Below are 57,510 nucleotides of genomic sequence, written 5' to 3'. Positions count from 1 at the left end.
CCCGGCATCGCGCGCGGCAAGAACGAGGAGCTGCTCGGCATGCACGGCCTCGACGACTGCCAGATCACCTTCTCCGACGTGCGCCTGCCCGCCGACAGCGTGATGGGGCCGGAGAACCAGGCCTTCAAGATGGCCATGAGCAACTTCAACTTCAGCCGGCTGATGATGGCCTCGATGGCGCTGGGCATGGCGCAGGCCGCGTTCGAGGACGCCACCGCCTATGCCAAGGATCGCAAGCAGTTCGGCCAGGCCATCATCGGCTATCAGGCGGTGCAGTTCATGCTCGCGGACATGTCGACCGACATCGCGGCTGCGCGCCTGCTGATCCATCACGCCGCGCGCTTGCACGATGCTGGCGAGCCAATCGCCAAGGAAGCGGCACAGGCCAAGCTGTTCACCACCGACATGGCGATGAAGCACGTCTCCAACGCGCTGCAGATCCACGGCGGCAACGGCTATTCGCGCGAGTACCGCATCGAGCGGATCTTCCGCGACGTCCGCCTCGCCCAGATCTACGAAGGCACCAACCAGATCCAGCGGCTGATCATCGCCCGCCAGGTCGAGAAGGAGGCCGCGTGAGGGCATGCTGAGCATCATCACAGCGGCGGAGGCCGCCGGCCTCATCCGCGACGCCGACACGCTGATCGTCGGTGGCAATGGCGGCACCGGCGCCGCCGAAGCCATTCTGGATGCGCTGGAACGGCGTTTCCTCGGCGGCCAGGGTCCGCACAATCTGACGCTCATCAACATCACCGGCGTCGGCGCCGTGACCGAGAAGGGTCTCTGTCATCTCGCCCATGAAGGCCTGATCGCGCGCGTCATCGGCGGTAATTTCGGGCTCCAGGTGCCGTTCATGCGCCTTGTCCGCGACGAGCTGATCGACGCCTACAATTTCCCGCAAGGCGTGATGAGCCAGCTCTGCCGCGCCATGGCCGCCAAGCATCCCGGCGTGCTCACCCATGTCGGCCTCAACACCTACATGGACCCGCGCCAGGACGGCGGGTGCATGAATAAGCGCACCACCGCGCCGCTGGTCGACCTGCTCGAGCTGCACGGCCAGTTCTGGCTGCTCTACCGCGTCCCCGCTCCCCCCGACGTCGCCATCATCCGCGGCACCTCGGCCGATGAGGACGGCTATATCAGCATGGAGCACGAGGGCACGACGCGCGAGGATCTGTCGATCGCGCAGGCCGTGCACAACGCCGGCGGCACCGTGATCTGCCAGGTCAAGCGCATCGTGAAGCGCGGCTCGATCCATCCGCAGATGGTGAAGATCCCGGGCTTCCTGATCGACCATGTCGTGCTCGAGCCCGAGCAGATGCAGACCTACGGCACCGCCTATGACCCGGCGCGCTGCGGCGAGACGCGGGTTCCCGAAGCGATGATCACGCCCGATCCGCTCACCGAGCGGCGGGTGATCGCCCGCCGCGCCGCTTTCGAATTGCGCCCGCGCGACGTCGTCAATCTCGGTGTCGGCATTTCCGCGATGATCCCCAATGTCGCGGCCGAGGAAGGCATCTCCGACCTGATCACGCTGACGGTGGAGTCCGGCGTCGTTGGCGGCGTGCCCGGCCATGCCCGCGAATTCGGCACCGCGATCAACCCGCGCGTCATTCTCGACCAGGCCTATCAGTTCGACTTCTATGACGGCGGCGGCCTCTCCTGCGCCTTCCTCTCCTTCGCGGAAGTCGATGAAGCCGGCAACGTCAACGTCACCCGCTTCGGCGAGCGCCGCGACGGCTCCGGTGGCTTCATCGACATCACGCAGAACGCCAAGCGGCTGATCTTCAGCGGCACCATGACCGGCGGCAAGTTCGACATCGGCGTCGAGAACGGCCGCCTCGCGATCCGGCGCGACGGCGCCTTCCGCAAGTTCGTCGCACAAGTCGGCCAGATCAGCTTCAGCGCCTCACTCGCCGCGCAGCGCGGCCAGCACGTCAGCTACGTCACCGAGCGCGCCGTGTTGGAGCTGGAGAACGGACACGTGACCCTGACCGAGATCGCGCCTGGCGTGCGGCTGGAGGAGGACATCCTGGCCCATATGGGCTTCAAGCCGCACATCAGCCCGCAACTGAAAGACATGGACCCGCGCATCTTCCGCTCCGGGCCGATGGGGATTGCGCAGAGCTTCAAGGCGCTCCCGGCGCGGCCACGGAAGGTCGCCTGAGGGACCAGCATGGACACGAGCGCCCCGACCAATCTCCGCTACGAAGATATCGCGCTCGGCGCGGAGTTCGAGACCGCCGTGCACACCGTGACGGAGGCCGATATCGCGGTTTTCGCCGACGTCACGCGCGATCATCATCCGCTCCATGTCGATGGCGCCTATGCGCGCTCCCGCGGCTTTCCCGCGGTGATCGGCCATGGCCTGTACGGCCTGTCGCTGATGGAAGGGTTGAAGTCGGAGCTGAAGCTCTATGAGGAGACTTCGGTCGCCTCGCTCGGCTGGGACGGGGTCAAATTTAGGGGACCCATCGTCGCCGGCGATCGCTTGCGGGTGCGCTTCCGCTTCGTCGAGAAACGGCCGACCAAAAACCCCGCGCGCGGCATCGTCGTCGAGACGCTCGACCTCCTCAACCAGCGCGACGAGGTGGTGACCGCGGCGCGCCACATCTCGCTGATCCTGACCCGGCAAGCCGGTGCTGCGGCGGCCACATGACCAGACAATGAAGAAGACTTTGGGCCGGAGAACGGCTCCCCTGCCACCCACGATTTGATCGGAGTATTCATATGCGATTTGCAAAAACCTTCTCCGCCCTCGTCCTGCTGGCCGGCCTGTCGCAGGCCGCCGGAGCCCAGACCTGCACGCCGAAAGTGCCGGCCTCGAGCCTGATCGAGGCGCCGAAATGGCAGATGTCGATCAACCCGACGCTGCCACCGCAGCAATTCGTCGACGACAAGGGCGAGCTGCAGGGTCTCAACGTCGAGCTCGCCCGCGAGATCGCCAAGCGCATCTGCGTCGAGCCGGTGTTCCTGCGCATGGACTTCCCGCCGATGATCCCGGCGCTGCGATCTGGCCGCTTCGATGCCATCAACACCGGCCTGTTCTGGACCGAGGAGCGCTCCAAGATGCTCTACCTCGTGCCCTATGCCCAGCAGGCGATCAGCATCTACACCGACCCCTCCTCCAGCCTGAAGCTGGAGAAATTCGAGGACCTCGCCGGCCGCGTGGTCGGTGTGGAATCGGCGACCTACACCGAGCGCAAGGCGCGTGAGTTCAGCACGGCGATGGAAGCCAAGGGCCTCAAGCCGGTCGAGCTGCGTACCTTCACCACCGTCACCGCCACCTCCGCGGCGCTGCGCGCCGGACAGCTCGAGGCCGCGCTCAACATCAACGAGACCGCCAACTCGCTCGAGCAGAAGGGCATCGCGAAGATCTGGGTCCGCGACATCGCGGGCACCGACATCACCTTCGCCTTCCGCGACAAGCTGCTGGCCCAGGCCGTTGCCGAGGCACTCACGGCGATCCGCACTGATGGCACCTATGACAAGCTGTTCGACAAGTTCGGCATGACCAAGCTGAAGGCGACGACGTTTGCGATCCGTGGGGATGGGCCGACGAATTGACAAGCAAGCGCCGCCTTGATGTCCCCGCGCACGCACCGCGCACACGTAACCGTCTGATCAACTGATGAGGCGGACTCGCGCTCCGTGATGGGCGCCATGGAGAAGCGATAGCGCTGATACTACAAGGAGTTATCATCCAACCGGGATGCGCGTTCAGATCGCAGCACCGGGCACCGCCGGTCGGCGGCCAGTAGCACGGAACTTGCATAAATTCTGGGCGACATGGACGCCGCATGAACCTCATCAGCCTCGACATCCGCATGCTCCGGTCGCTGATCTCAGTGGTCGAGACCGGCAGCATCACCGAGACCGCGCGCCGGCTGGGCCGCACCCAGCCGGCGATCACGCTGCAATTGCAGCGGCTGGAGGAGCTGACCGGCAAGCAATTGTTCGAGCATGGCGGCCGCAGGCTGACGCTGACCGACGACGGCACCACCGTTCTCACCTACGCCAAGTCCATCCTCAGATTGCATGACGAGCTGATCTCGCAATTGGCGTCGCAGGAGATCGAGGGCCAGGTCGTGCTCGGCACGCCCGACCTCTATGCGGCGTTCATGCTGCCGTCGATCCTCAGCGTGTTCCGAAAATCCTTTCCGCGCGTGCAGGTCGAGCTCAATTGCGCGCTGTCGACGCCGCTGGTCGGCCTCGTCAAGCGCGGCGATGTCGACATCGCGCTCGTCACCCGCATGAATGATTTCACCGGCGGCCAGGTGGTGCGGCGCGAGCAATTGGTGTGGATGACCGGCGAGCAGTCCGCCGCGCATCAGGAGCGTCCAATTCCGCTCGCGCTCCTGCCGCCCGGCAACATCTATCGCGACTACGCCATCGACACGCTGGAGCGGGCGAATTTGCGCTGGCGCATCGCCTGCGTCAGCGAAAGCGTCGGCGGCCTTCAGGCCGCGGCCTTCGCCGGCATGGCCGTCACCGTGCTCGGCCGCAGCGCGCTGGTGCCGGCGATGCGCGAGATCGGGCCGAACGAAGGCCTGCCTCCGCTGCCGAAGATCGAGCTCTTGCTCTACAAGTCGAGCGGCGCGACCTCGAAAGCGGCGACCGCGCTGCACGATTATCTCGCGCACTATCTGCGGCTCGATGAAGAGCTGAGCGGCCGCGGCGCGCCGATCGAGCTGTCCTAAAGCGCGATCAGATTGGGATGAATCATCATCGCGCTTTACGTTGTTGTTTACGCATGAGCTTTCCGGAAAACCGTTTCGCACTTTCCCGGATCATGCTTTAGCTCACGCCTTCCGGCGCAGCGCCAGCTGCGGCCAGAACTTTGCCCAGGGTTGTGCCGCTTCGAAGGCGGCGGCGATGCGGAAGATGGTGGGCTCGTCGAGCCAGGGCGCGACGATCTGAAGCCCGATCGGCATTCCGTCGCGGTCGAAGCCGCACGGCAGCGTCGCCGCCGGAAGCCCGGCAAGATTGATCGGCCAGGTGAAGGGCGACCAGCCGAGATGCGGGTCGACCTCGCGGCCGTCGATCTTGCCGACGCCGATCTGGCCGGCCTCGAACGCGGTCACCGCGACGGTCGGCGTCACCAGCGCATCGACGCGCTCGAACAGTTTGACGAAGGCGTTGCGCGCCTGCCCGCGGCGATAACCTGCTTCGACGTAGTCCGTACCACTGTAGCGCCGGCCGACGCCGACGACATCGCGATAGGCGGCTTCGGAGCCGGCGAGATCGGCCGTGGTCTTGCCGGCAACGGCCGCGGCCTGCTCGGTGAAGGCGATCGGCTTCAGCGTATGCTCCAGAATGCCGGGATCGAGCGTGGGGCCATCCATGGTGACCTGCGCGCAGCAGGAATCGAGAATGGCGAGCGCCTTGCCGAATGCGGCCGTCACGTCAGGACTGACGGCGGCATAACCGAGATCGACGCTGGCGGCGATGCGAATGCCGTTCAGCGCTGCGGCGTCGGTATCGAAGCGGCGGGATGGCACGGGAAGGCTTGCGGCATCGCGCATATCGTAAGCAGCGATGATCTCCAGCGTCAGCGCAGCGTCTGCCACCGTACGTGTGATCGGCCCGGTGTGCGCGAGCGAGGCCCAGGACGGCGGCGAGAAGCCGGGCGAGCGCGGGACGAGCCCGAAGGTCGGCTTCAGGCCGAACACGCCGCAGAACGACGACGGCACGCGGATCGAGCCGACGCCGTCGGTGCCGATCGCGATCGGGCCGCAGCCGGCGGCAACGCCCGCCGCCGCGCCGCCGCTCGATCCGCCGCTGGTGCGGCCGGGATTCCAGGGATTTCGCGTGGTGCCGGTGACCGGGCTGTCCGCGGTGAGCTTGTAGCCGGACTCGCAGGTGGTGGTCTTGCAGGTGATGATGGCGCCGGACGCTTTCAACGCGGAAACCACGGCGGCGTCGACCTCGGGCACGAACGCCGTATTCATCGGCGAACCGGCATAGGCCGGTACGCCCGCGACGAAGACGAGATCCTTGATCGTGACGGGCACGCCGGCCAGCGGCCCCATGACTTCGCCCGCGCGCATCTCCTTGGTGAGACGATCAGCCTCCGCCCTCGCCTGCTCGTACATCGGGGTCACGACTGCGTTGCAGGCTTCGTTCGTCACCTCCAGCGCGGCGATGGTGTCGTCGACGACATCGCGCGGCGTGAATGCCTTGCGCCGGTAGCCGGCCACGATCTCGGTTGCAGAGAGCGCGCCAAGGCCAGTCGGCGCCGGCGGGAAGGCCGTTCGGCCGGAACCATCAGTCATCATGAACCCTAAGAGAGCTAGCTGAGCGCCGCTTCGACGGCGCGTTTGGCCATCACCGTGACGAGATGCGCACGGTAATCGGCTTCGGCATGGATGTCGGAGGTGAGGCCGTCGGTGTCGATCTTGATCGCCGCGATCGCGGACGGATCGAAATGGCTCGACAGCGCCGCCTCCATCGGCGGCACGCGGAACACGCCGGACCCGGCGCCGGTGACCGCCACACGAACGCCATCGGCAAATTTCGCGACGAACACACCGACCAGCGCGTAACGCGACGCAGGCGCCTTGAACTTCGCGTACCCCGCCTTGACCGGCACGGGAAAGCGGATCGCGGTGATGATCTCTCCAAGCTCGAGCGCGGTCTCGAAAAGGCCGAGGAAGAACCTGTCTGCCGCGATTTCGCGCTTGCTCGTGACGATGGTGGCGCCGAGACCGAGCACGCCCGCGGGATAATCCGCGGCCGGATCGTTGTTTGCGACCGAACCGCCGATGGTACCGCGACTGCGCACGGCGGGATCGCCGATCATCGAGGCCAGCGCCGCGAGCCCGGGAATCTTGGTCTGCACCAGCTTCGAGGCAGCCACCACCGCATGCGGCGTCATGGCGCCGATGGTGATGGTGGCGCCGTCGTCGGTGATGCCGTTGAGGTTTCCGAGCTTCGACAGATCGATCAGCGCGGATGGACTGGCCAGCCGCTGCTTCAGTGTCGGGATCAGCGTCATGCCGCCGGCGACGAGCTTGCTGTCCTCGATCGAGGTCAGAAGCTTGGCCGCATCCGGAATCTGGTCCGGCTGATGATAGGCAAATGGCTTCATTGTTATCCTCCCTATTCCGCGGCGACCGGCAGCGACGCGTTCTGAAGCAGGCGCCAGATCCGGTTCGGCGTCGCCGGCATGTCGACATGGGTGACGCCGAGATGCGACAGCGCGTCCACCACCGCATTGATGACGGCGGCGGGCGAGCCGATGGTGCCGACCTCGCCGCAACCTTTCACGCCCATCGGCGTGTGCGTGCAGAGCGTCGAGTGGGTCGCAACCTTCATCATCGGCAGATGATCGGCGCGCGGCATGCAGTAATCCATCAGCGAGCCCGACAGCAGCTGGCCGGAGCCTTCGTCATAGACTGCGTTCTCGAACAACGCCTGGCCGACGCCCTGCACGATGCCGCCGTGCAGCTGGCCCTCGACGATCATCGGGTTGATGACCGTGCCGACGTCGTCCACCGCCGTATAGTTCACCAGCGTCACCGTCCCCGTCTCGGGATCGACCTCGACCTCGGCGATGTGGCAGCCGCCGGGATAGGTGAAGTTGACGGGGTCGTAATAAGCCTGCTCTTCAAGCCCGGGCTCCAGCACCTCGAGCGGATAATTGTGCGGCACGTAAGCTGCGCCCGCGATCTCCTCGAACGTCTTGATGCGGTCCGTGCCGGCAACGGAAAACTTGCCCGCCTCGAACTGGATATCGGCCTCGGACACTTCGAGCAGATGCGCGGCGATCCTCTTGCCCTTGACGATCACCTTGTCGGTCGCCTTCGACAGCGCGGCGCCACCGACGACCAGCGAGCGCGAGCCGTAGGTGCCCATGCCGAACTGCACGCGGTCGGTATCGCCGAACACGATGTCGACATTCTCGAAGGCAACGCCGAGCTTGTCCGAGACGATTTGCGCGAAGGTGGTCTCGTGGCCCTGGCCGTGATTGTGGGTACCGATCATCACCGTCACCTGGCCGGTCGGATGCACCCGCACCGTGGCGCTCTCATAGAGGCCGCCGCGCGCCCCTAACCGTCCTGCGAAGCGCGACGGCGCGAGGCCGCAGGCCTCGACATAGGTGGAGTAGCCGAGCCCGCGGAACTTGCCCTTACTGGCGGACGCCGCCTTGCGCACGCCAAAATTCTTGACGTCGGCCGCGACCAGCGCGCCGTCGAGACAGCCCATGGGATCGCCGGAATCGTACTGCACCAGCACCGGCGTCTGATAAGGATAGGCCTCCTTCGGGATCATGTTGCGGCGGCGGATCTCGACACGGTCGATTCCCATCTCGCTGGCGGCGACATCGACGATGCGCTCCAGCACGAAGGTCGCCTCGGGTCGGCCGGCGCCGCGATAGGCGTCGACCGGGACGGTGTTGGTGAAGACCACCTTCACGTTGCAATAGATCGCCGGCGTGGTGTAGACGCCGCTGAGCAGCGGCCCATAGAGATTGGTCGGGATGTTCGGTCCGAAGGTCGAGAGATAGCCGCCCATATTGGCCAGCGTTTTGACGCGGAAGGCGAGGAATTTTCCAGTCTCGTCGAGCGCGAGCTCGGCCTCGGTGACATGATCGCGGCCATGGCGATCGGAGACATAGCCTTCCGAGCGACTCGCCACCCATTTCACCGGCCGCCGCACGCGCTTGGCCGCCCAGGTGATCACAGCCTCCTCGCCGTAATGGAACTGCTTGACTCCGAAGCCACCGCCGACATCGGGCGCGACCACGCGCAGCTTGTGCTGGGGAATGTTCAGCACCAGCGCACCCATCAGGAAGCGCACCACGTGCGGGAACTGGCTGGTGGTCCACAGCGTGTAGCGATCCGTCCCCGGCTCGTATTCGGCGATGGCCGCGCGCGGCTCCATGGGGTTGCCGATCAGGCGATTGTTGACGAGGCTCAATCTTGCGACATGCGCCGCCTTCTTGAACGCGGATTCGACCGCGGCCTTGTCGCCGAGCTCCCAGTCGCAGCAGATGTTGTTCGGCACGTCGTCGAACAATTGCGGCGCGTCGGGCCTGATGGCTTCGAGCACGCCGACCACGGAGGGCAGCACCTCGTAGTTGACCTTCAGCAGGTCGGCCGCCGCGTTGGCCTGCTCCGGGGTTTCTGCGATGACGAAAGCCACCATATCGCCGACGAAGCGCACCTTGTCCTGCGCCAGCATCGGGAACGGCGGCTCCTTCATCGGCACGCCCTTGGCGTCGGTGATACCCCAGCCGCAGGGCAACGAGCCCAGCCCATCATCGGCGACATCGTCGCCGGTCAGGACCGCGATGACGCCCGGCGACGCCAGAGCGGCACTCTTGTCGATCCCGCGCAGCACCGCATGGCCGTGCGGCGAGCGCACGAACACGCCGGCGGCCATGCCGGGGCGCTTGATGTCGGAGACGTAATTGCCACGGCCGGTGAGGAAACGTTGGTCCTCTTTCCGCTTTGGCGCTGCACCGATGCCGATCACATTGCCCATGGTCACTCTCCCTTGGCAGCGTGCATGGCGGCAGCGCCGGCCATGACCGAGATGACGATGTTCTGGTAGCCGGTGCAGCGGCAGATATTGCCTTCGAGGCCGTGGCGGACATCGGCCTCCGTCAGGTCCGGCTTTTCGGTGGCAAGCGCGACGGCCGTCATCAGCATGCCCGGTGTGCAGAAGCCGCACTGCAGCCCGTGGTGCTCGCGGAAGGCCTCCTGCATCGGATGCATCTGGTTCGAGCCGGGGGCGCCCTGCAGGCCCTCGATCGTGAGCAATGTCGCACCGTCGAGCGCGGGCGCGAGCAGCGTGCAGCTCTTCACCGGCAGGCCGTTCAGATGCACGACGCAGGCACCGCACTGGCTGGTGTCGCAGCCGATATGGGTGCCGGTGAGATGGAGCTGCTCGCGCAGGAGCTCGGCGACGAGTGTTGCCGGCTCGACATCCACGCTTGTTGGCCGTCCGTTGAGGGTGAAGGATATCTGCACGGTCATGCTCCTGTGCGCGACGGGTCTTTAGGCGAGTGGAAGTGCGCTGCCGGTGGCCCATGTGGCCATCACGACATCGCCGACGGTGAAGGGATCTGCAAAGAAGGTCTTTTCCGGCACATAGGCGACGAACTCGTCGTCCGGCACGGTGTCGAGCATGACCTTGACGAAATAGCCCTGGTATTCGATCGCGAGCACGCGGCTCGGCAGCGACGTGGTACAGCCCGGCGGCAGCGCCTTGCCGGGCCTCACCAGCGCGACGTCGTCACGTCGCACGGCGATATCGACCTTGTCGCCGACGCTGACGGTCGGGCGGGCCTGGAGCGGCACCTCGATGCCATCAGGCGCGGCCTGCGCGAGCGTGAAGCTCGCACCGTTCACCTTCTCCACTCTGCCCGACAACACATTCTGGCCGCCCATGAACTCGGCGACATAGCGGTCGTGCGGATGGGCATAGACCTCGCGCGCCGGCCCCGCCTGCTTGATCCTGCCCTGCTCCATCACCACGACGAGATCCGCAAGCGCGATCGCCTCGAGCTGGGTGTGAGTGACGTGAATGAAGGTGATGCCGAGCTCCCGCTGCATCCGCCTGAGCTCCTGGCGCATCTGGACGCGGAGCTGCTCGTCGAGCGCCGACAGCGGCTCGTCGAGCAAGAGCACGCGCGGCTCGGTGATCGCCGCGCGCGCCAGCGCCACGCGCTGCTGCTGGCCGCCGGACAGCTGGGCCGGCAGGCGATCGGCGAAGCTCGTCAGCCGGACCTTTTCGATCATGGCATCCGCCGCGCGCAGACGATCCGCCTTGGACTGGCCGCGCACGCGCAACGCAAAGGCGATGTTCTCTCGAACCGTCAGGTGCGGAAACAGCGCGTAGGACTGGAACATCATCGCGGTGCGGCGCTGCACCGGCGCGAGGCCGACGACGTTCTGCCCGCCGATCACGATCTCGCCCGCCGTCGGGTCCTCATGGCCGGCGATCATGCGCAGGATGGTGGTCTTGCCGCAGCCGGAGGGGCCAATGAAGCAGCAATAGGCACCGTCTGCGATCTTCAGATTGACGCCGTCAACGACGTTGGTGACGCCGTCAAAGCTCTTGCAGACGCCTGCCAGCTCGATATCGCCGCGATCGTTCTTCATTCCTATCCCTTTGCCCGGCTGCCGCGCTTCTTCTGGATCAGCACGATGGTGCCGAGGCTGGCACCGATCACGATGAAGGAGACGACGGTGGTCACGGTGCCCAGCGCATAAAGCGAGGGCGATGTGACGTTCAGCGTCATGCTCCAGATTTCCAGCGGCAGGGTGTTCAGTGAGCCCGCGGTCTGAAGACTGCGGGCGAACTCGTCATAGGACAGCGTGAAGCCGAACAGCGCGACCGCGACGAGGCCAGGCGCCAGCACCGGGATCATCACCAGCCAGATCGATTGCCAGCGGCTGGCGCCGAGATCGTAAGCCGCCTCCTCCCACGCATGGTTGAAGCGCGACATCACCGCGAACATCACGAGCACGCCGAACGGCAGCGTCCAGGACAGCTGCGCGCCGAGCGCCGAGGTGTACCAACTGGCATTCAGACCGAGCGCCTGGAACAACAGGCCCGTACCGAGGCCGAGCACGAGGCCGGGCGCGACCAGGCTGCCGATCATCATGTAGAAGACGAACGTGTCGCCGCGAAAGCGCTTGCGGAAGCCGAGCCCGGCGAGGAACGACACCACCACCGTGATGATGGTGACGATGACGGCGAGCTTGATGGAGCGGTCGAACGAGCCATTGACGTCGCCGGTGCGCACCTGGGTGAAGAGATCGACGAACCAGTGCATCGACTGGCCCTTCATCGGAAAGACGAGGCCGCCGCGGATGTCCTGGAACGACAGGATGTAGATGCAGAACATCGGCCCGTAGAGCGCGAGCACGTAGAACGTGAACAGCGCCGACAGCACATAGAAAGTCCAGGGCCGCCCACCCTTGCTCGGCGCGATCGCCTTGCTGGTTGCAGGCGCAACCGTCTCCGGCATGTCGGCGAGAACCGCGCTCATCACGTGATCTCCTGCCTGACGTCGACAGTGCGCAGGATCAGCGAGACGATCGCGACCAGCACAAGCGTCAGCAACACGGCGCTCGCCGCGGCGGTCGGATATTGCAGCACGCCGACGTCCTCGTAGAAGGCGCTGACCACCGAGGCGGAACCGCCGCCGGACATCACCTTGACCACGAAGAAATCGCCCATGACGATCGAGACCACGAAGATGGTGCCGAGCGCGATGCCGCTCTTGGACATCGGCACCACGATCAGGCGCATGATGTCGAAACGGCTGGCGCCGGCATCGATTGCGGCCTCGATCAGCTTCTTGTCGATCCGCGCCATGGAATTGAAGATCGGCACGATCATGAAGATCGTGAGCTGGTGGACATAGGCGATGACCACCGCAAGATCGGAGAACAGCAGCACCTCCAGCGGCTGGCGGATCACACCCATCGCCAGCAGCGCCTGGTTGATCAGGCCTTCCTTGCCGAGCAGCGGAATCCACGAAATCATCCGGATGATGTTCGAGGTCCAGAACGGCACCGTGCAGAGCAGGAACAGGCCGATCGCCAGCAGCTGGTTGCGGACGTGGAAGACCAGGAAATAGGCAACGAAGAAGCCGATGATCAGGGTGAAGATCCAGGTCAGCACCGTGAACTTGATCGTCGCCAGATACAGCTTCAGCGTCAGCGCGGAGTGCAGCACCTCGACGTAGCTCGCCAGCGTGAAGCCTGGCGTCAGGCCGCCAAAGCCGTCGGTGGCGAAGAAGCTCGCCGCCAGCACCACCAGGATCGGCGCCGCGAAGAACGGCACGAGCACCAGGACCAGCGGCGAGACGTAGAGCCAGCCGGCCAGATTGGATCGCGATGGAGGTGGACTTTGAGCTGGACTATGAGTTCGACTTGGCTGCATGTCGGCGAACGCCTCGACGTCGATCTGATCCGCCGGCGCGTCGCCGCGCCGGCGCCTTTCGTCAGGGAAAGCAGGTTTCAGGCCACCTTGAAGTCGTTCCAGCGCTTGTTCATGTAGGCGGCCTCGTCCATCAGCGTGTTCCAGCAGGAGATGTTCTTGACGCGGTCGAGGAACGAGCCGCCGTCACGCTTGGTGCCGGCCTTCTCCATCGCAACGCCATAGGGATCGTTGACCACCTCCGGCGCGGGCTGGCCCTCGTACCAGAACGCCCATTCCGCCGGGGTGAGGAATTTCTTCGCAGTCGAGGGCACCGGGCTGTAATAGCCGTAGCGTGCGACGAAGCCGCCCTGCCAGCCCGAGAGATACCAGTTGAGATATTCATAGGCGGCATCGAGCTTCTTGCCCGAGAGATGCTTCATCAGGCCCATGCCGTTGCACCAGCCGCGATAGCCTTCCTTGCCGTTCTTGACGTTGACGGGCGCGTAGACGCAGGGAATTTCCTTGACGCGGACGGCAGCCACCGCCGGCGACCACATCGACTGGATGATGACCTCGCCCGCCGCCATCAGCTGCACCGACTGGTCGAAGGTGGTCCAGGTCGCGCGGAACTGGCCCTGCTTCTTCAGCTCGATCAGCTTGTTGCAGGTGAAGTCGATCTCCTCCTTGGTCATGTTGCCCTTGTTGCCGTACTTGATCAGCCCGGCGCTCTCGAAGCAGAGCGCGGCGTCCATGATGCCGATGGCGGGCACGTCGAGGATCGCAGCCTTGCCCTTGAACTTGGGATCGATCAGGTCCTTCCACTCGGTCACTTCATGGCCGACGAGATCGGGGCGATAGCCGATGGAATCGGCATTGTAGACCTGTGGCAGGAAGGTCGCCCATTCGGTGACGCCGTCATTGAGATCAGTCGCGTCGGGCTTGGCGATGTACATGGCCTCATAGGGCGAGATGCCCTGGCGCGGGATCTTGTGGCCGTCGATCTCGCCCTTGGTGAAGATCGGCAGGATGTTCTCGAACTCCTTGATCTTCTTGACCTCGATGCCCTGGATCACGCCGCGCTTCGCCGCCAGCTTGGCTTGCCAGCCCTCGAGATCGGCGATGTCGACCGTATTAGGCTGGCTTATGAAGCGGTTGATGGAGGCGGAGGTGTCGAGATTCTGCATCGTCACCTTGAAGCCGAGGTCCTTGGCGGCCTGGTCGCCGATCGCCTTCACCACCGAATAGGAGACGCCGACATGGCGCAGCTCGATGTCCTTGATCTCCTGCGCCCAGATGGTCGGGAATCCGCGGATCGCATCCGCTCCCGCGGCCGCGCCTGCAACCGCTGCGGCACCCTTCAACAGCGTGCGGCGGCTCAGCTTTTTTGCTTCCCCCGGCTTCGTTCCGGCATGGCCGGCAGCAGCATTCCCCTTATCCCTGTCAAGCATGGCAACCCTCGTTGGTTACAATGAGCGGCCGCAACGACCTTCAGCGATCCCTGCGGATGTGATCAGTTGCGCGTGAGGCTATGGGCGGGATTTTGCGAAGTAAAATTGGAAGTAAAAATTCGCGACATAAGCGCGACTAATGACTCGACTCTCTGCATTTCATCTCGGCACCGCAGCTTAGGAAGGCGGCAGGCGCGTATACCGGGCGCGATGAATGCAAACTTGGTGATCTCATCAGTTCGGAAAATTGTTCGTCATCTAAGCGACACGCCTTCGCGTTCTCGCGACGCATTTCGCCCGAGCTTTGCTTGATCTTGCCGCCCTCATATGCAAGAGGGCACAGGGAAGGCCGGGTGCCGGCGGCACCCGCGGTCCGCTGCGCGAAGATGGAGCGCAAAAAGACCGCACAGCAGCATACAGGTGAAGCCCAACACACGGCCTTCCCTGCGCGATGGTCGGACGGCTTATGCCGCGCTCTCCCGGGAGCCGAATTCCTTCTGGCCTCCCTCGCCCCGCGAATTGAATGATGCAGTCCGCCCGGTTGGGCTCGCTCGCACCTCCGCAGCCAGCTTGACCGTAGCAACGACGGCCAGGACCACACGGTTTTGCCGTACGCACGGCCCGCCATTTCGCCGCAGTATTCCCAGCCCTGTCGACGGAGCCGGAAACTTACAGACGAGACGAAGCCTAGCAGCGCCGTCGTCCGCACGCGGTTACGGGCTCGCAGGGACTACCCGCCCTGCCCGCACCTCTCGTGCCGACGCTGCCGCGTCCACCGCAAGCCCGGCTCGCGACAGTGACGACCACAAGATCGCCCCTCTTGGATGAGCCGGTATGAGCGACACATACGATATTTCCGAATTTCGGTAAAGGAGAATGTTTTTGCCGAGAGGCCTTGACAGGCGAACGAAACAGCAGGGCGCCATCGATGTGAGGACACGCATCGAGATCAAGCCGCAGCCGCCTGGTACAAGCACTCGCGAAGCCAGGCGTGGCCTTTGTCCTCCTGATTGCGCGGATGCCACAGCGCGACGATGCGAGCGGGCGGCAGATCGAGCGGCGGGGGCGTGAGATCGAGCTCGTGGGCGAAGCGGATCAGGAAGCGCCGCGGCAGAGTGCAGATGCAGTCACTGTGCGCAAGGATAACAGGCGCCAGCGCATAGGTCTGGATCGAAACGGCGACGCGCCGGGAACGTCCGAGCGCGGCCAGCGCGTCGTCGACGAGGCCCGAGAAGCCGCCGCCATCGGCGGAGATCAAGAGATGGTCGAGCGCGCAAAAACTGTCGAGATCGAGCGGGCCGTTGCCGCGGGGGTGACCTTTGCGCTGTGCCGACAGGAAGCCGTCCTCGAACAGCGGCCGCTGCATCAGCTCGCCATGTGCGCGGTCGGCTCCCGTCACCAGGATATCGATCTCTCCCCTTTCAAGTTGATCCACGACATCGCGGGCGGGGTGAACGAGGGCGAGCCGCGCCCGCTCCGCCATCGCGGTCAAGCTTGCCACCAAGCCAGGTGCCAGCGTCACGGCCGGGTTCTCGTGGATCGCAACGACGAAGGTGCGCTGGCTCCGGGCGGGGTCGAACACAGCCGGCCCCTCCACCATGCGACGGAGCTTGCCGAGCACGTCCGCAAGCTCGGTCTGGAGCTCGACAGCCCTCGTCGTCGGCACCACGCCGCGCCCGCTCGCCGCGGGCACGAACAGCGGATCGGCAAAGATCTGCCGCAGCCGGTTCAGCCGCGCCGACAGCGCAGGCTGCCCGATATTGAGCCGGGAGGCCGCGCGCGTCACGTTCCGCTCGCGCAGGAGAGCCTCCAGCGCCAGCAACAGACCGAGGTCGATCTCGGCGAGATCGTTGTCGTCGGCCGGCCGACCCCGGCCGTGTTCCGCATCCTGCATCGGAGCCACCTCCGTCTAGGGCACATCGCGGCTCGAACGGGCCGCGATGCGAGGGTTAAGGCCAAAACGGCGGCGTGAAAAGCTCGGCCAGCGTCCTTTCCGATATCGACGATGTCGATGGGACCTATCGAACCCGCGGCTCTCCCCAAGGCGCGGCGCACCTCGTACCTCACGGTCACCACGGCCCGGGCAAGCAGGGCCCCAAGCCGCGGTCCAGTGGAGGACATCTTGATGATTCAAGCGGGCAAGACCTATCAAGTCGGCGAAGCATCCATCACGCGGATCGACGAGTTGCGGCTTGCCGCATTCAAGTTCGACGCGCTCTTTCCGGGAAGCGAGCCGCAGGCGCTGGAGCGTCATCGCGGCCGCCTGGGGGCGGGCTCGTTCGATGCTGCGACCGGCACCTTCATCCAAAGCATTCACAGCTGGCTGGTCAGGACGCCGCACCATACGATCCTGATCGACACGGCCACGGGCAATGACAAGAACCGGCCGGAGATTCCGCCGCTTCACCGGCTGAGCGAGCCGTTCCTGGCGCGGCTCGCCGCAGCGGGTGTCACGCCGGAGCAGGTCGATTACGTGCTGCTCACGCATGTGCATGCCGACCACGTCGGCTGGAACACCCGCCTCATTGACGGGCGCTGGGTCCCGACTTTCCCGAATGCGACTTACGTCTTCTCCGCGATCGAGCAGGCCTATGGCGAGAGCCTCGCGACAGGCACAGAGCCGACCGGACCGGCCCGCCCTGACCCGGCCCTCGGCCCCGCGCTGCGCAAGCCGGCCGACCGTGTCTATGACGACAGCGTCCGGCCGGTGATCGAGGCCGGACTTGCCAGGCTCATCGCGGTGGACGGAAGCGAGGTGATCGAGGGCATCTCGTTCGTTCCGACGCCCGGCCACAGCGTCGATCACGCCTCCATCCGCCTCGTCTCGCGTGGCGAGGATGCGCTGTTCGCCGGAGACGTGATGCACCATCCGCTCCAGGTGTATGAGCCATCGCTCAATTCCTGCTTCTGCGAATTCCCGGAGGCCGCGTTGCGCTCGCGCGCCTTCGTTTTGGAGGACGCTGCCGAGCGGGGCGCAACCATCTTCACCACCCATTTCGCACAGTCATCGGTCGGCCGCATCAGCCGCACCGGCGGACGCTTTACCTGGCAATTCGTCTGAAAGGAGACGATCATGAATCAGCACGCCAACGCGCGCGCCGACAGGCCCGAGATCGTGGTCGAGGATCTCATGATTCCGAGCGACACGGCCGGAATCTCGCTTCACTTGCGCAACAAGCGACCCGCGGCGCTCGAGACCTTATCGGCCGAGCGAACCATCCTGATGATGCACGGCGCGACCTATTCATCGGAAAGCCTCTTCGATACGCCACTCGGCGGCCGCTCCTTCATGGATTATCTCGCCGCCCAAGGGTACGACGTCTTCGCGCTCGACGTGCGCGGCTACGGCCAATCGACCCGCCCGCCCGAGATGGACGCGCCGCCGGAGCAGTCCGAACCGCTCGTGCGCACCGAGGTCGGCGTGCGTGACCTCGCCAGCGCCGTCGCGCACATCCTGAAGCAGCGCAAGATCGCGCGCCTCAATCTGGTTGCGATGTCCTGGGGCGGCTCGGTGGCCGGTGCTTACACCGCGGGCAATAACGACAAGGTCGCCAAGCTCGCGCTGGTCGCGCCGCTCTGGTTGCTGCAGGGCCCGGCTCCGATCGATGCAGGCGGGCGCCTCGGCGGCTATCGCAAGGTTCCGGTGCTGGACTTCAGGGAGCGCTGGCTTTCGGCCGCGCCGGAAGCGGCACGATCGCGCTTGATCCCGGCGGGCGGCTTCGAGCGCTGGGCCAACATCTCGCTCGCGACCGACCCGCTAGGCAGCGCGCAGACGCCTGCCATCATGCGTGCGGTCAACGGCCCGATCCTGGACATTCGCGAATATTGGGCCGCCGGCAAGAGGCTCTATGATGCCGGCGATATTCGCGTCCCTGTGCTCATGGTCCACGCCGAATGGGATCAGGACGTGCCCATCGCCTCGGCGCAGGACTTCTTCCTTTCACTGAAACATGCGCCATACCGGCGCTGGATCGAGATCGGCGAAGGCACGCACATGGTTCTCCTGGAGAAAAACCGTCTGCAGGCGTTCGACGCCATCAACCAGTTTCTCGCCGAAGATTATTGTTAACGCGCTCCTCGCTTCCGCCTGGGACATTTTTGCGGCGCGGGCCCCCTGCTGCACCGCGAAATCACTCGCGCCGCAACATTCAAAAATGAGACTGCCAGTCAAGCCCAAGGAGGCCGCAATGCGTGCAGCGCATCCGACTTCGGTTAGCTTGCCTCCAAAGCCGCGGGCTTCGAGAGCCACGGGCATGCACGGTTCGTCGCGGCAACAAGCGATGACACAGGGGAGGAGCACATGTCGAAATGCAGCATCGGACTGCTCGCGTTGAGCAGCCTGTTTCTTTCGGGCGCGGCGATCGCCCAGGAAAAGATCAAGGTAGGCGTGACCGCAACGCTCGAAGGCACCTACACGGTGCTCGGCGAGGACGGCATGCGCGGCCATCAGACCGCGCTCAACGTGCTCGGCAAGAAGGTCGGCGACAAGGAACTCGAATTCATCGTCGCCTCGACCGATGCAACGCCGGACTCGGCCGTGCGCGCCGTGCGCAAGCTGATCGAGCAGGACAAGGTGCAGATCCTGCTGTCGCCGCTCTCCGGCGACGAAGGCATCGCGGTGAAGAATTTCGCCAAGACCCATCCCGAGCTGACGTTCATCAATGCCGCATCCGGTGCGCAGGAAACGACCTATGTCGACCCCGCCCCGAACTTCTTCCGCTACAACATGGACGGCGCGCAGTGGCAGGTCGGCCTCGGCAAATACGCCTATGAGGAAAAGAAGTATCGCAAGATCGCGACCGTCGGCGAGGACTATTCCTTCATCTACACCCAGGTGTTCGGGCTGGTGCTGGAATTCTGCGGCGCCGGCGGACAGGTCACCAACCGGCAATGGGTGCCGCTGGGAACGAAGGACTTCGCCTCCGTCATCGCCGCCCTGCCCGACGATGTCGATGCCATCTATCTCGGGCTCGGCGGCGCCGATGCCGTCAACTTCCTCAACCAGTATCAGCAGGCCGGCGGCAAGGCGCATCTGATGGGCGGTTCCATCATGATCGACCAGACCATCCTGTCGTCAAAGGGCAACGCCAAGAACGCGCTGATCGGCACCATTGCGGCGAGCGGCCAGGCCGACACCTGGGAGGACCCGGGCTGGCAGAAGTTCGTGAAGGCCTATCAGGACGCCTTCCCGCCCAACAAGCGCTTCCCGAGCCCGTCGCTGCTCGCCACCAACTATTATGATTCAACCATGGCGCTGATCCTCGCGCTGCGTCAGGTCAATGGCGACCTCTCCAACAACCAGGCGAAGTTCAGGGAAGCATTGGCGAAGATCGAGCTCGACGCGCCGAACGGCAAGATCAAGCTCGACTCGAACCGCCAGGCGATCGGCACCAACTTCGTCACCGAGGTCGTCGACGACAGCAAGGGCGCACTGTTCAGCAAGGTCGTGAAGGTGATCCCGAACGTGAACCAGACGCTCGGCTACGATCCGGCCGTGTTCTCCAAGATTGGGCTGCCGAGCCGCACCGTGCCGGAATGTAAGAAGTACTGACGCATCACATCAGGCAGACGCAACCGGGGAGCGACTCGCTGACGCGGTCGCTCTCCGCTCTTGCAATCTTGGCGGTGTTGTTGAAGGCTGGCCGAAAAGACAAGAACGTTCGGGAGGGGAAGGCATGAGCCGTGCGCTCGCCGTCTTCCATGGCCGCTTCGGCCGGGCGACGGTTTATCAGTTGAACCGCCCTTTCAATATCCACGCCCATCGCGAAGGTCATTTGATCTTCCATGTCGGCGGCATGCCGGCATGCATCGATGTCTCCGACGGGCATTACGATCTCACCGAGACGTCGGTCGTCGCCGTCAATCCCTGGGAACCACATAATTTCCTGCCGACCGATCTCGACGGCGGCGCGATCTTCTTCGTGCTCTACGTCAACGCCGAATGGTTTGCGCCGGATGCCTCCGGCTCCGACCGGTTGCGCTTCGGCCGCACCCAGTTCAGGCGCACGCCCGCGCTCGACAAGCACATCAGGCGGACCGCCGCGCTCGTGTGCGGCGCACCATCGCTCTCCAGCCTCGATTCCGAGCTGAGGCGGCTGATCGACATCTGCTACGACGAAAGCTGGCAGCAGGCCGAGATCGCGCGCGATCCGCGCGCAGGCGGCGTCACCGACTTTCGCGTGCGCAAGTGCATCAAGATGATGTCGGAGAGTCCCGGCGCCGAAATCGAGCTCGACACCATTGCGCGCGAATCCGGCCTGTCGCGGCCGCATTTCTACCGGCTGTTCCGCGTGCAGACCGGGGTCACCCCGAACCTCTATCTCAACACGCTGATCATGGAACAGGCGCTTGAAGCGCTGGTGGCGAGCGAGACGCCCATCGCCGACATCGGCTTCGACCTCGGCTTCTCCTCGCAGAGCGGTTTCACGCGTTTCTTTGCCGCCAATGTCGGGATGGCTCCGACCGATTATCGTCGCGCCGCCAAGGTTTTGCGCGCCTGAGCGCAGGCCACGAAAAGATACTCACGATCAAACGTCGCCCTCGCCGCCTGGCTAGGATGCCGGCAACGCGATCCCGAAAGAGGATCGCGAGTCCAGGGAGGACGTTCGTCCATGGCAGGGCCAGCAGCCGGCAACGGCTTGCATGCCCCCTCGCCCCGCTTGCGGGGAGAGGGTTGGGGTCGGGGAGAGTCTCCGCTAGCGCGGTGGCAGTTTGACTCGCGGAGAGTCCCCCTCACCGCCCGCTACGCGCCGGCTCTCTCCGCAAGCGGGGCGAGGTGAAGCCATGAGCCGCTTCGTCGAACGCCATCCGGCCTGGGCGCTGATCACGATCATCGCGATTGCGGTCGTGCTCTGGCTGATCTTCGCGGTCTGGCCGCCGGGGCTGGAAGAAGCGATCGGCCGCAAGCGCGTCTTCCTCAACGCGGTGTTCAACGGCATCACGCTTGGTGGCCTCTACTTCCTGGTCGCCAGCGGATTCACGCTGATCTTCGGCCTAATGCGCAACGTCAACCTCGCACACGGCTCGCTCTATCTGTTCGGCGGCTATGTCGGCTATGCCATCAGCACATCGACCGGTTCGTGGATCCTCGGCTTCATCGTCGCCTTTATCCTGACCGCCTTTGTCGGCGTGCTGCTGCAGGTGATCGTGTTCCGCCGGATGGAGGGCCAGGATCTCAGGCAGACCATGGTGACGATCGGGTTGTCGATCGTGTTTGCCGATCTCATGCTGTGGGCCTGCGGCGGTGACTTCTACCAGATCCAGACCCCGAACTGGCTGATCGGTCCGATCGAGCTGCCGCTGGTGACGGCGATTAAATCCTCGGGCGAGCCGGTCTATCTCAGATATCCGCTCGTCAGGCTCGTGATCTTCGTGGCCTCCGTGGTCATTGGCGTCGCCATGTGGCTCGCGCTCAACCGCACCCGGATCGGCATGATCATTCGCGCCGGCGTCGACGATCGCGACATTCTTGCCGCAACCGGCGTGCGCATCCAGCTCGTCTTCGTCGGCGTGTTCGCCTTCGGCGCGGGGCTTGCGGGCATCGCCGGCGTCGTCGGCGGCACCTTCCAGTCCTTGTCACCCGGCGAAGACATCCGCTTCCTGCTGGCGTCCCTCGTCGTCGTGATCGTGGGCGGCATGGGCTCGATCCCGGGCGCCGCGCTCGGTGCGCTGATCATCGGCCTCGCCGAGCAGCTCGGCTCGGTCTACATCCCGACCTACGCCATCGTCGTGACCTTCCTGATCATGGTGGTGGTGCTGGCGATCCGGCCGCAAGGCCTGTTGGCGAGGCGCTGAGATGTCCCTCGCCCACGACGCCCCCGTCGCCGTAGACCGCGCCACCAAGGCGCAGCGCCCGGCCCGGACATGGCCGGAGATCAACAATCCCGCCGCCTGGGCCGTCGCGGCCATCCTCCTGATCATGCCGCTGATCGCCAGCGGCTTCTTCCTGATCGAGATCTTCGCGACCACGCTGATACTCGGCACCATGGCGCTGAGCCTGATGTTCCTCGCCGGCTATGGCGGCATGGTCAGCCTGATGCAGCTCACCATCGCAGGCTTCTCGGCCTACATGGTCGCCGTGTTCGGCGTCAGCGGCAACGCCAATATCAGCCTGGGCTGGCCGTGGTGGCTCGCAGTGCCGATGGCGCTGGCGCTGGCGACCGCCTTCGGCACGCTCGGCGGCGCGCTCGCGGTGCGCACCGAAGGCATCTACACCATCATGATCACGCTCGCCATTGGCGCTGCCTTCTACTATTTCACCAACCAGAACTGGGCGATCTTCAACGGCCATACCGGCATCAACACCGTGGCCACGCCGCACTTCTGGGGCGTGAACTGGCGCGCCGACATTCCCTTCTACTATGTCGTGCTCGCGGTCGCTGCGATCTGCTACTTCGCGGTCGAATATGTCTCGCGCGCCCCGTTCGGCCTCGCGCTCCAGGGTGTGCGCGACAATCCGCGGCGCATGGCGGCGCTCGGCTTCAACGTCAATGCGCACCGTGTCGCGGCCTATGCTTTCGCATCGTTCGTCGCCGCGCTCGCCGGCGTGCTCCAGGTCTGGAACTATCGCCAGATCTCGCCGGGCTCGGTCAGCGTCGGGGCCTGCATCGACGTGCTGATCATCGCCGTGGTCGGCGGCATCACGCGCCCGATCGGTCCCTTCATCGGCGCGCTGATCTTCGTGCTGCTGCGCACCTTCGCGCTCGACTTCCTGGTCCGCCTCGGGCTCGACGGCAACCGCTTCCGCCTGCTGATCGGGCTCGGCTTTCTCGCCATCGTGTTCTGGTCCTCGGACGGCGTCATCGGGCTGTGGCAGCGCTGGCGTCAGTATCAGCGGCGCGAGGTGAGCCGCGCCGGCGGAGGGCGTCGTCATGGATAGCGTCGCCCAACGCCTCTCCGCAGTCGGTGCCGGCGCCGCGCTCGAGCTGCGCGGCGTGACGCGGCTGTTCGGCGCGCTCGCGGCGCTGACCGACGTCACCATCACCGTGCGGCCGGGCGAGCGGCGCGCGGTGCTCGGCTCGAACGGTGCCGGCAAGACCACGCTGTTCAACTGCATCACGGGCGACTTCCCGCCCTCCTCCGGCACCATCCGCTTCTTCGGCGAGGACGTGACGCATTTCCCGCCCTATGAGCGCATCCGCCGCGGGTTGCGTCGCACTTACCAGATTTCGGCGCTGTTCCCCGGCCTCACCGTACAGGACAACGTCTATCTCGCCTGCCGCGGCGTCTCGCGCGGACGCTTCTCGTTCCTGCGTCCGGGACAGAATGATGCGCTGATGCATGCGGCCGACAATCTCGTACAGGCCGTGCATCTGTCCGCCGTGAAGGACCAGCGCGTGGCCGAGCTCGCACACGGCCAGCAGCGCCAGCTCGAGATTGCGCTGGCGCTCGCCGGCGCGCCGCGCTTCGTGCTGTTCGACGAGCCGGCCGCGGGCCTGTCGCCGACGGAGCGGGCCGAGCTGATCGAGATCCTGACATCTCTGCCCGCCCATATCGGCTACATCATCATCGAGCACGACATGGACGTCGCCCTGCGCGTGGTCGAGAGCGTCACGATGATGCACAACGGGCGCGTCTTCAAGGAAGGCGTGCCGCAGGAGATTCAGTCCGATCCTGAAGTGCAGGAGCTCTATCTCGGAGGCGGCCATGAATGAGGTCCGCCGCACCAGCGCCGCCCTCGAGGTCCGCGGCCTCGACGTCTACTATGGCCACTCGCACGCCTTGCAAGGGGTCGATCTTACGCTTGACAGCGGCGTGTTCTCCGTCGTCGGCCGCAACGGCATGGGCAAGACCACGCTGTGCAAGGCGATCATGGGGCTGGTCGGCGTGAGCGGCGGCTCGATCCGCGTCCGCGGCGAGGATGTCACGCGGCGGCCGCCGGCCCAGACCGCGCGGCTCGGCGTCGGCTATGTGCCGCAAGGCCGCCGTCTCTGGCGCTCGCTCAGCGTCGATGAGCATCTGCAGCTTGCCGGCGGCATGCGGCAAGGGGCCTGGACCGTCGAGCGGATCTACGACACCTTCCCGCGCCTCGCCGAACGCAAGGGCCACGGCGGCGGCCAGCTCTCCGGCGGCGAGCAGCAGATGCTGGCGATCTCGCGCGCGCTGCTCACCAACCCGCACCTGCTCATCATGGACGAGCCGACCGAAGGTCTCGCGCCGGTCATCGTGGCGCAGGTCGAGGAAATGCTGCTGCGGCTGGGTGAAGACGGCGACATGTCCGTGCTCGTGATCGAGCAGAACATCGGCGTCGCCACCGCGATCTCGCGCAACGTCGCGATCATGGTCAACGGCCGCATCAACCGCATCATCGATTCCGCGCGCCTTGCGGCGGACCGCGAACTGCAGCAGCGCCTGCTCGGCGTCGGGCTTCATGCGGAGCTCGAACCGGAGATCGACGTCGCCGCATCCGCCGCCGAAACGAAGCCGACGCCGGTGCCCCGCCGCGACGGACCGGTGCGCATTTACATCTCCAACCCGACGCTGCCGACGCGATGGTCGCAACCGGTACCGATCACGCGCATCGAGGCCGCGGCGCGGACGCTCTCGACGCAAGTCGCGCGGCTCGACGAGACGGCGCGGCGCAAGCGCGAGCCGGTGGCGGCGCAGGCCTCGGGCCCGCCGGTGGTGCTGGTCGTCGGCACGCTCGATACCAAAGGCCAGGAGCTGCGCTACATCCGCGACATCATCGCCGAAAGCGGCCTGCGCACGCGGCTGGTCGACGTCTCGACCAGCGGCAAGCATTCATCCTGCGATGTCTCGGCGCAGGAGATCGCCCTGAACCACGGCCGCGGTGGCTCCGCCGTGTTCGGCACCGACCGTGGTGCCGCGGTGACCGCAATGGCAGATGCGTTTGCCAACTGGCTGCGGCGCCAGGGCAATGTCGCCGGCGTGATCTCGGCGGGCGGCTCGGGCGCGGCCTCGCTGGTCGCGCCGGGCATGCGCGCGCTGCCGGTCGGCGTGCCCAAGCTGATCATCTCCTCGGTCGCATCAGGCGATGTCGGGCCCTATGTCGGCCCGGCCGACATCACCATGATGTACTCGGTCACTGATGTGCAGGGGCTGAATTCGATCTCGCGCGCGGTGCTCGCCAACGGTGCCAATGCGCTCGCCGGCATGGTCAAGGCGCGGCTCGACGCCCGTGCCGCAACGGCGCGCGAGGCCGGCGGGCCGCCTGCAATCGGCATCACCATGTTCGGCGTCACCACGCCGGCCGTGCAGAAGATCGCTAGTGACCTGCGCGAGGATTTCGAGTGCCTGGTGTTCCATGCCACCGGCGTCGGCGGACGCTCGATGGAGAAGCTCGTCGAGTCCGGCCAGCTCGCCGGCGTGATCGACCTCACCACGACAGAGGTCTGCGACCTCTTGATGGGAGGCGTGTTGCCCGCCACCGAAGACCGCTTTGGTGCGGTCATCCGCAGCCGCCTGCCCTATGTCGGCTCGGTCGGCGCACTCGATATGGTCAATTTCGGCGCGCCCGACACCATTCCCGAGCGCTATCGCGGCCGCAAGTTCCACGTCCACAATCCGCAGGTGACGCTGATGCGGACGACGGTGGAGGAGAACGAGCGCATGGGCCGCTGGATCGGCGAGCGGCTGAACAAGATGGATGGCCCGGTGCGCTTCTTCCTGCCCGAGGGCGGCGTCTCCGCCCTCGACGCGCGGGGACAGCCGTTCTGGGATCCGGATGCCGACGCCGCGCTGTTCCGCACGCTGGAGCGGACCGTGCGGCAGACCGGCAACCGCCAACTCATTCGCATCCCTAAGAACATCAACGATCCCGATTTCGCCGCCGCCATCGTCAGTGCGTTCAAAGCCCTGTTCGGGCGCACCGGGGTGCGTCGGAGACTCGCGAGGTGACCGATGGTCAGGTTTGAACGCACGGTACTGCTGAAGAGGTTTCGCGACATGGCAAGGCGCGGCGAGCCGATCGTCGGCGGCGGCGCCGGCACCGGGCTGTCAGCCAAATGCGAGGAAGCCGGCGGCGTCGACCTCATCGTCATCTACAATTCCGGGCGCTACCGCATGGCCGGGCGCGGCTCGCTCGCGGGTCTGATGGCCTATGGCGACGCCAACGCCATCGTGCTGGAAATGGCGAACGAAGTGCTCCCCGTGGTCGACCAGACCCCGGTGCTTGCGGGCGTCAACGGCACCGATCCGTTCCGCGACATGGACGTCTTTCTCGACCAGCTGAAGGCGCTCGGGTTTGCCGGCGTCCAGAACTTTCCGACGGTCGGCCTGATCGACGGCACCTTCCGCGCCAATCTCGAAGAGACCGGCATGTCCTATGCGCTCGAGATCGACATGATCGCCAAGGCGCACGATAAGGACATGCTGACCACGCCCTACGTGTTCAGCGAGAAGGAAGCCGCGGCGATGGCGATCGCGGGCGCCGACATCATCGTCTGCCACATGGGCCTGACGACCGGCGGCACCATCGGTGCGCAGACCGCGCCAAAGCTCAAGGATTGTCCGGCGCGGATCGACACCTGGGCCAGCGCCGCGCTCAGCGTCAATCCGGACATCCTGGTGCTGGCGCATGGCGGCCCGATCGCCGATCCCACTGATGCCGATTTCATCATGAAGAACACCCGTCATTGCCACGGCTTCTACGGGGCGTCCTCGATGGAGCGGCTGCCGGTGGAGCGGGCGCTGACGGAACAGGTACGTCAATTCAAGGCGATCGGCGCGCGATAACGCCTGATAGGTTCGAGGGAGGGAAGGATGTCAGGGATTCTGGTCGGTGAATTGATCCTCTGGCTGATCGTCGCGATCATCGTGATCGTGGTTGGCGTCTATATCGTGAACTGGCTCTACCACCGCTCCTCCAAGGAGACCTCGTTCGTCCGCACCGGCTTCCTCGGCGAACGCGTGGTGATCAATGGCGGCGCCTTCGTGCTGCCGTTCATTCACGACTACACGCCGGTCAACATGAACGTGCTGCCGATGGGCATCGTGCGCTCGAAGCAGGATGCCGTGATCACCCGCGACCGCATGCGCGTCGACATCGAGGCCGACTTCTACGTCCGCGTGCAGCCGACCCGGGAGGCCGTCTCGATCGCCGCAGCGACGCTCGGCCGCCGCACCCTGGAGCCCGGGCAGCTGCATGCGCTGCTGGCCGGCAAGTTCATCTCGGCGATCCGTTCGGTCGCCTCCGAAATGACCATGGAGGAGATGCACGAGCGGCGCGGCGACTATGTCGCGCGGGTCAAGACCGAAGCGGCGGAAGCTCTCGCGCAGAACGGCCTCGAGCTGGAATCGGTCGCGATCACCGATCTCGACCAGACTGACCTCGAGTTCTTCAACCCTTCGAACCGGTTCGACGCCGAAGGCCTGACCCGGTTGATGGAGGACATCGAGGCCAGACGCAAGCTGCGCAACGACATCGAGCAGGATTCGATGATCAAGATCCGCTCACGCAATCTGGAGGCCGAGCGGCAGGCGCTCGAGATCGAGCGCGAGAGCGAGACCGCGCGCCTGGAGCAGGAACGCGACATCGAGATGCGCCGCGCGCTTCAGCGCACTGAGGTCGCGCGCGAGCGGGCCCTGCGCGAGACCGAGGCCGAACAGGCGCAGATTTCCGCCCGCGAGGCCATCGAACGCGCCCGCATCGCCAATGAGCAGGCGATCGCCGAGGCCCGCATCGCCTCGGAGCGCGAGACCCGCCAGAAGGAGATCGAGCGGACCCGCACCATCGAGGAGAAGGAGCTGCTGGCGCGCGAGGAAATCGAGAAGACCCGAATCGCCAACCAGCGCTCGATCGACACCACCCGCATCGCCTCCGAACGCGAAGTCCGCCAGCGCGAGATCGAGCGGATGCGCACGGTCGAGGAAGCCGAGATCGCCGCGCGCGAGGCCATCGAAAAGGCCCGCATCCAGCAGGACCGCGTCGTCACCGACGCCCGCATCGCCAACGAGGAGGAGACGCGCCGCCGCGAGATCGAACGGACGCGCGCAGTCGACGAGGCCGAGATTGCCGCCCGCGAGGCCACCGAGAAGGCCCGCATCGCCCAGACGCTGATCGTCAATGTCGAGCGTATCTCTTCGGACGAGCGCACCCGCGCGCTGGAGATCCAGCAAGTGCGGACCATCCAGGAGGCCGAGATCGAGGCGCAGCGCGCGGTCGAGGCCGCCCGGATCGCCCGGGAGCGGACGCTGGCCGCGGAGCGCATCGCCGCCGAGCAGAACACGCGGCAGCTGGAGATCGAACGCAACCAGGCGCTCGATGTCGCCGGCATCGCCGCGCGCGAGACCACGGAAGCCTCGCGCATCGCGCAAGAGGAGCGCGTGCGCGCGCTGGAGATCGCCCGCAACCGCGCCGTCGAGGAAGCTGATATCGCCTCGCGCGAGGCGATCGAGGCGGCCCGCATCGCCCAGGAGAAGGCGGTTGCGGCCGAGCGCATCCAGGCCGAACGCGAGACGCGCGCGCTGGAGATCGAGCGGACCGGCACCCTGGAGGCGGCCGAGTTGAAGCGGCGCGACGCCATCGAGCGCCAGCGCATCACCGTCGATCTGGCGCTGGAGGCCGAGCGCATCAATTCCTCCAAGAAGCGCGAGGTGCTCAACATCGAGCAGAAAAAGGCGATCGAGATCGCGGACGAGGACCGCGTCATCGCGCTGTCGACCAAGAAGTCCGAGCGGATCGACGCCGACCGCCACGTTCGGCAGGCCGAGATCGTCGCGCGCAAGGAGGTCGAGACCACCGACGTCTCGCGCGAGCAGGCGCTGGAGGCCGCCCGCATCGAGCGGCGCCGCGCCATCGAGCAGCTCGAGGTCGCCCGCGTGCAGTCGCTGCAGGAGGCCGAAATCGCGGCGCGCGAGGAAGTCGAGCGCGCCCGCATCGCCTCCGACCGCGGCCTCGACGAGGCCCGCATCGGCCGCGAGCGCGAGCTGCGCAAGCTCGAGGTCAATCGCGAGAAGGAAGTCGAGACCGTCCTGATGGAGAAGGCGATCGCGATCCACACGAAATCCCTGGAAGAGTCCGCGGCCAAGGCCTCTGCCGAGGAAGCCCGGATCCGCGCGACGGAAGCCACCGAGCGCGTCGTCACCGCGCGAGAGAGCGAGATCGCCAAGCGGCGCAAGACGGTGGAAATCCTGCTTGCGGAGAAACAGGCCGAGGAGACCCGCATCGCGGCCGAGGCCGAGCGTGTGCGCGCGGCTGTCGAGGCGGAGGCGCAGCGGATGCTGAACGAGGCCGAGAACGTGCTGACCGATCAGGCGCGCTACTCGCTGTTCCGCAGAAAACTGCTCGACCGCATCGAGGGCATCGTGCGCGAGAGCGTCAAGCCGATGGAGAAGATCGAGGGCATCCGCATCCTCCAGGTCGACGGCCTCAACGGCAACGGCCATGGCAACGGCAATGGCGGCCGCAGCGCCACCGACGAGGTGATCGACTCCGCCCTGCGCTACCGCGTCCAGGCGCCGCTGATCGATTCCATCCTGTCGGACATCGGCGTCGAGGGCGGCAGTCTCGCAAAGATGCCGGGGCTGATCCGCGAGGCCCGCGACATGCAGGGCATCAAGGAGGCCGCGCGCAAGGGTAGCGGCGGAGGTGGTGGCGGTGGCGACAAGCCGGCGGCCTCCTCGCCCGCGGCCGAGGGCGGCGAGCCGCCGGCCGAGCGCGGGCCGCGGAAGAAGAGCTGAGGTCTTGAGCGATGGCCCGCGTCTACGTCTCCACTGTCGTCAACGCCCGCAACGACCGCGTCTGGGCGCGGGTCCGCGATTTCAACGGCCTGCCGAACTGGCATCCGGCCATCGCCGAAAGCCGGATCGAGGGCGGCGAACCCTCCGACAAGATCGGCTGTGTCAGGGATTTCCGCCTGCGCAACGGTGACCGCATCCGCGAAAAGCTGCTCGGCCTCTCCGACTACGACATGTTCTGCACCTATTCGATCCTGGAATCGCCGATGGGCGTCGAGAACTACGTCGCCACCCTGCGGCTCACGCCCGTCACCGATGGCGACCAGACCTTCATGGAATGGACGGCCGAATTCGACTGCGCGCCGGAACGGGAGACCGAACTCGTCAACAACATCGGCGGCGGCGTATTCCAGGGTGGCTTCGACGCCCTGAAACGCGTGTTCGGAGGCTAGCCGTGCCGCATATCGTCAAGAGCACGATCCTGAACGCACCGACCGACGCGGTGTGGGACGTGCTGCGCGATTTCAATGGGCACGATCGCTGGCACCCGGCGGTTGCGACCTCCTCGATCGAACGCGCGCAATCCGCCGACAAGATCGGTTGCGTCAGGCGGTTCAAGCTCAAGGACGGCTCGGAGCTGCGCGAGCAGCTGCTGGCGCTGTCCGACCTCGAACAGACCTTCACCTATTGCCTGCTCGATACGCCGGTCCCGATGTTCAACTACGTCGCCCATGTCCGCTTGCTGCCCGTCACCGACGGCGACCGCACCTTCTGGCACTGGGAATCGCGCTTCACGACGAAGCCGGACGATCGGGACCGCATTACCCACATGGTTGCCGAAGACATCTATCAGGCCGGATTCGAAGCGATCCGCCGCCATCTGAAGGAGGCCGCTTGAGCCATGGCCGTGACGGTAAAGACCTTTGCCAATGCGAGCGAGGCGGCTGGCGCGCTGTCGTCGGACCGTAGCGCGCGCTATCTCGGCGGCGGAACGCTGGTGATGCGCGCGCTGAACGAAGGCGACGTCTCGATCTCGACCATCGTCCGGGCGCAGGACCAGGCACTGACGCGGATCGATGCCTCGGGTCCGCGCATCACGCTCGGTGCCGGCGTCACCTTCGCGCGCGTGCTCGCCGAGCGCGATCTCGCCTTCCTGCATGCCCCTGCCCGCTCGATCGGCGGTCCTGCCGTGCGCAACATGGGCACGGTCGGCGGCAATCTGTTCGCGCCGACCCCTTACGGCGATTTCACCGTAGCGCTGCTGGCGCTCGACGCCACCATTGCGGTGCAAGGCGGCTTCGGCTCGCGCGATATTCCGATCGAGGAGTTCTTGCAGGGGCGCGAGCGCCAGGCCGGGACATTGGTGCTGTCGGTGTCCTGCACGCGGCCGGCCAGCAGCGAGGCGTTCCGTTATCGCAAGATCGCGCGCATCAAGCCGAAGGGCGGCTCGGTGATCACGCTCGCCGCGCATCTGCCGGTCAGCGGCGGACGGATCGCGGGTGCGCGGATTGCGCTGGGCTCGATGGCGCCGACGCAAATCCGCGCCCGCGCGGCGGAGCGCGCGCTGGAGGGCCGCTCGTTGGACGCCGCCACCATCGCGGCTGCGGCCTCTGCGGCCACAGAAGGAACATCGCCATCCGACAACGCGCTCGGCAGCGCCTGGTATCGCCGCGAGATCGTCGGCGTGCATTTGCGGCGCCTGCTGTCGGAACAGGAATAGCTCGCCATGACAAAGATCCCCCTGCAATTTCGCCACAACGGCCGCGACGTCGCGATCTTCGTCGACGGCGGCACCAACCTGCTGGTCGCGCTGCGCGAGCTGATCGGCGACATGACGCCGAAATTTGGCTGCGGCCAGGGCGGCTGCGGCACCTGCAGCGTACTCATCGACGGTGAGCTTCACCTCTCCTGCCTGACGCTGGCCGAGACCGTCGCCGGCCGTTCGGTTGAGACACTCGACGGCATGAAGCAGGGCCCGAACCTGCATCCGCTGCAGCGCGCCTTCGCCGACAATTTCGCCGCCCAATGCGGCTATTGCACGCCGGGCATGCTGATGGCCGCGAAAGCGCTGCTCGACCGCAATCCCGCCCCCAGCCGAGCCGACGTGGTCGAAGCGATTTCCGGCAACATCTGCCGTTGCACCGGCTACGAGCCGATCATCAATGCCATCCTCGCCGCCGCGGGCGGCCGGGCCAGCGCCTGAGGTCAGACCATGCTGGAACTGCGCAAGGACATATTTGCCGACGAGCGCGACGATAACCTGAAGGAAATCGGCAAGGGCACGCAGCGGCAGGACATGCTCGGCCACATCACCGGCACGTCCAGCTATTTCAATGATCACATGCTGCAGGGCATGCTGCACCTGAAGGTCGTTCGTTCGACCCAGGCCCATGCAAGGCTGCGCCGGATCGACACCACCGAGGCCGAGCGCTCGGCCGGCGTACGCCGGATCATCCGCGGCGCGGACGTCCCGCGCAACCTCAACACGCTGCTCAGCCTGATCAACTTCGGCAAGGACGACGAGCCGTCGCTGGCCGTCGACAAGGTCCGCTACAAGGGCGAGCCGATCCTCGCCATCGTCGCGGACAGCGAGCGCGAGGCGTTCGAGGCGATCGCAAAGGTCAAGATCGATTACGAGCCGCTGCCGATCGTGTTCGACGTCGAGGATGCGCTCAAGCCCGGCGCGCCCGTGGTCAACGAGACCTATCCGAAGAACGCCTTCATCTATCACGACGTCTACGACCACCAGCGCCTGCGCTTTGGCGATGCCGATGCGGCGCTCGCGACTGCCGACCACGTGCTCGAGCAGCGCTACCAGATGTCGCCGATCGAGCACGCGCCGACCGAAACCAACGGCGCCATCGCCGCACCCGACACCAACGGCCGCTACGTCGTCTATACCTCGACCCAGGCGCTGTTCTTCTCGGTCGACACCTGCGCCAAGATCCTGGACGTGCCCTCGAACACCTTCCACTTCATCGGTGGCACCGTCGGCGGCGGCTTTGGCGGCAAGGTGGACACGCTGACCGAACCGCTCGCAATCCTTGGCGCCATGCTGACGGGGCGCCCCGTCCGCTATGTGTTCGGCCGCGAGGAGGAGATGCAATACGGCCCGCCCCGCGGCGCCGAGCGGATCTACATCAAGGACGGCGTCATGCGCGACGGCCGCATCGTCGCGCGCAAGATCCGCGCCTATTTCGACAGCGGCGCCTATACGCGGCTGTCGAGCTATGCCGCGGTGAAATGCGCCGCCCACCTGCCGGGGCCCTATACCATTCCGAACGTCTATGGCGACGTCTATTGCGTCTTCACCAACCGTACGCCGGCGACCGCCATGCGCGGCTTCGGCGTCACCGCGATGGACTTTGCCATCGAATGCCAGATGGACAAGCTGGCAAATCTCGTCGGCATGGACCCGATGGAGTTCCGGATTCTGAACGCATATCGCGACGGCGACATGAAGGCGCACCGGCGCGAGGCCAAGAACACCGCGCTAATCGAATGCGTCCAGGTTGCGGCCGAGAAGGCCAAATGGCCGATCCGCGACGAGTTCAGGCGCGCCTCCTCGCGCAAGGACGGCGGCGGCAGCCGCGCCGTGATCCCGCCGACACCGACGGATCCGCGGGCGCGGCCGGCCGCGCCTGCGCAGCAGCGCACGAGCTATGACCGCGCGCCGATGACGACGACGCGGGAGCCGCCGCGCGAACCACCGCCGCCGGCGCCGCCACCTCCCCCGCCACGCCCGGCCGCGCCGTCGCACGGCGCGACCCGGTTCTCATCCGTGTTCGGCACCAGGAGGCGCTAGATGGCCAGGCATCGCGGACGCGGCATGGCGTCGATCAACTATCCCATCGGCATGAATCTCGGCGGCGATCCGAGCCAGGCACTGGTGCATTCCAACCCGAGCGGCAAGTTCACGGTGGCGCTGTCGTCGATCGACCTCGGCCAGGGCATGAAATCGGTGACGCGGCAGATCTGCGCCGAGACCCTGGGTGTGCCGGTCGAGGACGTCTATGTCGACACGGCCGATTCCGACACCGGCCCGCATTGCATGGGCTCGTTCGCCTCGCGCGGCACTCATCGCGTCGGCAACGCCGTGATGGCCGCCGCCCGCGAGGCGCGCGGCGTGATGATGGAGGCCGCGGCCGAGGAGCTCGAGGTCAACGCCGCGGATCTCGAAACCGACGGGCGCGGCAACATCCACGTCAAGGGCGCGCCGCACCGTTCGATCTCGACCAAGGACGTCGCCATCGCCGCGCAGTTCAAGCAGGGCAAGACCATCTCGGGCCGCGGCATCTTCCTCGTGCCGCTGTCGAACGTCGATCCCGAGACCGGCGAGATGTCGCCGGCAACCTGCTATGCCCATGCCTGCCTCGTCGCCGAGGTCGAGGTCGATGACGAGACCGGCGAGGTCGCGATGGTCCGCATGGACTCCGCCTATGAGCTCGGCCGCGCGCTCAACCCGCGCCTGGTCGAGCAGCAGCTGGTCGGCGGTGCCTGGATGGGCGTCAGCCACGCACTTTACGAGACGCCGGAGCCATACTATCCCGATCCCGTCCACGGGCCTCGCGACTTCGTCGAATATCTGATGCCCGGTCCCGGTGATATCTGTCCGCATGATATTGCCGTGCTGGAGCGTCCCGCCCCCGATGGGCCCTTCGGGGGAAAAGGCCCTGGCGAGATGTGCGCCAATCCGGTGCTGCCGGCGGTGGCGAATGCGATCTTCAACGCCGTCGGCGTCCGCATCGACGACCTGCCGATCACGCCGGAAAAGGTGCTGCGCGCGATCAAGTCCCAGGGCGGCGCGCGGCCGCAGGCGCGGCGCTAGAGGACCGGCCGTGGCGGTTCGCAGCAACATCGTCGGCATCGACAGCCCCGAGGCGCTGGAGAAGGCGCTGCGGGCAGCCTATTACCTCGCCGACGAGGGCCTCGCGACCGCCGCCTATCTCGGACTTGCGCTGGGCAAGCCGCTGCTGCTGGAAGGCGCTCCGGGCGTCGGCAAGACGGAAGCCGCAAAGGCCATTGCCGCCGTGCTCGGCCGCCGCCTGATCCGCCTGCAATGCTACGAGGGCATCGACGCGTCTGCCGCGCTCTATGAGTGGAACTATCCGCGGCAAATGCTGGCGATCCGCCAGGCCGGTGATGAGAGCATCGACATCTATGGCGAGACGTTCCTGATCGAGCGGCCGATGCTGGCCGCGCTGCGCGCGCCCGATTCCACCGTGCTCCTGATCGACGAAATCGACCGCGCCGACCAGGAGTTCGAGGCCTTCCTGCTCGAATTCCTCTCCGACTTCCAGATCTCCATTCCCGAGCGCGGCACGGTCCGCGCCGCCGAGCGGCCGGTCGTCGTGCTGACCTCGAACCGAACACGCGATCTGCACGAAGCGTTGCGCCGCCGCTGCGTCTATCACTGGATCGACTATCCCAGCGCCGAGCGGGAGGCGCGGATCATCATGATGCGCGCATCCAGCGTCGCAGAAGCCACGGCCCGTGCCGTCGTGGCGGCCGTCGAGAGATTGCGGCGCGAGCCGCTGAGCAAGGCGCCCGGCATCGCCGAAGCCGTCGACTGGGCCGAGGCCGCGACCCTCCTCAACAAGGGCGGCGCGCGCTGGCCTGATGCCTTCAAACGCTCGATCGGCGTGGCGCTCAAGGACGAAGAGGATCTGCACTTCATCGCACCGCGGCTCGATGCCATGCTCGCGGAGGCGACCGCATGAGCCTTGAACCGCAGCTCCCGCGCGCTGTCCGCACCTTCGTTTCCTTCGTCGCGTTGCTGCGCGCCAACGGCTTCGCCGTCGCGCCGGAGCAGACCACTGCGTTCCTCGCCGCGATCGCGCTGCTCGGACCGCGCAAGCTCGAGGACATCAGGCAATCTGCGCTCGCCACCCTCGCCCCGCCGCCCGAGCGCCGCGCCACCTTCGACCGGCTGTTCGACCTGCATTTCCGCGGCAGCGAGGCGATCGAGCGTGCCGAAGACGGCGAGGACGACGAGACCGTCCGGTTGCAGGAGGAAGGTCGCGGCGACGAGGAGCCCCTGCTCTCCGACGACGCCACCGAGTCCGGTCTGACTGCATCGCGCACCGAGGCGCTGGTCGAGCGCCGCTTCGCGCAGCTCTCCACGACGGACGCCCTCCGACGCCTGGCCCGCGAGGCCCCGCGGCGCCTGCCGCGGCGGCGCGGCCACCGCCGCATGCGCGCACGCCGCGGTCCCTTCGCCGATCTCCGCCGGACTTTACGTGACTCCGTCCGCAGCGACGGGGAGATTTTGCGGCTCGGCCACATGAAGCGGCGTCAGCGCCCGCGCAAGATCCTGCTGCTGATCGACGTCTCCGGCTCGATGAAGAGCCGCACCGAGGAGAACATGAAGCTCGCGCACGCGCTGGTGCAGGCCGCGCCCAATGTCGAAGTCTTCACCTTCGGCACGCGGCTGACCCGTGTCACCCGCACGCTGCGGCTGAAACGCCGCGAGCAGGCGCTGAGCGCCGCGGCCCATCTGGTCAGCGACTGGGACGGCGGCACCCGCATCGGCGACGCGCTGCAAGCCTTCCTGGCGGTCCCACGGTTCGGCGGCTACGCCCGCGGCGCCGCCGTGATCATCGTGTCCGACGGGCTCGAGCGCGGCGAGCCGGACGCCCTTCGCGGCGCCGTCGCGAAACTGTCGCGGCGGGCCTGGCGCCTGAGCTGGCTGACGCCGCTCGCGACCGGCCCCGGCTTCCGTCCGCAGACCGAAGCGCTGGTCGCGATCGAACGCTTCGTCGACGATCTCGTCGACGGCGGGTCGAGCGCATCGATCGTCGCCCATGTCCTGGCACTGGGAAGGAGAGCTGCGTGAACGACATTGTCGACGGCCATCATCACATCTGGCGGCAGGCCGATCTGCCCTGGCTGACCGGCCCCATGCAGCCCCGCATCTTCGGACCGTACGAGCCGATCCGGCGCGATTATCCGATCCAGGAATATCTCGACGATCTCAAGGACAGCGGCGTCACCCGCTCAGTCTATGTGCAGACCAACTGGGCGCCCGAGCATTTCGAGGAGGAGGCTGCCTGGGTGCAGCGAACCTCCGACGAACACGGCTGGCCGCACGCCATCGTCGCATACGCCAATTTCGCGGCGGACGACGTCCGCCCGCAACTCGACCGCCTCAAGCGCTACCCACTGCTCCGCGGGGCACGCATGCAGCTGCACTGGCACGAGAACCCGCTCTATCGCTTCGCGGCGCGTCCGGATCTCTGCGCCGATCCCGTGATCCGTCGCAACGTCGCGTGTCTGGCCGATTACGGCTGGAGCTTCGACCTCCAGGTCTTCACGCCGCAGATGCCGGATGCGGCGCAGCTCGCCGAGTCCTGTCCCGGCGTGACCTTCATCCTCCAGCACGCCGGCATGCTCGAGGATCTCTCGCCGGCTGGACGGGCGGCCTGGCGCGCCGGGATGGCCCGGCTCGCGACTTGTCCGAACGTGGTCTCGAAACTGTCCGGGCTCGGCACCTTCATCCACCGCAACGATCCCGTGCATATCGCCGCCGTGCTCACCGACACCGTCGCGATCTTCGGCGCCGAGCGCTGCCTGTTCGGCTCCAATTTCCCGATCGAGAAATTGTGGACCAGTTATCGCGAGCTCGTCGAAGCCTTTCGCGCCGCCGCCGCCCCGTTCAGTGCGGAGCAGCAGGATGCGATCTTTAAGGCAACGGCGACGCGCGTCTATCGGCTCTGACAGACAAGAAACGACACAGGAGGGAAACGAATGGCGCTGGAGATCAAGATCCTGGACTACGGCGATATCGAGCTGGAATCGAGCTTCCTGGTGCTCGGCCGCGACTGCGGCCGCACCCGTCGCGTCCTCACCCTCGGCTTCCTGATCCTCGGCGGCCCCTATCCGGTCGTGGTCGACACCGGCTATCGCTCCAACCAGATCATGGAGACGCTGGGTATGCGGGGACTCCAGTATCATGAGAACATGATCGAGAACCAGCTCGCGCGCCACGGCGTCCGCATGGGCGACGTCCGCTTCGTCTGCCACACCCATCTGCACATCGACCACGCCGGCAAGGACGATCTGTTCCCGATGAACACGACCGTCGTGCTCAACCGCAAGGAGCTGGAATATTCCGTCTCCGGCCTGATGCATCCGCAATATCCTGCGCCGGACATCAAGCACCTGATCGACCGCCTGCACACCAAGAGCGCGCTGCGCTTCCTGGATCTCGAAATCACCGGACCGATCGAGCTGATGCCCGGCGTCTATTGCGATGCCGCCAACGCGCACACCGAGGGCTCGATGAACATCATCGTCCACACCGCCGACGGCATTGCGACCATCTGCGGCGACGTGATCTACGATTTCAACGATCAGATCGTCACGCCCTTCCATGAAATCCACGATTGGGAGCCGCGCACCACCGGCAACCATGGCACCACCAAGCGCGCGGAGAAGGCGGCGATCAAGAAGCTGCTCAGCAATTCGCGCTACCTGCTCCCGGTCCACGACCGGCCCGCCAAGATCGAAGGCGGCAATGTCGTGGGGCGGCTGCATGATCAGGTCCCCGGCCCCATTGTTCAATCGCTGCCCCAGCGCAACTGGTTCCCGGCTTGAAATGTCGAGGATCGACCGATGACGCATGTCACCCTGCGAAGCGAGTTCGAGACCCTGATCGATCCCTATGCGCCCGTCGCCCAGATCGGCACCGGCTTCGACTTCACGGAAGGGCCGATCTGGCACCCGGTCGATCATTATCTGCTGTTCTCGGACATGCCAGGCGATGTGCGGCGGCGCTGGGATGCGCGGCGCGGCGTCGTCGAGATCAAACGCCCATCGAACAAATGCAACGGCATGACCTATGATGCCGAGCTCAATTTGATCGTCTGCGAGCACGCGACCTCGTCGCTGGTCCGCGAACGGCCGGACGGGCGGCGCGAGGTGCTGGCCTCGCATTTCGGCGGCCAGGAGCTCAACAGCCCGAACGACGTCTGCGTGCACTCATCCGGCGCGATCTATTTCTCCGATCCCTGGTATGGCCGCATGCCGATCTATGGTGTCGAGCGGCCCCGCCAGCTCGGCTTCCAGGGCGTCTACCGCGTCGTGCCGGGCGGCGAGCCGAAGCTCGTGGTCGAGCGCAATTTGTTCGATCAGCCGAACGGGCTGTGCTTCTCGCCGGACGAGAAGCTGCTTTATGTCAACGACACGGTGCAAGCCGTGATCCGCGTGTTCGACGTCAACAGCGACGGCTCGCTGTCGAATGCGCGGGTGTTTGCGAGCGGCATCAAGTCCGAGCTCGAGCCCGGTCTGCCCGACGGCATGAAGTGCGATCAGAACGGCAATGTCTGGGTCACCGCGCCCGGCGGCGTCTGGGTCTATTCGCCGCGCGGCGAGCTGCTCGGCAAGGTCCGCGTGCCGGAGCTGGTCGCCAACCTCACCTGGGGCGGGCCGGATTTCCGCACGCTCTATCTCACGTCGACGCATTCGGTGTACGCGATCCCGACCAAGGTCGGCCCGCGGCATGAGCCCTATATGAGCAGCCGGCGCGCTGGTGGCGGAACAAGCCCGGGCTCATCGCCAGCCGCGCCTATTCTGACCGAGGGCGAGATGCGGCTCGATCCGCAACGCTGCGCCATGATCATCCAGGATCTCCAGAACGACGTCATCATGGACGGCGGCGCTTTCGCCGAGTCCGGCGCGCCCGGTCACGCCAAGCAGCAGCATGTCGTCGAGAATGTGCGGCGCCTGGCGGAAGCCGCGCGCGCCCGCGGCGTCGCCATCATCCATGTCTGGTTCGTGGTCGAGCCCGGCGCACCGGGCGTCACGCTGAACGCTCCGCTGTTCGAAGGCCTCGTCGACAGCAAGGCAATGGTGCGCGGAAGCTGGGGCGCGGCTCCGGTTTCGGGCCTCGAGCCACGGCCCGGCGATTTCGTCGTCGAGAAGATGCGGATGAGCGCATGGGAAGGCACGCGCCTCGAGACGATCCTGAAAGCGACCGGCCGCGACATGATCATCAACACCGGGGCCTGGACCAACATGTCGGTCGAGCACACCGCACGGACCGGCGCCGACAAGGGCTATTTCATGATCGTGCCCGAGGATTGCTGCTCGACCATGAATGCCGACTGGCACAACGCCTCGATCAATTTCGCCATGCAGAACGTCGCGATCGTGACCAGGGCCGACACCGTCATCAGAGCGCTGGGATGAGCTGTGGCAAAGCTCCTGCACCTGTCCTGCTCGCCGCGCGCCGAGTCCATCTCGACGGCCGGCGCGCGCGTCTTTCTCGATGGCTTCCGCCAGACTCGGCCGGATTGGGACGTTGACGTCGTGGACATCTGGCGTGAGCGGATGCCGGAGTTCGCCGGTCCGATCGTCGAGGCCAAATACGCGCGCATGAAGGCTCAAGGCTTCACCGACGCGCAACGCGACAGCTTTGCCGAGGCCGAGCGAATGGCGCTGCGCTTCTCGCTCGCCGATCGCGTGCTGATCTCGACCCCGATGTGGAACTTCAGCCTTCCCTACAAGCTCAAGCAATGGTTCGACATCATCGTCCAGCCCGGCCTCACCTTTCGGTTCGATCCGTCGCAGGGATATCTGCCGCTGCTCAAGGACCGGCCGACGCTGGTGATCATCGCCAGCGGCAGCGATTTCGCGACCGGCATGAACCGCGGTCGCATCGATATGGCAACGCCCTACTTGCGGGAAATCCTGCGCTTCATCGGGATCAGCAATGTCCGTTTCGTGTTGATCGGTCCAACCACGGGACCGCAGCAGCCGATCGATGCCGCCCGCGAACGGGCCCATCAACGCCTCGCTGCAATCGCCGCGACCTTCTGAAGCGCGATCGATTTAGGTTGAATCGATTGCCGCGGGGCGGTCACCTCTCCCGCTTGCGGGAGAGGTCGGCGCGAAGCGCCGGGTGAGGGCTTTCTCCTCTTGGGGATTGTCCCATTGCGGAAGCACCCTCTCCCCAACCCTCTCCCGCAAGCGGGAGAGGGGGCCCACTACCGTCGTCGCAGCAAATCAATCCCAATCTCATCGCGCTTTGAAGCGCGATGGGGCGTGTCGCGCCGGATCAGATCAGGCTCGACTTGCCCCGGCTCAACACTTGGCCCGCGCCTTTGGTGCCGACGATGCGGCCCTGGCTGCAGACCACCTCTCCCCTGGCGATCGTCGTCACCGGCCATCCCGTGACCTCGAAACCTTCCCACGGAGTGTAGTCCGCGCCGTGATGCAGCTCGGCCTGCCGGATGGGCTTCTTCAACTTGGGATCCCAGAGAACGATGTCGGCATCGAAACCGACGCCGATCGAACCCTTGCGCGGATAGAGGCCGTAGATGCGGGCGTGATTGGTCGCCGTCAGCTCGACGAACTTCTGCAGGGTGATGCGGCCCTTCGAGACGCCTTCGGAGAACAGGATCGGCAGCCGCGTCTCGACGCCGGGAATGCCGTTCGGCACCCAGCGGAACGAGGTGCGGGCGTTCGGCGTCAGCTTGCCCTTGGGATCGTCGTAGCGGAACGGGCAGTGATCGGACGAGAAAGTCTGGAACACACCCGACGCGATGCCTTCCCAGATCGCCTCCTGGCTCTCGACATCGCGCGGCGGCGGCGAGCAGACATATTTCGCGCCCGTGATGTCCATGTTGAGGCCCTTCATGTCATCGGCCGTCAACGTGATGTATTGCGGGCAGGTCTCGGCATGAACGGGCAGGCCGCGCTGCTGCGCCCAGCGCACCTGCTCCATCGCCTCGCGTCCGGAGACGTGCACGATCATGATGGGAACGCCGATTACCTCGGCGTGGCTGATGGCACGGTGCGTCGCCTCGCGCTCGACCGCCTGCGGCCGCGAGGTGCCGTGATAGTACGGCGCGATGTGGCCTTCGCGCTCCAGCTTGCTGGTGAGGAAGCGGATGGCGTCGTAGCCCTCGCAATGGACCATGACCAGCGCCTCCTCGCGGCGCGCAACGTCGAAGACCTCGAGCAGCTGCTTGTCGCTGAGCACGAGGTCGTCATAGGTCATGAACACCTTGAACGAGGTGTAGCCGTCCTTGACCAGGGCCGGCAGCTCCTGCCCGAGCACCACCGCAGTCGGATCGGAGATGATGAGATGGAAGGCGGTGTCGATGTAACACTCACCTTCGGCGAGCTCGCGATAGTTCTCGACACAGCTGCGCAGCGAGGTGCCCTTCTCCTGCAGCGCGAAGGGCAGCACCATGGTGTTGCCGCCGGCCGCCGCCGCGCGCGTCGCCGAAGCGAAATCGTCGGCCATCACCACGTCGGGGCCCGAAGGCTGCGAGATATGCACGTGGCTGTCGATGCCGCCCGGCAGCGCCAATAGGCCCGTCGCATCGATCTCGCGGGCCGCGCCCTCGATACGATCGGCGATGCTGACGATGCGGCCGTCGCGAATGCCAATATCGGCGCGAAACTCGTCGCTGGCCGTCACGATGGTGCCGCCGCGGATGGCGAGGTCGAGCTGCGTCACTGATGTCTCCGTCACTTGATCTTTGGCATTGTGTGGAAGATCCGCCCCCATTGCGCAAGGGCCGTCACATCTCCGCCCGCGAGGCCGAGGGTCCGCCACAGCGTCACCGCGACCGAATCGAGCACGGCGATGTCCAGCTCCCGCTCCAACGTGGCCGCAAGCGCCGCACCTCGAGATTGGTGCAGAGAATGACGATAGCGTCAGACCCCTCCGCCGCCACCGCCCGGATCATGCCTGCGATCGTCGCCGGCGCGACCTCGCCAAAGGAAAAGTTGTCGCGTAAGCCGAGATGCCGCTCGGCATGCGGGGCGATCCCCTCCTCGGCCCAGACGTCGGCAATGCGCCGCTGCACGTCGTCGGTATAGGGCGAGACCAGGCCGATGCGCCTCGCGCCGAGCGCGCGGGCCGCATCGATGCAGGCCAGCGTCGATGTCGTTGCCGGGACATTCGTGCGGGCCGTGATCGCCTCGCACAGGCTGCGGTCGCGGCCGACGCCGAGCCAGCTTGCGGACGTGCCATTCCAGGCGATCGCGTCGACCTTGGCATCCGCCAGCAGATCGGCCGCCGGCAACATCACCGAGGCATCGAACTGGCTCAGCGCCGAGCCATCGAGCGCGATCTCGGTGACGCGAAAGCGCGAGAAATGCGCGGTGATACCGGAGACACCGGCCAGCATGGCGCTGGTGACGGGCTCGAGCACCGAGTTGGAGGACGGCGTGATCATGCCGAGGCGTTTGCGCAAGACTACATCGGTCACGATCGCTCCGTTGCCGTGGTGCGCATCAACGCTCCCTCGAAACGATCATCGGCATCCCCCGCGCTGCGCGCAACGGGCAATTTGCATACTGCATGCAATTTGTTCGATATGCATTTGTTTTAAGCCACATACGTCGCCTATTTGGGCATCGCCTTCGGCTCGGGATGGCTAGGATGAGTTACAAGCAGGAAATCTCGCGTGCAGCAGAAATCCGAACCGAACCCGGGGCGAAAGTCGCCCAAGCTCAAGCGGATGGGGCTGCATGAGCGCGCCGCCGCGCGGATGCGGACGATGATCATTCGCGGCGAGCTGCCACCGGGCTCGCAGACCCAGGAGACGAAGCTGTCGAAGGAGCTCGGCGTATCGCGCACCCCCTTGCGCGAGGCGATGAAGGTGCTGGCGGCGGAAGGGTTGATCGAGCTGCGTCCCAACCGCAGCCCGCGCATTGCCGATATCGCGGTCGACGGCATCTCGGAATTGTTCGAGGCCCTCGCCGGCATCGAGCGGCTCGCCGCCGAGCTTGCCGCGGAGCGCGCCACCGAGCGCGATCTCGCCCGCCTGCGCACGCTGCAGACCCGCATGGAAGGTCATCACCGCAACGGCAAGCTCGACGACTATTTCGCCATCAACGGCGAGATCCACAACACCATCGTCCGCATGGCGCACAACACGCCGCTGCGCGAGGCGCACGAGACGCTGATCTCCCGCGCCGAGCGTGCGCGCTATCTCGCGCTCGGCGCCGACAGGCGCTGGAGCAACTCGGTCGACGAGCACGCCGACATCCTCGCCGCCCTCGAAGCGCGCGACGGCGAAGCGGCCGGCCGCCTGCTCGGCGCGCATGTCGCGCGCACCGGCACGGCGCTGCTGGAAGTCCTCGCCGTCTCTCAGGCCAAGCGGACGGCGGCATAATCATGAAGCTGCTGCTGCTCAACCCCAACACCAGCACCGAGGTCACGCAGCTGATGCTGGGGGTCGGGCAGCGTGCGGCCTCACCAGGCACCGAGCTGATCCCCTGCACCGCGACCCGCGGCGTGCCCTATATCGCGACCCGCACCGAGGCGCAGATCGGCGGCGCCATCGCGCTGGAAATGCTGGCCGAGCAGCACAGGAAGGTCGACGCCGCGATCATCGCGGCGTTCGGAGATCCCGGCCTGTTCGCCGCGCGCGAGACCTTCGACATTCCCGTGGTCGGCATGGCGGAGGCTGCGATGCTGAGCGCTTGCATGGCCGGACGCCGCTTTGCCATCGTCACTTTCGCCCAGGCGCTGGGGCCGTGGTACGAGGAATGCGTCCGTGCCCATGGGCTGTGGGAGCGCTGCGCCGGCATCCGCATGCTGGATACGCCGTTTCAGGCGATCTCCGAGGTCGGCACCGAGAAGGAGGACGTGCTGGTCGAGCTCGCCCGGCGCGCCATCGTCGAGGACGAGGCCGATGTGCTGATCTTCGCCGGCGCGCCGCTCTCGGGCCTTGCCGAGCGCGTCGCCGATCGCATCCCCGTCCCCGTGGTCGATCAGGTCATCGCTTCAGTGAAGCAAGCCGAAGCGCTGCATGCGCTACGTTTGCGCAAGGCCATTGCGGGCACGTTCCGCCGGCCCGCCGCCAAGCCGACGATGGGCCTTGCCGATGCGCTCGCCGCCCGGCTCGAGCATCGCGACAGCTAGGGGAGCTTCGGCCGGCGATGCGAAAATCCCAGTTCGTTCTCGAGCATGCGGCCGAAGGCAAACAGGCGGGATTCGCATCCCGGCGGCACGATGATCTGGATGCCGAAGGGCAGCTCATTCTCCCCGCGCGGCACCGGCAAGGTCAGTACTGGAAAACCGACCAGCGACACGATGAAGGTGACGGCGAGATAATCGATCGGCGTCTCCAGCGCCACCCCATCGATCGCCGTGACGTCGCTGATCTCATTAGCCCAGGGCAAGACGGATGCGGCCGGCGCGACCAGGAAATCGACCGCCGTGAACAGCTCGCGGAAGCTGCGGTAGATGGCAGTGCGGCGGCGCTCGGCGTTGAGGTAGCCCAGCGCGGACACGTTTTCGCCGGCCTCGATGTTCCAGATCACCGTCGGCGTGAGCTCAGAACGCCGCGTCCTCAGCAACTCGCCATAGCTGCTCGCGATGAGCGCGGCGCGCAAGGTGCGGAAGGCTTCGATCGCGCCGCTGCAATCGGGCGAGGACGGCACGACATCGGCAACACGCGCGAGCGACTCGCAAGCCGCAGCGAAGCGCGCACGAACTTCGCGCGCAACGGGCGCGACACCGAAATCGGGCGTGACCGCAATCCGGGGACGATCGGCGATGGGTCGATCATCACCTGTGCTGCCGAGCGAGAGTGGATCGTCCGCATCGCTTCCAGCGCAGGCCGACAACGCGAGTTCGAGATCGTCGACGCCGCGGGCGAGGAAGCCGTGGGTCGCCAGCATGTCCCAGCCGAGCGGCCGGCGCGGCGACGGGATGCGGCCGGGTGTCGGCCGGATCGAGGCGACGCCGCAGAAGCTGGCGGGCGTGCGCACCGAGCCGCCGAAATCGGTGCCATGCGCCAGCGGCACCATGCCGGATGCGACCGCGACGGCAGAGCCGCCGGACGATCCGCCGGAGGTCATCGCGGCACCGAACGGATTACGTGTCGGTCCGCACAATCTGTTGGTGCAGACCGCGCCGAAGCCGAACTCCGGTGTGTTGGTCTTGCCCAGAATGATCGCGCCGGCGCGCCGCAGCCGCGACACAACGAGATCATCCTCGGCCGGGACGTGATCGCGGAACAGCACCGATCCGTAAGTCGTCGCAAGTCCCGCAGTGTCGGTGAGGTCCTTGATCCCAATGGGCACGCCATGCAGCGGGCCGACCGGCGCAGAGACCGCATCGCACATCTGCGCAGCGTGGCGGGCGCCGTCTGCATCCACCGTCACGAACGCCGCCAATTGGCTGTCGAGGCTCGCAAGCCGCGCAAGATGCGCCTCGACGACCTCACGCGAGGACACTTCGCCCCTCGCAATGGTGCGCGCGAGCTCGGTGGCCGTGAGGTCGCAAAGCGATCGATCCGATGTCATCGGGCCACCATGCCAAAACGCTCGCCGAAAAGCGACGGGTGCGGGCACGAGACTTGCTTTCTCCTTGGGGGCAACGGGAGGCAACACCATGGTTGATGCGCCAAGCGGCCGATCGCTCGTCGTCGATGCGGTCACCCACCGGTATCCGAGTGGCGCGCTTGCGGTCGAGAACATCAATCTCGACATCAAGGGCGGCGAGATCATCGCCCTGCTTGGCCCGTCCGGCTGCGGCAAGACAACGCTCTTGCGCATCATCGCCGGCTTCATCGCGCAGACGCAAGGGAGGATCATCATCGGCGATGACATCGTCGATGCGCTGCCGCCGAACAAGCGCGCGGTCGGCATCGTGTTCCAGAACTACGCGCTGTTCCCGCACCTGTCGATCAGCGAGAACGTCGCCTATGGCCTCGCCGCCCGCGGCATCGACAAGGCGACGCGCCAGCGCGAGGCGCAGCGCCTGCTGGAGCTGGTGCAGCTGCCGGCTATGGCCGAGCGGCTGCCGCGGCAGCTCTCCGGTGGCCAGCAGCAGCGCGTGGCGCTCGCCCGCGCGCTCGCGATCAAGCCGTCGATCCTGCTGCTCGACGAACCCTTCGCCGCGCTCGACAAGAATTTGCGGCTGGACATGCAGATCGAGGTCAAGCGGCTGCAGCGCGTCTCCGGCATCACCACGCTGATCGTGACGCACGACCAGGAAGAAGCGCTGTCGATGGCCGACCGCGTCGCCGTGCTGAGCCATGGCAAGCTGGAACAGTTCGGCTCGCCATCGGACGTCTACGACCGTCCGCAGACGCTGTTCGTCAACACCTTCGTCGGCTCCACCAACCGCATGCCCGGCGTCGTGGTCTCGGCGGACCGCACGGCGGCGAAAGTCCGGCTCGATGCCGGCGCGGAGATCATCGCGCGTCCCGCGGGCGGTGCGCTCAGCGAGGGCGGCCGCGTCACCGTCTGCATCCGCCCCGAGCATCTGCAGTTCGTCGGCGACGAGACCGGCTTTGCCGGCGTCGTCGGCATGTCGCTGCCGCTCGGCGCCACCGTCGTGCACGAGGTCACCACCGCCGACGGCTCCGGCGTCAAGGTTTCTCAGGCGCGCATCGGCGAGACGCGAGCTTTGGAGAACGGCGCGGCGGTGCGCCTCGCACCGCTTGCCCCATCGCTCGCCAACGCCTTTCCCGCAACGCTTTAGATCCAGTCCAGAGGGGAGTTTGACATGATCATGAACCGCAGAAGCCTGCTGACCACGGCGCTCACACTCGGGGCCATGAAGGCGTTTCCAGGCCTGAGCTACGCCCAGGCGCGCCCGCTGGTGTTTGCGACCTTCACCGGAAGCTGGGAGGAAGCGCACAAGGCCGTGCTGGTGCCCGCGTTCCGCAAAGCCAATGCGGATGCCGCCATGGTGCTCGATCCCATGCTTTCGGTCGACCAGATCGCCAAGGTCAACGCGGCGAAAGCCAATCCGCCGATCGACGTCATGCTGCACGATCCCGGCCCCGCCCTCGTCGCCGTCGGCCAGGATCTGGTCGAGCCCTATCCGGTCGAGAAGAGCGCGTACTACAAAGACCTGATCGCCGAGGCGCAGGAGCCGATGGGCCCCGCCCCGTTCTTCCAGGTCGTCGGCCTCACCTACAATCCGGAAGCGGTCAAGACGCCGCCAACCTCCTGGGCCGATCTCTGGAAGCCGGAGTTCAAGGGCCGCGTCGGTATCACCAATCTCAACTCGACGCTCGGCACCGGCTGGCTGGTCGAGATCGCCAAGATGCGCGGCGGCTCGGAGGCCAATGTCGATCCCGGCTTCAAGGCGCTGGAGGAGCTCAAGCCCAACCTCGCTGCGGTCGCCGCCAATCCCGGCGCGCTCGCCACCTTGTTCCAGCAGGGCCAGATCGACATCTCGCCCGGCAATTTCAACGCCATCCAGATCCTCAAAGCGCGTGGCGTGCCGGTCGAGTTCGTGGCGCCGAAGGAAGGCGCCATCGCCTTCAAGACCACGATCCACATCGTCAAGAATTCGCCGAACCGCGAGCTCGCCTTCAAGCTGATCGAGGCGGCGCTGACGCCGGAGGTGCAGACCACGCTGATGAACCCGCCCTATCTGATCGTCCCGACCAATTCCAAGGTGACGATGGGCGGCGAGATCGCGCGTGTGCTGGCCAAGGACACGGCCGAACTGAAGAAGAAGTTCGTGTTCCAGGACTGGAAGAAGATCAACGAGCAGCGCTCGGCCTGGATCGAACGCTTCAACCGCGAGATCAAGATCTGAGCTATGGGCGCAGCGCCGGCATCACGGGACGTGACGTCCTACGGAATGGGATTGGCAGCGCCGCTGGCGCTGTTCTTCCTGGTCTTCTTCGTCGCGCCGCTGCTGCAACTGTTCTGGCTCTCGCTGCACAACGACACGGCCGGGCTCCATTGGGGGCTCGGCCAGTACCTGCACTTCCTCACCGATCCCTTCAGCCTTGGCGTGCTCGGCTCGACGTTGCTGCTGGGCGCGGAGGTGACGGCCGTCTGTCTCGTGCTCGGCTTTCCCATCGCCTGGCTGTATCAGCGGGTCGGACCAAAGCTTCAGACCATCATCATCCTGATCGTGCTGCTGCCGCTTCTGACCAGCGTGGTGGTGCGCACCTTCGCCTGGATCGTCATCCTCGGCCGCCAGGGCATCATCAACGCGACGCTCCAATCGCTCGGCCTGATCGATACCCCGCTGAAACTGCTTTATACTCAGTTCGGCGTGGTGATCGCGCTGGCACAGGTGCAGATGCCCTTGATGACGCTGCCGCTGATCACCGCGCTCGGCCGCATCGATCCCAATCTCGACGATGCCTCCTGCTCGCTCGGCGCCGGAAGCTGGCGCACCTTCTTCCGGATCGTGCTACCGCTGTCGCTGCCCGGCGTCATTGCCGGCTGCACGCTGACCTATGCCGCCGCCATCACCGCCTTCATCACCCAGTCGCTGATCGGCGGCGGACAGATGCTGTTCATGCCGATGTATCTCTACCAGCAGGCCTCGACGTTGCAGAACTGGCCGTTCGCGGCCGCGATCTCGATCATCTTCCTGCTCGCCGTGCTCGCGGTGGTCTCGGTCTTCACCACGCTCGGCCGCATGTCGCGCGGCTATGGAGGCGCATGATGAGCGGCCGCAAGCGCACGCTCGAGGCGATCAGCTTCGAGCTCGTCATGACCGTGATCGCGGTGATCGCGCTTGTCATCATCATCGCGCCGTCGCTGGTGGTGCTGATCGTCTCCTTCACCAGCGGCTTCTCGCTGCGCTTCCCGCCGCCCGGCTATTCGCTGCGCTGGTACGCCGAGCTGTGGAATGCCTGGCAGCTACATTTCGCCGCCAAGAACAGCCTGATCGTGGCGCTGTGGGCGACCGGCCTGTCCGTCGCCCTCGGCGTCGCCGCGGCGCTCGCGATCTCCAGGTCGCCGACACTGTCGGCGCGGCTGCTCGATTCCCTCTTCATGTCGCCGCTGGTGCTGCCCGCGCTCGCCTTTGGCCTCGCCGCCCTGATGCTGTTCTCGCTGGTCGGACTGCCGGTGTCGCCGCTGACGCTGGTGATCGGCCACACCGTGGTCTGCGTGCCCTATGTCGTGCGCAACACAGTCGCAGCCCTCGCCCAGCTCGAGCCGACCCTGCTCGAAAGCTCGGCCGTGCTCGGCGCGAGTCGGCTGTACACCTTCCGCAGGATCGTGTTGCCGCTGATCCGGCCCGGCATCATCGCCGGCGCCTTCATCGCCTTCATGTCGTCCTTCGACAACGTGCCGGTGTCGCTGTTCCTGCGCGATGCCGCCACCGACATGCTGCCGATCCGGATGTGGCAGGACCTCGAAGGCAAGCTGGATGTCACCATTGCGGCCCTCTCAGGCGTGCTGATCATCGCCACCGTCGCGCTGGTCGCACTCATGGAGCGCGTCACCGGCCTGTCGCGCCGGCTGACCAACTGATCAGGCGCCGCGGAACAGCGAATAGCCCCAGCGCGTGAATTTCAGCGGCAGATGAAAATGCTCGTCAACGTTCTTGATGCGAAAGCGGAACGGCGTCACGGTGAGGAAGCCGTCGTGCGCGCCAAAGAACTCGCCGAGATGAAACAGCACCTCGTACTCGCCTTCCGTCACACCTGCGCCCTGCGCCACGGCATGATCGAGCACGCCGTTGGCGCCGAGCCGCCCTTCGGCGATGCGCTGGGAATCCGGATCGATCCGCCAGATCTCGACGCGCAGGCCCTGCGCGGGCCGTCCGCTCGCCACATCGACTGCGTGAATGGAAATACCGCCTGCCACAATGTTCCTCCCATGAGCACGCCGCCATGGTAGACGGAAACACGGCCGCTCGGCCAGCGCCCGCGCTGCTGCCGGCGCTGGGGGCGATGACTGGGCTTCAGGCCCTCGTGGCGCTGGCCTTGTTCGCACCCGGCGTGGTCGCCCCGCGCGCCCATATCGAGGTCTGGCAGCTCTCGATGTTCTCCTGCGCGGTGTTCGCGGTCGGCATCCCCGCCTCGTTCTGGGGCGGCGGCTTCATCGCGCGCGTGGGCTCGCTGCGCATCGCGAGCCTGTGCGCGGCGGCCATCATCGTTGGCGTGGCACTGGCTTCGCTCGGAACGAGCCCCGCCCTGCTGGCCGCAGGCCTCTGCATCGGCCTGGCCATGGGGCCCGAGACGCCGGCGAGCGCGGCACTGCTGGCGCGGCTCGTGACCGCCGAGCGGCGCGCCTTCGTTTTCTCGGTGCGCCAGACCGGCAACCAGATCGGCGCCGTCTGCGGCTCGCTGGCCCTGCCCGCGATCGCCATCGCGTTCGGACCGGCCTGGTGCTATGCGGCCGTTGCTGCCCTGGCGTTACTTGCGATCGCCCTGTTCGAATGGTTGCGGCCGGCCTATGCCGGCAAGGTCGCCCCGCCGGCAAAGCTCGATCTCCGCGCGCGGCTGGCGCTGGTGATTGCGGACCGGCGGATCGCGATGCTGGCGCTGGCCTCGATGCCGTTCAGCGCGATGCAGGTGTCGCTCAACACGGTGTTCGTCACGCTCGGCACGCGCGAGCTTGGCCTCAGCCATATCGAGGCCGGCATGGCGCTCGCCTGCGCGCAGGCCGGCGGCCTCGTCGGCCGGCTCGGCTGGGGCTATGTCGCCATGCGGCTCGATGCCTCGCGCGCCGTCCTCATCGTCATCGGCCTCGGCATGGCTTTCTGCGCCGCGCTGCTGGGCCTGAACGGTGCTTCGCTCGGGCGTAGCGGGCAAATCATCATTGCCGCCTTGTTCGGCCTGACGGCGTCGGGCTGGAACGGCGTCTTCGTCGCCGAGATCGCCCGCCTCGCGCCGCAGGAGCGGATCGGCGAGACCACCGGCGCGGTGCTGACCGCGTCCTATGCGGGCCTCCTTGCGGCGCCGGCGCTGGTGTCGATCCTGGATAGCGTGGCCAGCCTCGGCATGGCGTTCTTCGCGCTGGCGTGCCTTGCGCTCGGCGGCACATTGGCGTTGATCTGGGCAGGCCATGACAAAACCGAAGAATAGCGCGCGCGAGATCGCTGCCGACGTCAGCGCCGGGCGGACGAGTGCCGTCGCGACCGCGAAAGCCGCGCTCGGCCGCATCGAGACCGCCAAAGCCTTGAACGCGGTCGTCACGATCGATCCTGCACGCACGCTGGCCGATGCTGCCGCGGTCGATGATCGCCTGCGTATGGGCGAGATCATGCCGCTCGCCGGCGTGCCCATGATCGTCAAGGACAACATCTGGGTCGGCGGCTGGCGCGTGACGCAGGGCTCGCGCCTGTTCTGCGACTTCATCGCGCCGCGCGATGCCATTGCGATCGAGCGGCTGCGCAGGGCCGGTGCCGTCGTCGTCGGCATCGGCGCGACATCCGAATTCGCCTGCAAGGGCGTCACCACCTCGCAGCTATACGGGCCGACGCGGCATCCGCTCGATCTCGCGCTGACACCAGGCGGCTCATCGGGCGGCCCGGCCGCAGCCGTTGCGGCCGGCCTGGTGCCGCTTGCGATCGGCACCGATGCGGGCGGCTCCAGCCGCAGGCCGCCGGCCCATGTCGGGGTCGCCGGCTTCAAGCCGTCCTATGGCGCGATCCCCTATGGGCCGGGTTTCGCCGAGCCCTTCTTCGGCCTCTCCGTCATCGCGCCGATCGCATCCGAGGTGGCCGACATCGCGCTGGCGTTTGAAGCCATGGCCGGCGCCGATCCGCGCGATCCGGATTCCGCCGTCGTGGCGCAGCAGGCCAAAGACATCGGCGGTCAGCGCATCGCGTTCTCGCCGCGCCTTGGTCTCGACGCCGCGATTGACGACGTCGTCGCGAATGGCCTCGCCGCCGCCGTCGACCGGCTTTCCGCCGCAGGTCTGCGCATCACACAACGCGATCCCGTCTGGCCGGCAGGCGCCACGGAGGACGCCATCATGCCGCTTCAGCATGCGGGTCTCGCGGCGCTCCATGGCGATACCTTCCGCAAGGATCCGGCCGTCTTCGATCCTGACATCGCCAAGCAGATCGAACGAGGTCTCTCCTGGTCGGGTGCGGAGGTCGCTGCAGCGCTGCTCGCGAGCACCGCGATCGCCAATGCCTTTGCGGCGTTCTTCGCTGAGACCGACCTGCTGCTGGCGCCGACCGTCCCGTGCGTCGCCTGGCCGCTGACGCAGCTCGGCCCGGATATGATCGGCGGAAAATCCGCGAGCCCGCGGGCCCACGCGGTGTTCACGCCCTTCGTCAACCATGCCCGACTGCCGGCGATCTCGATTCCGTGCGGAACGGATCAGCGCGGGCTTCCCTTCGGCCTTCAGATCATCGCGGCGCGCGGACAAGACCGCTCGCTGCTCGCAGCAGCGCAAGAGATTGAAGCGATCTTGCGAGCGTAGTGCCTGACGCAAACGGAGACTCCCATGGTTGAGAACGCTCATTCGACAATTCGGCCGCTCGACCCCCGCGACCGGTGGTCCGAGCTGTCCCGGGCGGAGCGCAGCGCGGCCTATGACAACAACGCGGCGGTCAGGAACAGCCCGGCGCTGATCGCCGAGCGCAACGAGGCCTCAAGCCAGCTGCGGGGCACGCTGACGTCCCACCTCGACCTGCCCTACGGCGAGCGGGCCAACAACAAGATCGACCTCTATCCGGCCGCGAAGCCCGATGCGCCCTGCCTGGTGTTCCTGCATGGCGGCTACTGGCAGCGCAATTCGCGCGAGCTGTTCGCCATGCTGGTCGAAGGCGTCGCCGCGCATGGCTGGTCGGTTGCAATCCCCGGCTATTCGCTGGCGCCCGAGGTGTCCCTCACCGACATCGTCGCCGAGATCCCGCGTGCGCTGGACTGGCTCGCCGCGCACGGCGCGTCCTATGGCGTTGCCGGGCCGGTCGTGCTGTCGGGCTGGTCCGCCGGTGCCCATCTCGTCGCGATGGCGCTGGACCATCCGCGGGTCCATGCCGGGCTCGCGCTCTCGGGCGTCTACGATCTCGCGCCGATCCGCGATACCGGGCTCAACACGGCGCTGAAGCTGACGGACGAAGAGATCGCAACGCTTTCGCCGCTTCGCCTGCCAGTGACGCCAAAGCGGCTCGACATCGCCTATGGCAGCAACGAGCTGCCGGCGCTCGTCTGCGATTCAATCAATCTCCACGACAAGCGCGCGGCGGCGGGCGCGCCGGGCAGGCTCATTGCGGTCGAAGGCGCCGACCATTTCACCATTCTCGAGGCTCTGCGTCGGCCGGACGGAGTCCTGGTGGAGGCGGCGCGGCGGCTGCTGGACTAAAACTCGCGAAAACAACCCCATGCACAGTAGCGATGCCGTTGTTTGCAAAGCCGAATTGATTGAGGGTCGATCGACCCGGCCGCAATCGCTTTGACTCGTCGGGCAAAACAGGGGCATGATGTCATCATCGGCCCGGCTGCCGCTCCCGCAGCTCAATCCAGATTTGCTCGCCCGTGATCCGCACCGGATAGAGCCGCAACGGCGGGCTCGGCCATCCCGCGGTGATTGCCCCATCGCGCAAATCGAATGATGCCGCATGGCGGGGACAATTGAGGCGCCCGGCCGTTACCTGCCCCAAGGCCAGATCCGCCTGTTCGTGCGGGCACGCACGTTCGCAGGCGACGACGTTGCCCTCGTTCCAGATCACGAGCAGGTCGCGCCCGGCGACGCGGACGATCGTCTCCGCCTTCAGCCGGTCGAGATCGCAGACCAGAATCCACCCGGCGTCGTCAGCCACCGAGATAGGCCTTGCGCACATGCTCGTTCGCGATCAGCTCGGTGCCGGCGCCCGACAGCACGATGCGGCCGTTCTCGAGCAGATAGGCATGGTCGCACATCTCGAGCGCAGCGAAGGCATTCTGCTCCACCAGCAGCACCGTGGTGCCGGCATCGCGAATGGCGCGGATGATCGCAAAGGTGCGCTCGACGATGTTGGGCGCGAGCCCGAGCGAGGGCTCGTCGAACATGATCAGCCGCGGCCGCGACATCAGCGCGCGCCCGATCGCGAGCATCTGCTGCTCGCCACCCGACAGCGTGCCCGCCGCCTGCCGGCGCCGCTCGGCGAGCCGCGGAAATTCCGTGTAGATGCGGTCGCGGTCGGCCGCGATCTCACCCGAACCACGACGGAGGTAGGCCCCCATTTCGAGATTTTCCTCGACGCTCATATGCGGAAACACACGCCGCCCTTCCGGGCAATGCGCGATGCCGCTCGCCAGCACGCGCGGCGGCCTCGCCCCGGTGATGTCGATGCCCTCGAACTTCATCTGGCCCGAGCGCGGCGGCATCAGGCCGGAAATCGCCCGCAGCGTCGTGCTCTTGCCGGCGCCATTGGCGCCGATCAGGGCGACCAGCTGGCCGGCCTTCACGTCGAGCGAGATGCCGCGCAGCGCGGTGACGCCACCATAGCCGCACACCATGTCGCGGATCTCAAGCACGCGCCGCTCCATGTCCGAGATAGGCCTCGATCACGGCGGGATCGTTGCGGATCACCTCCGGTGTCCCTTCGGCGATGATGCGGCCATAGTTGAGCACCACGATGCGGTCCGAGACCGTCATCACCATGGGCATGTCGTGCTCGACCAGCAGGATGGTGATGCCGCGGTCGCGGATGCCTCGGATCAGTTCGACGAAGCGATGGGTTTCCGAGGCGTTCATGCCGGAAACGGGCTCGTCGAGCAGCAGCATCGACGGCTCCGCCGCCAGCGCCAGCGCGACACCGACCAGGCGCTGCTCGCCGTAGGACAGCGAGCCAGCTGCATCGTGGGCGCGGCGTTCGAGCCCGACCCATTCGAGCAGCTCGCTCGCCCGCTGCCGTAAACGGCGCTCCGAGGCGCGCGCGCCTGGCAGGCCGAGGATGGCGTCGAGCAGCCGGACCCGGCCCTGACGGTGCAGGCCGATCAGGAGGTTGTCGTAGACGGTGTCGTTCGGGAACACGCTGGTGCGCTGGAAGGTGCGGATCAGGCCGAGATCGGCGATCTCGTGCGGCTTCAATCCGGCCAGCGCAGTGTTGCGATACGTCACGCGGCCCGCGCTCGGCGTCAGGAATCCGGTCATGACGTTGAAGGCGGTGGTCTTCCCGGCGCCATTCGGGCCGATCAGGCTGACGATCTCGCCCTCGCCGACCTCAAAGCTCATGTCGGAGATTGCAACGAGGCCGCCGAAGCGGACCGCGACCTGATCGATCGTCATGGCGATGCTGCGCGCGGTCATCACGCCGGCTCCTTGGCGCTGGTTTCGGTGAGCGTCACCGGCGCCAGCGCTGTCGTCCCGCTACGTCGCCGGTTCAACCGCTGTGCGAGCGACGGCACGATGCCGCGCGGCAGCACGAACAGGATCGCGATCAGCACGCCGCCATAGGCGATCCATTGCGCTTCCGGCGCCATCACCGGACGTAGCACCACCGGCAGCAGGCCGAAGATCAGGCCGCCGACGACGGGACCGGCGAGCGAGCCCTTGCCGCCGCTGATGACCATGATCACCATCGTGACGGTGTTGATGAAGGCGAACACTTCGGGATCGATGATCCGGATGTAGTGCGCATAGAGGCTTCCGGCCGCGCCGGCGATCGCAGCGGAGATTACCGCGGCAATGGTCAAAGTCCTGGTCACGTCGATGCCGACGGAAACGGCGAGCGTTTCGTTCTCCATCAGGCCACGCATGGAGCGGCCGAAATGAGAATGAACGAGGCGCGCGATCAGGAGGTAGGCGATCAGCGCGACGACCAGGACGAGATAGTAATTGTGGAATTTCGTGCGCAGCGTCAGCTCGCCAAAGCCGGGCAAAGGCAGCGCGATGGAGGGGATGTTGGTCAGCGCCAGAGGTCCCTGCGTCAGCTCGACCCAGTTCAGCGCGACCAGCCGGACCACCTCGGCAAAGGAGATCGTCACGATGACGAAATAGGCGCCGCGAACGCGGAACGACAACAGGCCGACGAAATAGCCGCACAATCCTGCAATCAGGATCGCCAGCACGAAGCCTATGATCGGCGGCCATGGTGCGTGGACAAGACGAAAACCTCCGGGCAGGCCGATGTCGAAGCCGAGCGATGTCAGCGCGCTGACATAGGCGCCGATGCCGAAAAAGGCGATATGGCCGAGGCTGAGCTGGCCGGTGAAGCCGAGCAGCAGGTTGAGGCTCATCGCACCGATGACGAAGATGCCGGTCGTGATCAGCGCGTTGAGCAGATAGGGATCGCGCAACCAGAGCGGCACCGAGGCCAGCGCCGCGACGGCGAGAATGGTGACGATCGCCCTCATCCGACGCGCTCCGCGCGTGCGAACAGGCCGGTCGGCCGGAAGATCAGCACCGCGATGATGATGAGAAAGCCCATGGCATCGCGGTAGCCCGACGAGACGTAGCCGGCGCCGAGCTCTTCGGCCAGCGCCAGGATGAAGCCGCCGATCACCGCGCCGGTGATGTTGCCGAGGCCGCCGAGGATGACGATGGCGAAGGCCTTCACCGCGGCGAGATCGCCCATCTGCGGGAAGATCACGTAGACCGGCCCCAGCAGCGCGCCCGCGGCGGCGGCGAGGCTCGAGCCGATCGCGAAGGTCGAGGTGTAGATCATGTCGACGTTGACGCCCATCAGCGAGGCCGTGTCGTGATCCTGGAAGGTCGCCCGCATCGCGCGGCCGAGGCTGGTCTTGTTGATGAGCAGATACGTCACTAGGATCAACATGGCCGCGGCAGCGAGCACGAACAGGCGCAGCCATGAGACGGAGACCGGCCCGAGCACCAGCGGCGCCTCCGGGAATGGCGTCGTCACCGATTTGGCGACGCCGCCCCAGATCCACAGCGTGCCCGACTGCATCGCGATCCAGGCGCC

The 57,510-nt window shown here is 66.2% G+C and carries 53 protein-coding genes and 1 pseudogene (2 of these 54 running past the window's edge); 36 read left to right on the top strand and 18 right to left on the bottom strand.

The window, feature by feature from the left end; genetic code table 11:
* The 5 genes from XI05_RS38955 to XI05_RS38935 form a co-directional block, all read left to right on the top strand.
* Positions 1-579, top strand: partial view of an acyl-CoA dehydrogenase family protein gene (locus XI05_RS38955; protein ID WP_271511800.1) — the 3' portion only. Its footprint begins 564 nt before the window's first position; only the last 579 of its 1,143 coding nucleotides appear in the window; its start codon lies off the left edge, out of view; its stop codon occupies positions 577-579.
* Between the two features lie 4 nt (positions 580-583).
* Positions 584-2,167 carry an acyl CoA:acetate/3-ketoacid CoA transferase gene (locus XI05_RS38950; protein WP_271511799.1) on the top strand — a complete coding sequence of 528 codons (1,584 nt, stop codon included), beginning with the start codon at positions 584-586 and terminating at the stop codon, positions 2,165-2,167.
* A gap of 9 nt (positions 2,168-2,176) precedes the next feature.
* Positions 2,177-2,659, top strand: a complete 483-nt coding sequence (locus tag XI05_RS38945) for a MaoC family dehydratase (protein WP_271511798.1) — start codon at positions 2,177-2,179, stop codon at positions 2,657-2,659.
* 71 nt (positions 2,660-2,730) lie between these two features.
* The gene (locus tag XI05_RS38940) at positions 2,731-3,567 is read left to right on the top strand and encodes an ABC transporter substrate-binding protein (protein ID WP_271511797.1); all 837 of its coding nucleotides are present in this window, start codon (positions 2,731-2,733) and stop codon (positions 3,565-3,567) included.
* Positions 3,568-3,800: 233 nt separating this feature from the next.
* Positions 3,801-4,700 (top strand): LysR substrate-binding domain-containing protein, encoded by a 900-nt coding sequence (locus XI05_RS38935; protein ID WP_025035437.1) that lies wholly within the window; start codon positions 3,801-3,803, stop codon positions 4,698-4,700.
* A gap of 102 nt (positions 4,701-4,802) precedes the next feature.
* On the opposite strand, the gene XI05_RS38930 is transcribed toward XI05_RS38935, so the two are convergent.
* The 9 genes from XI05_RS38930 to XI05_RS38890 all read right to left on the bottom strand — a co-directional run bounded on the left by XI05_RS38930 (position 4,803) and on the right by XI05_RS38890 (position 16,224).
* Entirely contained in the window at positions 4,803-6,275 is a 1,473-nt protein-coding gene (locus XI05_RS38930) for an amidase (protein WP_271511795.1), read from the bottom strand.
* Between the two features lie 17 nt (positions 6,276-6,292).
* Positions 6,293-7,090: an FAD binding domain-containing protein gene (locus XI05_RS38925; RefSeq protein WP_271511793.1), complete on the bottom strand. Its 798-nt coding sequence runs from the start codon at positions 7,088-7,090 to the stop codon at positions 6,293-6,295.
* Positions 7,091-7,101: 11 nt separating this feature from the next.
* The gene (locus XI05_RS38920) at positions 7,102-9,489 is read right to left on the bottom strand and encodes a xanthine dehydrogenase family protein molybdopterin-binding subunit (protein WP_271511791.1); all 2,388 of its coding nucleotides are present in this window, start codon (positions 9,487-9,489) and stop codon (positions 7,102-7,104) included.
* Positions 9,490-9,491: 2 nt separating this feature from the next.
* Positions 9,492-9,983: a (2Fe-2S)-binding protein gene (locus tag XI05_RS38915; protein ID WP_271511789.1), complete on the bottom strand. Its 492-nt coding sequence runs from the start codon at positions 9,981-9,983 to the stop codon at positions 9,492-9,494.
* Between the two features lie 21 nt (positions 9,984-10,004).
* Entirely contained in the window at positions 10,005-11,111 is a 1,107-nt protein-coding gene (locus tag XI05_RS38910; protein ID WP_271511787.1) for an ABC transporter ATP-binding protein, read from the bottom strand.
* 2 nt (positions 11,112-11,113) lie between these two features.
* Entirely contained in the window at positions 11,114-12,004 is an 891-nt protein-coding gene (locus tag XI05_RS38905) for an ABC transporter permease (RefSeq protein WP_271511785.1), read from the bottom strand.
* On the bottom strand, positions 12,004-12,903 hold the full coding sequence (locus XI05_RS38900) for an ABC transporter permease (protein WP_271511784.1): 900 nt from the start codon (positions 12,901-12,903) through the stop codon (positions 12,004-12,006). Before XI05_RS38900 ends, XI05_RS38905 begins: the two co-directional genes overlap by 1 nt.
* A gap of 77 nt (positions 12,904-12,980) precedes the next feature.
* On the bottom strand, positions 12,981-14,330 hold the full coding sequence (locus XI05_RS38895; RefSeq protein WP_271511782.1) for an ABC transporter substrate-binding protein: 1,350 nt from the start codon (positions 14,328-14,330) through the stop codon (positions 12,981-12,983).
* Between the two features lie 949 nt (positions 14,331-15,279).
* On the bottom strand, positions 15,280-16,224 hold the full coding sequence (locus XI05_RS38890) for a LysR family transcriptional regulator (protein ID WP_271511780.1): 945 nt from the start codon (positions 16,222-16,224) through the stop codon (positions 15,280-15,282).
* Positions 16,225-16,455: 231 nt separating this feature from the next.
* Between XI05_RS38890 and XI05_RS38885 the strand changes: the two genes are divergently transcribed.
* From XI05_RS38885 to XI05_RS38780, 22 genes are all read left to right on the top strand, one after another.
* Positions 16,456-17,391 carry an MBL fold metallo-hydrolase gene (locus XI05_RS38885; protein WP_271511972.1) on the top strand — a complete coding sequence of 312 codons (936 nt, stop codon included), beginning with the start codon at positions 16,456-16,458 and terminating at the stop codon, positions 17,389-17,391.
* Positions 17,392-17,403: 12 nt separating this feature from the next.
* Positions 17,404-18,399 (top strand): alpha/beta hydrolase, encoded by a 996-nt coding sequence (locus XI05_RS38880; RefSeq protein ID WP_271511778.1) that lies wholly within the window; start codon positions 17,404-17,406, stop codon positions 18,397-18,399.
* Positions 18,400-18,630: 231 nt separating this feature from the next.
* A complete protein-coding gene (locus XI05_RS38875) occupies positions 18,631-19,881 on the top strand; it encodes an ABC transporter substrate-binding protein (RefSeq protein WP_271511777.1) in 1,251 nt (416 codons plus the stop codon).
* Between the two features lie 124 nt (positions 19,882-20,005).
* On the top strand, positions 20,006-20,830 hold the full coding sequence (locus XI05_RS38870) for a helix-turn-helix domain-containing protein (protein ID WP_172784508.1): 825 nt from the start codon (positions 20,006-20,008) through the stop codon (positions 20,828-20,830).
* 283 nt (positions 20,831-21,113) lie between these two features.
* On the top strand, positions 21,114-22,124 hold the full coding sequence (locus XI05_RS38865) for a branched-chain amino acid ABC transporter permease (RefSeq protein ID WP_271511775.1): 1,011 nt from the start codon (positions 21,114-21,116) through the stop codon (positions 22,122-22,124).
* 1 nt (position 22,125) lies between these two features.
* Complete coding sequence (locus tag XI05_RS38860) at positions 22,126-23,208, top strand: branched-chain amino acid ABC transporter permease (protein WP_271511773.1); 1,083 nt, start codon at positions 22,126-22,128, stop codon at positions 23,206-23,208.
* Positions 23,201-23,983 carry an ABC transporter ATP-binding protein gene (locus tag XI05_RS38855; protein WP_094974163.1) on the top strand — a complete coding sequence of 261 codons (783 nt, stop codon included), beginning with the start codon at positions 23,201-23,203 and terminating at the stop codon, positions 23,981-23,983. The genes XI05_RS38860 and XI05_RS38855 overlap by 8 nt, the downstream gene beginning before the upstream one ends.
* A complete protein-coding gene (locus XI05_RS38850; RefSeq protein WP_271511771.1) occupies positions 23,976-26,186 on the top strand; it encodes an ABC transporter permease in 2,211 nt (736 codons plus the stop codon). The genes XI05_RS38855 and XI05_RS38850 overlap by 8 nt, the downstream gene beginning before the upstream one ends.
* 3 nt (positions 26,187-26,189) lie before the next feature.
* Complete coding sequence (locus XI05_RS38845; protein WP_271511769.1) at positions 26,190-27,023, top strand: phosphoenolpyruvate hydrolase family protein; 834 nt, start codon at positions 26,190-26,192, stop codon at positions 27,021-27,023.
* A gap of 27 nt (positions 27,024-27,050) precedes the next feature.
* Positions 27,051-29,969, top strand: coding sequence for a flotillin family protein (locus XI05_RS38840; protein ID WP_271511767.1), 2,919 nt, complete (start codon positions 27,051-27,053; stop codon positions 29,967-29,969).
* Between the two features lie 11 nt (positions 29,970-29,980).
* Entirely contained in the window at positions 29,981-30,418 is a 438-nt protein-coding gene (locus tag XI05_RS38835) for an SRPBCC family protein (protein ID WP_011086163.1), read from the top strand.
* 2 nt (positions 30,419-30,420) lie between these two features.
* Complete coding sequence (locus XI05_RS38830) at positions 30,421-30,864, top strand: SRPBCC family protein (protein WP_271511765.1); 444 nt, start codon at positions 30,421-30,423, stop codon at positions 30,862-30,864.
* Positions 30,865-30,867: 3 nt separating this feature from the next.
* Complete coding sequence (locus XI05_RS38825) at positions 30,868-31,686, top strand: FAD binding domain-containing protein (RefSeq protein ID WP_271511763.1); 819 nt, start codon at positions 30,868-30,870, stop codon at positions 31,684-31,686.
* A 6-nt stretch (positions 31,687-31,692) separates the two neighbouring features.
* Positions 31,693-32,169, top strand: coding sequence for a (2Fe-2S)-binding protein (locus XI05_RS38820; protein ID WP_271511760.1), 477 nt, complete (start codon positions 31,693-31,695; stop codon positions 32,167-32,169).
* Positions 32,170-32,178: 9 nt separating this feature from the next.
* Entirely contained in the window at positions 32,179-33,771 is a 1,593-nt protein-coding gene (locus tag XI05_RS38815; protein ID WP_271511758.1) for a xanthine dehydrogenase family protein molybdopterin-binding subunit, read from the top strand.
* Entirely contained in the window at positions 33,772-34,794 is a 1,023-nt protein-coding gene (locus XI05_RS38810) for a xanthine dehydrogenase family protein molybdopterin-binding subunit (RefSeq protein WP_271511755.1), read from the top strand.
* 10 nt (positions 34,795-34,804) lie between these two features.
* Positions 34,805-35,686, top strand: a complete 882-nt coding sequence (locus XI05_RS38805; RefSeq protein ID WP_172784497.1) for an AAA family ATPase — start codon at positions 34,805-34,807, stop codon at positions 35,684-35,686.
* Positions 35,683-36,801 (top strand): vWA domain-containing protein, encoded by a 1,119-nt coding sequence (locus tag XI05_RS38800; protein WP_271511754.1) that lies wholly within the window; start codon positions 35,683-35,685, stop codon positions 36,799-36,801. The genes XI05_RS38805 and XI05_RS38800 overlap by 4 nt, the downstream gene beginning before the upstream one ends.
* On the top strand, positions 36,798-37,682 hold the full coding sequence (locus XI05_RS38795; RefSeq protein WP_271511752.1) for an amidohydrolase family protein: 885 nt from the start codon (positions 36,798-36,800) through the stop codon (positions 37,680-37,682). Before XI05_RS38800 ends, XI05_RS38795 begins: the two co-directional genes overlap by 4 nt.
* Positions 37,683-37,712: 30 nt before the next feature.
* Positions 37,713-38,561 (top strand): MBL fold metallo-hydrolase, encoded by an 849-nt coding sequence (locus tag XI05_RS38790; protein WP_212256637.1) that lies wholly within the window; start codon positions 37,713-37,715, stop codon positions 38,559-38,561.
* Positions 38,562-38,579: 18 nt separating this feature from the next.
* Complete coding sequence (locus XI05_RS38785) at positions 38,580-40,154, top strand: isochorismatase family protein (RefSeq protein ID WP_271511750.1); 1,575 nt, start codon at positions 38,580-38,582, stop codon at positions 40,152-40,154.
* A gap of 3 nt (positions 40,155-40,157) precedes the next feature.
* Positions 40,158-40,784: an FMN-dependent NADH-azoreductase gene (locus XI05_RS38780; RefSeq protein WP_271511748.1), complete on the top strand. Its 627-nt coding sequence runs from the start codon at positions 40,158-40,160 to the stop codon at positions 40,782-40,784.
* Between the two features lie 238 nt (positions 40,785-41,022).
* Here the strand turns inward: XI05_RS38780 and hydA are convergent, their stop codons facing one another.
* Both hydA and XI05_RS38770 read right to left on the bottom strand, forming a co-directional pair.
* Positions 41,023-42,483, bottom strand: a complete 1,461-nt coding sequence (hydA, locus tag XI05_RS38775; RefSeq protein ID WP_271511746.1) for a dihydropyrimidinase — start codon at positions 42,481-42,483, stop codon at positions 41,023-41,025.
* Positions 42,444-43,156, bottom strand: a pseudogene (locus XI05_RS38770) (maleate cis-trans isomerase family protein). Before XI05_RS38770 ends, hydA begins: the two are co-directional and overlap by 40 nt.
* A 231-nt stretch (positions 43,157-43,387) precedes the next feature.
* On the opposite strand from XI05_RS38770, the gene XI05_RS38765 reads away from it, so the two are divergent.
* Together XI05_RS38765 and XI05_RS38760 are read left to right on the top strand one after the other, a co-directional pair.
* Positions 43,388-44,098: a GntR family transcriptional regulator gene (locus XI05_RS38765; protein WP_271511744.1), complete on the top strand. Its 711-nt coding sequence runs from the start codon at positions 43,388-43,390 to the stop codon at positions 44,096-44,098.
* A gap of 2 nt (positions 44,099-44,100) precedes the next feature.
* Positions 44,101-44,850 carry an aspartate/glutamate racemase family protein gene (locus XI05_RS38760; RefSeq protein ID WP_271511742.1) on the top strand — a complete coding sequence of 250 codons (750 nt, stop codon included), beginning with the start codon at positions 44,101-44,103 and terminating at the stop codon, positions 44,848-44,850.
* On the opposite strand, the gene XI05_RS38755 is transcribed toward XI05_RS38760, so the two are convergent.
* A complete protein-coding gene (locus XI05_RS38755) occupies positions 44,847-46,238 on the bottom strand; it encodes an amidase (protein ID WP_271511740.1) in 1,392 nt (463 codons plus the stop codon). The two genes, XI05_RS38760 and XI05_RS38755, sit on opposite strands and share 4 nt — an antisense overlap.
* A gap of 88 nt (positions 46,239-46,326) precedes the next feature.
* Between XI05_RS38755 and XI05_RS38750 the strand changes: the two genes are divergently transcribed.
* The 4 genes from XI05_RS38750 to XI05_RS38735 are packed head-to-tail and all read left to right on the top strand — an operon-like array spanning position 46,327 to position 50,174.
* A complete protein-coding gene (locus XI05_RS38750; RefSeq protein ID WP_271511739.1) occupies positions 46,327-47,421 on the top strand; it encodes an ABC transporter ATP-binding protein in 1,095 nt (364 codons plus the stop codon).
* Between the two features lie 24 nt (positions 47,422-47,445).
* Complete coding sequence (locus tag XI05_RS38745; RefSeq protein WP_036004961.1) at positions 47,446-48,492, top strand: ABC transporter substrate-binding protein; 1,047 nt, start codon at positions 47,446-47,448, stop codon at positions 48,490-48,492.
* A gap of 3 nt (positions 48,493-48,495) precedes the next feature.
* A complete protein-coding gene (locus XI05_RS38740; RefSeq protein WP_260383116.1) occupies positions 48,496-49,359 on the top strand; it encodes an ABC transporter permease in 864 nt (287 codons plus the stop codon).
* Positions 49,359-50,174, top strand: coding sequence for an ABC transporter permease (locus XI05_RS38735; protein ID WP_271511737.1), 816 nt, complete (start codon positions 49,359-49,361; stop codon positions 50,172-50,174). Before XI05_RS38740 ends, XI05_RS38735 begins: the two co-directional genes overlap by 1 nt.
* Here XI05_RS38735 and XI05_RS38730 read toward each other — a convergent pair whose 3' ends face one another.
* Positions 50,175-50,510: a hydroxyisourate hydrolase gene (locus XI05_RS38730; protein ID WP_271511735.1), complete on the bottom strand. Its 336-nt coding sequence runs from the start codon at positions 50,508-50,510 to the stop codon at positions 50,175-50,177.
* Between the two features lie 26 nt (positions 50,511-50,536).
* Here XI05_RS38730 and XI05_RS38725 point away from each other — a divergent pair, with 26 nt between their 5' ends.
* Genes XI05_RS38725 through XI05_RS38715 form a run of 3 tightly spaced genes read left to right on the top strand, consistent with a single transcriptional unit; the run spans position 50,537 to position 53,966 of the window.
* The gene (locus tag XI05_RS38725) at positions 50,537-51,733 is read left to right on the top strand and encodes an MFS transporter (protein WP_271511733.1); all 1,197 of its coding nucleotides are present in this window, start codon (positions 50,537-50,539) and stop codon (positions 51,731-51,733) included.
* Entirely contained in the window at positions 51,714-53,081 is a 1,368-nt protein-coding gene (locus XI05_RS38720) for an amidase (protein WP_271511731.1), read from the top strand. The genes XI05_RS38725 and XI05_RS38720 overlap by 20 nt, the downstream gene beginning before the upstream one ends.
* A 24-nt stretch (positions 53,082-53,105) precedes the next feature.
* Entirely contained in the window at positions 53,106-53,966 is an 861-nt protein-coding gene (locus tag XI05_RS38715) for an alpha/beta hydrolase (RefSeq protein ID WP_271511729.1), read from the top strand.
* A gap of 124 nt (positions 53,967-54,090) precedes the next feature.
* Here the strand turns inward: XI05_RS38715 and XI05_RS38710 are convergent, their stop codons facing one another.
* The 5 genes in view from XI05_RS38710 to XI05_RS38690 are tightly spaced (each overlapping or abutting the next) and all read right to left on the bottom strand, a layout consistent with a single transcriptional unit that may run on beyond the window.
* Complete coding sequence (locus tag XI05_RS38710; protein ID WP_442869352.1) at positions 54,091-54,423, bottom strand: Rieske (2Fe-2S) protein; 333 nt, start codon at positions 54,421-54,423, stop codon at positions 54,091-54,093.
* Positions 54,416-55,120 (bottom strand): ABC transporter ATP-binding protein, encoded by a 705-nt coding sequence (locus tag XI05_RS38705; protein WP_271511725.1) that lies wholly within the window; start codon positions 55,118-55,120, stop codon positions 54,416-54,418. The genes XI05_RS38710 and XI05_RS38705 overlap by 8 nt, the downstream gene beginning before the upstream one ends.
* Positions 55,113-55,895: an ABC transporter ATP-binding protein gene (locus tag XI05_RS38700; protein WP_271511723.1), complete on the bottom strand. Its 783-nt coding sequence runs from the start codon at positions 55,893-55,895 to the stop codon at positions 55,113-55,115. The genes XI05_RS38705 and XI05_RS38700 overlap by 8 nt, the downstream gene beginning before the upstream one ends.
* Entirely contained in the window at positions 55,895-56,941 is a 1,047-nt protein-coding gene (locus tag XI05_RS38695; protein WP_271511721.1) for a branched-chain amino acid ABC transporter permease, read from the bottom strand. Before XI05_RS38695 ends, XI05_RS38700 begins: the two co-directional genes overlap by 1 nt.
* Positions 56,938-57,510 carry the 3' portion of a branched-chain amino acid ABC transporter permease gene (locus XI05_RS38690; RefSeq protein WP_025035388.1) on the bottom strand. It continues 300 nt past the right edge of the window, so 573 of the gene's 873 nt are visible here — the last part of the coding sequence; its start codon lies beyond the right edge, outside the window; it ends in the stop codon at positions 56,938-56,940. Before XI05_RS38690 ends, XI05_RS38695 begins: the two co-directional genes overlap by 4 nt.

Origin of the sequence: Bradyrhizobium sp. CCBAU 11357 (assembly GCF_028128865.1) — a bacterium.
Lineage (GTDB): Bacteria > Pseudomonadota > Alphaproteobacteria > Rhizobiales > Xanthobacteraceae > Bradyrhizobium.
The sequence above is the reverse complement of the archived record's forward strand: the minus strand, read 5'-3'. Positions and strand labels throughout refer to the sequence as shown.

Bases quoted from the DNA above. Each gene is read 5' to 3' on its own strand.
- XI05_RS38950 (WP_271511799.1), top strand. From the start codon at position 584: ATGCTGAGCATCATCACAGCGGCGGAGGCCGCCGGCCTCATCCGCGAC.
- XI05_RS38945 (WP_271511798.1), top strand. From the start codon at position 2,177: ATGGACACGAGCGCCCCGACCAATCTCCGCTACGAAGATATCGCGCTC.
- XI05_RS38940 (WP_271511797.1), top strand. From the start codon at position 2,731: ATGCGATTTGCAAAAACCTTCTCCGCCCTCGTCCTGCTGGCCGGCCTG.
- XI05_RS38935 (WP_025035437.1), top strand. From the start codon at position 3,801: ATGAACCTCATCAGCCTCGACATCCGCATGCTCCGGTCGCTGATCTCA.
- XI05_RS38930 (WP_271511795.1), bottom strand. From the start codon at position 6,275: ATGACTGATGGTTCCGGCCGAACGGCCTTCCCGCCGGCGCCGACTGGC.
- XI05_RS38925 (WP_271511793.1), bottom strand. From the start codon at position 7,090: ATGAAGCCATTTGCCTATCATCAGCCGGACCAGATTCCGGATGCGGCC.
- XI05_RS38920 (WP_271511791.1), bottom strand. From the start codon at position 9,489: ATGGGCAATGTGATCGGCATCGGTGCAGCGCCAAAGCGGAAAGAGGAC.
- XI05_RS38915 (WP_271511789.1), bottom strand. From the start codon at position 9,983: ATGACCGTGCAGATATCCTTCACCCTCAACGGACGGCCAACAAGCGTG.
- XI05_RS38910 (WP_271511787.1), bottom strand. From the start codon at position 11,111: ATGAAGAACGATCGCGGCGATATCGAGCTGGCAGGCGTCTGCAAGAGC.
- XI05_RS38905 (WP_271511785.1), bottom strand. From the start codon at position 12,004: ATGAGCGCGGTTCTCGCCGACATGCCGGAGACGGTTGCGCCTGCAACC.
- XI05_RS38900 (WP_271511784.1), bottom strand. From the start codon at position 12,903: ATGCAGCCAAGTCGAACTCATAGTCCAGCTCAAAGTCCACCTCCATCG.
- XI05_RS38895 (WP_271511782.1), bottom strand. From the start codon at position 14,330: ATGCTTGACAGGGATAAGGGGAATGCTGCTGCCGGCCATGCCGGAACG.
- XI05_RS38890 (WP_271511780.1), bottom strand. From the start codon at position 16,224: ATGCAGGATGCGGAACACGGCCGGGGTCGGCCGGCCGACGACAACGAT.
- XI05_RS38885 (WP_271511972.1), top strand. From the start codon at position 16,456: ATGATTCAAGCGGGCAAGACCTATCAAGTCGGCGAAGCATCCATCACG.
- XI05_RS38880 (WP_271511778.1), top strand. From the start codon at position 17,404: ATGAATCAGCACGCCAACGCGCGCGCCGACAGGCCCGAGATCGTGGTC.
- XI05_RS38875 (WP_271511777.1), top strand. From the start codon at position 18,631: ATGTCGAAATGCAGCATCGGACTGCTCGCGTTGAGCAGCCTGTTTCTT.
- XI05_RS38870 (WP_172784508.1), top strand. From the start codon at position 20,006: ATGAGCCGTGCGCTCGCCGTCTTCCATGGCCGCTTCGGCCGGGCGACG.
- XI05_RS38865 (WP_271511775.1), top strand. From the start codon at position 21,114: ATGAGCCGCTTCGTCGAACGCCATCCGGCCTGGGCGCTGATCACGATC.
- XI05_RS38860 (WP_271511773.1), top strand. From the start codon at position 22,126: ATGTCCCTCGCCCACGACGCCCCCGTCGCCGTAGACCGCGCCACCAAG.
- XI05_RS38855 (WP_094974163.1), top strand. From the start codon at position 23,201: ATGGATAGCGTCGCCCAACGCCTCTCCGCAGTCGGTGCCGGCGCCGCG.
- XI05_RS38850 (WP_271511771.1), top strand. From the start codon at position 23,976: ATGAATGAGGTCCGCCGCACCAGCGCCGCCCTCGAGGTCCGCGGCCTC.
- XI05_RS38845 (WP_271511769.1), top strand. From the start codon at position 26,190: ATGGTCAGGTTTGAACGCACGGTACTGCTGAAGAGGTTTCGCGACATG.
- XI05_RS38840 (WP_271511767.1), top strand. From the start codon at position 27,051: ATGTCAGGGATTCTGGTCGGTGAATTGATCCTCTGGCTGATCGTCGCG.
- XI05_RS38835 (WP_011086163.1), top strand. From the start codon at position 29,981: ATGGCCCGCGTCTACGTCTCCACTGTCGTCAACGCCCGCAACGACCGC.
- XI05_RS38825 (WP_271511763.1), top strand. From the start codon at position 30,868: ATGGCCGTGACGGTAAAGACCTTTGCCAATGCGAGCGAGGCGGCTGGC.
- XI05_RS38820 (WP_271511760.1), top strand. From the start codon at position 31,693: ATGACAAAGATCCCCCTGCAATTTCGCCACAACGGCCGCGACGTCGCG.
- XI05_RS38815 (WP_271511758.1), top strand. From the start codon at position 32,179: ATGCTGGAACTGCGCAAGGACATATTTGCCGACGAGCGCGACGATAAC.
- XI05_RS38810 (WP_271511755.1), top strand. From the start codon at position 33,772: ATGGCCAGGCATCGCGGACGCGGCATGGCGTCGATCAACTATCCCATC.
- XI05_RS38800 (WP_271511754.1), top strand. From the start codon at position 35,683: ATGAGCCTTGAACCGCAGCTCCCGCGCGCTGTCCGCACCTTCGTTTCC.
- XI05_RS38790 (WP_212256637.1), top strand. From the start codon at position 37,713: ATGGCGCTGGAGATCAAGATCCTGGACTACGGCGATATCGAGCTGGAA.
- XI05_RS38785 (WP_271511750.1), top strand. From the start codon at position 38,580: ATGACGCATGTCACCCTGCGAAGCGAGTTCGAGACCCTGATCGATCCC.
- hydA (WP_271511746.1), bottom strand. From the start codon at position 42,483: ATGGGGGCGGATCTTCCACACAATGCCAAAGATCAAGTGACGGAGACA.
- XI05_RS38760 (WP_271511742.1), top strand. From the start codon at position 44,101: ATGAAGCTGCTGCTGCTCAACCCCAACACCAGCACCGAGGTCACGCAG.
- XI05_RS38755 (WP_271511740.1), bottom strand. From the start codon at position 46,238: ATGACATCGGATCGATCGCTTTGCGACCTCACGGCCACCGAGCTCGCG.
- XI05_RS38750 (WP_271511739.1), top strand. From the start codon at position 46,327: ATGGTTGATGCGCCAAGCGGCCGATCGCTCGTCGTCGATGCGGTCACC.
- XI05_RS38745 (WP_036004961.1), top strand. From the start codon at position 47,446: ATGATCATGAACCGCAGAAGCCTGCTGACCACGGCGCTCACACTCGGG.
- XI05_RS38740 (WP_260383116.1), top strand. From the start codon at position 48,496: ATGGGCGCAGCGCCGGCATCACGGGACGTGACGTCCTACGGAATGGGA.
- XI05_RS38735 (WP_271511737.1), top strand. From the start codon at position 49,359: ATGAGCGGCCGCAAGCGCACGCTCGAGGCGATCAGCTTCGAGCTCGTC.
- XI05_RS38725 (WP_271511733.1), top strand. From the start codon at position 50,537: ATGGTAGACGGAAACACGGCCGCTCGGCCAGCGCCCGCGCTGCTGCCG.
- XI05_RS38720 (WP_271511731.1), top strand. From the start codon at position 51,714: ATGACAAAACCGAAGAATAGCGCGCGCGAGATCGCTGCCGACGTCAGC.
- XI05_RS38715 (WP_271511729.1), top strand. From the start codon at position 53,106: ATGGTTGAGAACGCTCATTCGACAATTCGGCCGCTCGACCCCCGCGAC.
- XI05_RS38700 (WP_271511723.1), bottom strand. From the start codon at position 55,895: ATGACCGCGCGCAGCATCGCCATGACGATCGATCAGGTCGCGGTCCGC.
- XI05_RS38695 (WP_271511721.1), bottom strand. From the start codon at position 56,941: ATGAGGGCGATCGTCACCATTCTCGCCGTCGCGGCGCTGGCCTCGGTG.